This is a genomic window from Paenibacillus sp. sgz302164 (genome assembly GCF_056120505.1).
Window position 1 is genome coordinate 57,672 of the sequence record NZ_JBVYOL010000016.1, and the last position, 57,671, is coordinate 115,342.

The window sequence follows — 57,671 nt, forward strand, 5'->3', positions numbered from 1 at the left end:
TGTGAAAGCGAGATTGCGCACATACCGGCAGGTCGGCGTCGCGCTCAGCGGAGGACTGGACTCCGGAGCGGTGGCCAGCTTTGCCGCCAAAGCGCTGCTGCCGGAGGGGAAGCTCCTGCACGCTTACAGCTACGTGCCGGTGGCGGACTTCGTGGATTGGACGTCTTCGCGGCTCATGCCTGACGAACGGCCTTTTATCCGCTCGGTCGTTCAGCATGTCGGCAACGTGAAAGAAAATTATTTGGATTTCCCGGGCAAAAGCCCGCTGTCGGACATGGACGAATGGCTGCAGCTCTTGGAAATGCCTTTTAAATATTTTCACAATATTTTTTGGATCAAAGGGCTTTACGAACACGCGCGGGAAGATGGCGCCGGGGTGCTGCTTACAGGGGCAAAAGGCAACTTCACGATCTCATGGGGGCCTGCGCTCGAGTATTACACCCGGCTTCTGCGCAGGCTGAAGCTGCTGCAATTGTCCCGCGAGCTCTTGCAGTATTCCCGGCTGACGGGGCTGAGCAAGTCCCGCCTCATGCGGATCATCGGCAAGAGGGCGTTTCCCCTGCCGGGTTCCCGCAGCGCCGAAAGCTTGCAAGCTTACGCTTCCGATTTAATTAATCCGGACTTCGCCCTGAAGACCGGAGTGTTCGAACAAATCCCGGAGAGCGCGTTCGAATTGCACGGTTCCTCGGCTGACGCCCTGGAGGTCAGATTGGATAAGTTCAACAACTTAGCCATTGCCAACAAGAACGGCACCGTTTCGACGAAGCTGTCGATGCGTTTCGGTCTGATGGAACGGGATCCGACCAATGATCCGAGAGTCGCCCGTTTTTGCCTGTCGGTTCCATACGAACAGTACGTGCAAAACGGGCAGGACCGCTCGCTCGTCCGCCGGGCGACCCGCGGTTATTTGCCCGACAACGTCCGCTTGAATCAAAGAGTCCGCGGCGTTCAGCCGGCGGATTGGGTTCACCGGATGATGCCGTCCTGGCCGTCGTTCCTGAGTGAGGCGCACGACATGTGCAGCGACGGGATTGCCGCGGACTATTTGAACATCGACAGGATGAGAGCGGCCGCGTCCGAAGTGAAAGAACCTGTTCCCGCATACGCCAACAACGAAAATGTCAAAATTTTGATGCAGGGGCTGATCGTCTACCGTTTTCTTAAACATTTTCATAAACAGCCGGCGGCGGATCATTCGCCCGTTCGCTTGAAGGGAGGTGAATACGATGCAAAAGAAAGAGTGGAATCAACCGTCTTTGGAAGTTCTTGAAGTTGGCATGACAATGGGAGGCAAAGGATCTAAAGAGATCGACTGGGTAAGTGTGCACGATGCTGACCTTTACGACCCGAGCTAATGCTTTTCGTACTTATGCAATTGTTGTCTGATGCCGGTGTCCGGAGAGGATAAGCGCGGGCGTTATCCTCTCCGGAAACACGCAAGCAAAAGTTGGCGCTGTCCTGTCGAAAGACGGCGACGGCCATTTTGCTTTTGTTTCAAGACAGGGGGAATATTCCATTAAAGCATATAAACGGTCTGTCTATCAGGCGTTCGGGCTGCGCATCGCCAGCGATATCCCGCTTCCGGAGCTGACACTTGCGGAAGAGCAGGCCGAAACGGCGGACGTTGAGATCGAAACCGCCGATTTGACCTTGTTTTGGCAGGAGCGGGTGGCGGCATCCGAAAACTTTGTCGTCAAAGACGGCGGTTTTCTGTTTCAAATTCCGAACACGGCCATCTACAGGCTGCAGGAGGGCTCCAGAATTGCGGTTTCGCCGCTGCCGGGTTCCGATCCCGAAAAGGTTCGGGTGTATTTGCTCGGAACGTGTATTGGCGCCTTGCTGATGCAAAGGCGGATTCTCCCGCTGCACGGCAGCGCCGTCGTCGTAGACGGCAAAGCGTACGCTTTCGTCGGCGAGTCCGGCGCCGGCAAATCGACGCTTGCGGCCGCTTTTTTGAGCAGAGGCTGCCTGCTGCTGAGCGATGACGTCATCGCCGTCTCGCTCGCTGCGGATTCAGGCATGCCTATCGTTCAACCGGCATATCCTCAACAGAAGCTGTGGCAGGAAAGCATGGACCGGCTGGGATTCGCGGCCAATCAATACCGGCCGGTGTACCAGGAGGTCAACAAGTATGCGGTTCCCGTTCACAGCGGCTATCATCGCGATCCGGCTCCGCTTGCCGGCGTGTTCGAGCTTGTGCCGACGGACGGCAGGGAGATCGACATCCGCCCTTTCCGGAAGCTGGAGAAGCTGCACAAGCTGGTGCAGCACACTTACCGCAAGGCGCTCATCCGGCGGATGAATGCGGAGCAGTGGCACTTTGCGGTATCGGCGCAAGTAAGCGGACGCACGGAGATGTACCGGCTTCATCGGCCGCTGGCCGGATTCTCGGCGCATGAGCTGACCGAGCAAATTTTACATACAATCGGCAAAGGGGTGTATTTAACGCGATGATCAGCCAGCAGCTTACATTAAGCGACCGCGTTGTGCAAAAAGCGGGCAGCCTCGTCAGCGACATGGACGGAGACAAGGTCATGCTTTGCGTGGAAACCGGCAAATACTACAATCTTGGCGCCACCGGCGGCCGGATCTGGGAGCTGATCGCCGCCGAAACGTCTATCGGGGAAGTTGTCGGTTCGCTGGAAGCGGAATATGACATCGAGCCCTCCGCGTGCGAGGAGCAGGTAATCGCTTTTTTAAACCATTTGACCAGGGAAGGATTAATCCAAATCAGAAAGGGCTAATGGACCGTGTATAAAAAAGCAAAGGCGTTCCTTTCTTTACGTCCTTTCATGAAGCTGCTTCTGCTTGAAGCGCTTGTGTATTTGGCGTGGGCGCGCATGTTGAAAGCGGCTCCCTTCGCCAAAGTCGCCCCCACGCTCGGCAGCCGGAGCGAGGAGACGCCGCATGCGCATCTGGACCGGGATGAGGCTGTCATCCGCAATATTTCCCGCGCAATCCGCATGATGAGCCGCCATACGCTGTGGGAAAGCAAATGCCTGGTCATGGCCATAGCGGGGATGAAGATGCTGGAGCGGCGCAAAATCGAAAGCACGCTCTATTTGGGAACCGCCAAAGACAAGTCGGGTAAAATGATCGCCCACGCCTGGCTGCGCAGCGGTCCGTTCTATATTTCCGGAGCCGAGGGCATGGAATCATTCACGGTGGTCGAGAAATTCGGCAAAAGGTTTCAGTGATGAGAAAGTCGGGGGAGAACAAGGATGGGGAACGAATACGAGCTTGATCACCGTAATTGTCCAAAAGAGCTGGAACAAATTTTCACGATCCTGCGTTTGAGCGATGATGAGCTGTGGGAAGCCCCGGCGGAAGCTCCGGACATCGATTGGCGGTTGTTTCTGCAATATGCCAAGCATCACCGCATTTATCCGGCGCTATATGCGAAGCTGAAGTGCGTCGACCGGAACGGGCGGATTCCTGCCCAGGTCATGCAGGCCCTTCGCGTCGAATCCGGCCGCAATGCGCTAAAGATGCTTCATCTGGGCGCGGAGATGGAACGGGTTTGCGCCTGGCTGGAAACGCATCAGCTCCGCACGCTCACGTTGAAAGGCCCGGTGCTGGCCAGAGAGCTGTACGGCGACCTGTCGCTCAGAACTTCCAAAGATCTGGATATTCTCGTCCAGATTCAGGATGTGGAGCTGGCGGAGCAACTCTTGCAGCGGCTCGGCTACGTGATCCGCGACAATCCCGTCCGTGTGCTGGACTGGAAGTGGAAGCTCTATCACTGTTCTTATGTGCATCCGCAAAAAAAGGTGGAAATCGAGCTGCATTGGCGGCTTAATCCCGATATGGGCAAAGAAGAGCCGCAGTTCGGCGAGCTGTGGGAACGGAGAAGAACCTGTTCGATCGGCAGCAGCCCCGTCTATTATTTGGGCAGCGAAGATTTATTTTTGTACCTCGTCTCGCACGGCTCCCGCCACGGCTGGTTCCGCCTCCGCTGGCTTGCGGATATCGACAGACTCGTCAGACTCGGGGTGCGCCCGGGAGAACTGCATGCGCTGCTTCGAAAATACGGCTGCGTGCATATCGGAGGGCAGGCGCTGATGCTCGCTTCCGGGCTGCTGCATACGCCGGTCAGCGATGAGATGAAGAGCTTGTTTTACGGACGGCGGCAGCGCCAGCTTGCCCAGAGCGCGCTTGCGTTCATTCACGCCTTGGCGAACCTGTGTCCGGACCCGCCGCCTGAGCTGGCAAAGCCTTTTCGCACCTACCTGTTTTCTCTGAAGAGCGGCAGGCAAAAGTGGACGTACATCTTGAACCGGTTTTATCCGAGCGCAAAGGATGCCGTCGTGCTGCCGCTGCCGAAAGCGCTGCATTTTTTATACTTCCCCTTGCGCCCGTTCCTGTGGTGTTGGCGGCAAATCAAGCAGCAATCATCGTTATAGGAGGGAATGCCCATGGGGGATATGCTGTTTTTTCTGAAAAAAATGGTTGCCGTGACGGGGAAAAGAATATTTCTCAATATGGCCGGCATGGTTACGGTCAGCTTATTGGACGGGATCGGCATTTATTTGCTGCTGCCTATGCTCGGAATGATCGGATTTTTTCATATCGATGTGACCAGAAGCGTACCGCTGCCCTGGATGTCTACTGCGATAGAGCGCATGCAGAGCGTGCTTAATTTGCCCGTTATTCTTGCCGTGTACGTAGCGATTATCGCGTTCCAGGCGTTACTGCAGCGCAATCAGACGATCCGCAGTTCGAAAATTCAGCAGCATTTTATCAAGCATCTGCGCTTTGAAACTTACCGGGCCATTTTGCAGGCTAAATGGGATTTTTTTCTGGCCAGGCGCAGGTCTGATTTCAGCCACATTTTGTCGACGGAACTGGCAAGGGTCAGCCAAGGAGCTAACATGTTCATGCAGTTGATCGCTTCTGTCATTTTTACCGTTATCCAGGTTGCTCTGGCTTTCTGGTTGTCTCCTCTTCTGACTGTCGTCATTCTGGTGAGCGGCGCCGCGATTTTCATGCTGTTCCGCAAGTTTGTCAGAAAAGCCAAATCGCTCGGCGATCGCACCTCCGAGCTGTCGCAGAGCTATTACGCGGGCATTACCGAGCATTTTAACGGCATCAAAGATATTAAAAGCAACCGTCTCGAGCACATTCACTTAACGTGGTTCCTTTCGCTATGCCAGCGCATCGAACAAAATGTAACCCAATTCGTCAGCCTGAATGCGACGACGCAGTCTCTTCATAAAATTGCGGCTTCCGTACTTGTCGCGCTGTTTATTTATACTTCGTTCGAATGGCTTCATATACCGCCCGAGAAGCTGATGCTGATCGTGATCATTTTCGCCCGTTTGTGGCCGCGGTTTACGCTTATTCAATCGAATCTGGAAAATATGGTGTCCATGTTCCCTGCGTTCAAGGCAGTTTTGGAACTTCAGCGCGAATGCAAAGCGGCACAGGAATGGAAAGTTCAAAAGGACGGCGGCTTGTCGCCCGCTATCCCGATTGAGCGCGGAATCGAATGCCGCGGTATCCGGTTCCGGTATGAGCAGGATTCCAAGTCCTATGCGCTTCATCATATAAATTTGTACATACCGGCCAAGGGGCTCACCGCGATTGTCGGCAAATCCGGCGCAGGCAAAAGCACCCTGATCGATATTTTGATGGGACTGATACAGCCGTCAAGCGGACAAATCCTCATAGACGGCGTTCCGCTTGACGGCGATACGCTGCTGCCTTTGCGAAGCTCGATCAGCTACGTGTCGCAGGACCCGTTCTTGTTCCATATGAGCATCCGCGACAACCTTTTGCTCGTAAACCCTCATGCGAGCGAAGAGGAGCTGTGGGAAGCGCTCAATTTTTCCGCTTCGGCCGAGTTCGTCGGCAAGCTTCCGCAGGGCATCGATACGGTTATCGGTGACCGGGGAGTGAGGCTGTCGGGCGGAGAGCGGCAGCGCATCGTGCTGGCCAGAGCGATTCTCCGCAAGCCTTCGATTCTTATACTGGACGAAGCGACAAGCGCGCTGGACAGTGAAAACGAACTGAAAGTTCAGCAGGCGATCGAACGGTTAAAAGGGAACTTGACGATTATCGTCATCGCGCACCGGTTATCGACGATTCGCGGAGCCGATCAGGTCATCGTATTGGATCAGGGGAATTTGGTTCAGCAGGGGGGCTACCAACAGCTGTCACAGGAAACGAAGGGGATGTTCAGCAAACTGCTGGGCTATCAAACCGAGGCGCATGCTTGATTTACGATGCAATGCAATGCTATGCGCCTCGTTGCTAGGGAGAGAGAAGCTTCTCATCGACGGTGAGAAAGTTTCTCTTTTCCAATTGTTCGATAAGCAAACGAACCGATTGCTCGACAGTCAGATTTTCCGTATCAATCGTAATATCGGGGCTGCGGGGAACGTCGTATCCGGCTGAAACGCCCGTGAAATGGGGGATTTCGCCTCTCCGCGCTTTCCGGTACAGACCTTTGGGATCTCTCCGTTCGCATTCCTCCAGCGAGCATTTGACGTATACCTCCAAAAAATCCCCCTCATCGAACAAGCTTCGCACCATCGCCCGGTCGTTCTCATTCGGGGAAATAAACGCGGAAAGCACGATCAGTCCGGCATCCGCGAACAGTTTCGACACTTCGCCGATGCGGCGGACGTTCTCTTTCCGGTCTTGGCCCGTGAAGCCCAGGTCGGCGTTCAACCCGTGCCGGATGTTGTCCCCATCGAGCACATAAGAGCGAATGTCTCTGAGATAAAGCTCCTTCTCCAGCATGAACACCAGCGTCGACTTGCCTGCGCCGGACAAGCCTGTAAACCATAAGACGCAGCTTTTGTGCCCATTTTTCAAAAAGCGCTCTTGCCTGGTCACAACGGAGTGATGCCAGGTTACGGATGGAGATTGTTCCACGGCGCGTTCACCTCTGTATATACAAAATGTATCTTCTATGTATCATTATGTATCATAGTAACACAACTTTGCAGGAATGGACAGTCCTCCCGGGTATACGGGCTCTCGCTATTTTCGATTTGCAGCACTTCCTCGATGTCGCCGATGCGAATCCACATATGCAGCGCGTCATCGGTGTCGGCCAAGCCGTGACGCGCCTGTATCGATTGCAAATGAATGCCGACGCAATGCGGATAACGCTCATTCACCGTAAGATCCTCAAGCAGGACGGATACTCCCGGCTCCGTATCGGTTATGTCCTCGATATGAAGCTGCCGAAATGGCGCGGCGAGCGGCACATAGAACGTTTGTTTGCGAAAGTCCAGCTCCCCGGGCCTAAAGCGTATCGTCATCAGAAACGGTTTTAAATGCGTATCGTGGAATTCATACAAAACCGTCAGCTTCGCCATGCTTGTCCGCTCCTTTCCGCTTCAGCTGCTTCTCCAGCTTGTCCATGATTTGCATCGTCGCATCCGACCAGTTGGCCGGGTTGTATTTGCGGGCCAGGCTTCGCGTGTAAGCCAGGTACTCGCTGTCCCAGATACCCTGCAGGGTACGCCGCTGAATTTGCAGCAGTCTGGCTGCGGCCAGCTTGTAGGTCACGCCGAACTCGTCCGCGATCAGATCTATGCATTCGCTTTGGCGTTCCGGCAGAGCAAGCTTCGCCAGCATCGGAAAAGGAATGGCCGCGTACATTTGAAAATTCGCCGCATCATGCTCCTGCCAGTCGACGTAATCCATCGGCATCATCATCTGATTGCCCGAATGGCGCAGCACATGGCACAGCTCGTGCAGGAAATCCTCCCACTGCTCCTTCGCGCTCAGGCGGGAGTCGATATTCATGCTGAAAAGCCCGTTATTTTCCACAGCCATGCTGTTCATATCCATATAATACACCCAGATATCCAGCTTCGCCGCCAGATTGGCGATACGCAGCTGATCGGGCGCAGTGATCTCCAGCTTTTCGTACAAGGCTTCAATGGACTGTTCCAGAGGGGTTTTCTGATAATGGGAAAACATAAAAACACCTCTCCGATAAGAATATATGTTCGGTGAAAAGCGAGAAAGAATGGCCCCATTAGGGCCAGTCAGCTTTGTTCTGTATCCGGTCTGCGGTTCTGCTGCTGCTCTTTGATGAAGTTCCAGAAGCGCAGCATCTCATCGCGCCGTTCTTTGGGCGCGCTTTTGAAATCTTTGAAAAATAGGCTGACTTCAACATCGTCCGCATCCATCGGGTCCGCCGGGTGCGCGGATTCGAGCGCTTCTTCGTCCGTAGGCGCGAAGCCGGCCAGCAGGAGCAGTTCGTCCTTATCGCCGCCAAGCGCGTCCGCAAGCGCAATAACCGTCTCTCTCGACGGGTGGAAGCGGTTGTTCTCTATGGAGTTGATAAACGAGTAGCTGACTCCGGACCGTTCGCCAAGCTCGCGCAGCGTAAAGCCCCGCTGCTTTCTCAAGCGCTTGATCGTAACTCCGAATTGCACCATGTCTTTCATTGCTTCATCACCTGTTTCTATTGTAAATGTTTTGTCATACAAAACACAAGTAAAAAAACTTAACTTTTTCAAAAAGTTTGGAACGTTTCGCCGCTCGGTCAGGGCAACCGGAAGGGCCGGCGTGTGGACGACGGCGCAGCCGTTCATTAGACGCTGCCCGGCAGCCGGCCGGCAAAACCTGCGAAAGCCAGGCTGCTGCAAAACCCCCGCACTAGGAGTCTATCCGATGAACTCAGTAGAAGGTATGCATAGGTTCGGGCTCATTTTCATCGAAAATTGTTGCACAATCCAGATCGTTGAGGAAGTTACGGCATTTGTTAGAGTTAGGGGAACGAGAGGGGGCGGTAGCCGCTTTTTCCCAATGTGCTCCGGCGTAGGTTGCGGAACTGCACAACTTGGCAGGAGGCAGCTTGGCAGGGAGAAAGCCTGCGAAAGTGCAGTTTTTTTCTGTGAAATTGGTTTTTTTTGGCGGAAAACCTGCGAAAGTGCAGGAATTTTCGCCGAAAATGAATCTCTGTCCATGTGTTCGGTGAAAAGCCTGCACAATTGCAGGAATTCTTCGTGGACAGCGTACCTAGGGCACAAATTCATGTACTTTTGCAGGAATTTTTCGCGCAGCGAGGCAGATTTGGCTATCGCCTCTGGCATTGGGGGCAACGGCCTGACAGTCACAGGCCTTCCGCCTATGGCCGGCGATGCGCAGCTTTGGCGGGCGTGTTTAACGGTTTCGCCTGTTTTCTTCACATATATGTTGTTACCGTAAAGCGGTTGGCGCACGAATTGTCAAATCGTGTCTAACTAAGGTAGAATTAATGGATAGGAAGATTTGGAAGGAGTGGCAGGTCTAGAGAACAGCTGCGCTGCGCCAATCCCCATCCCTATATCATAATTTCATTGGCCAAGGAGAGAGATGAACATGCTGAATAATTTTAAATCATGGGTCAACAATGCGAAAAACGGTCTGACTGACCAAGTCAAAAAATACAAAAATAAGGATTTCCTGGAAGCGGTTGTCGCCGGCTGCGCGCTTGTCGCTGCTGCGGACGGTTCCATTAGCGCCGCCGAGAAGCAAAAAATGGCCGGTTACATCGGGCGCAGCGAAGAATTGAAGGTATTCGAGATGAGCCAAGTTATCGAGAGATTCAATCATTATGTGAGCAATTTCGAGTTCGACGCGATTATCGGCAAACAGGAAGCGCTGAAAGCAATCGGCAAGCTTAGAGACAAGCCCGAAGTTGCAAGGGTAGTCGTAAGCGTATGCTGCGCCGTAGGTTCGGCGGACGGCGATTTTGACGCGAAAGAGCAAGAGGTCGTCAAAGAAATTTGCAGCGCGCTCGCCATCAGCGCTTCCGAATTCGGTTTGTAAAAATTTGTTGAGTTCTGAAACCATTCGCCGGAAACTTCGTATTGCATGTTTGTGATTCAAAGGTTCCCGAACCGGCGTGCATGCAGCGGTGCAGGGAACGTGCGAAGGGAGGTGAACGAATTGTCTATCAGTCTGGTAAAAGGACAAAAGATTGATCTGACCAAAGGAAAAGCCGGGCTTTCGAAAATCACCGTCGGTCTGGGCTGGGATCCGGCCGTGCAAAAAGGGTTTTTCGGCATGAAAAAGACCGTCAACATCGATTGCGACGCCTCTGCGATTATGCTCGACGCGAACGGCAAGCTGACCAAGGAAGGAAATCTTGTATGTTTTTACAACAAGAACAGCGGATGCAATTCCGTCATTCATTCCGGAGACAACTTGACCGGCGATGGCGACGGCGACGATGAGCAAATTTTTGTCGATCTGCAAAAAGTGCCTTCCGATGTTCACAAGATTTTGATGGTCGTTAACATCTATGATTGCGAAAACCGGAAGCAGGACTTTGGCATGATACAATCAGCCTACATCCGCATCGTCGACAGCAGCAACGACCAGGAGTTGGTCAAGTTTAATCTTACGGATAACTACTCCGGCAAAACGGCGCTTATCGTCGGCGAATTGTACCGTCATCAGGAAGAATGGAAGTTTGCCGCTATCGGTGAAGCTACCCATGCTGCGCATATCGATTTGCTTGCAAGAAATTATGTTTAACATGCCAAATCTTAAATATAGAAAGAGGTCATAACAATGGCAATTAGTCTTTCCAAAGGGCAAAAAGTCGATCTTACCAAAACGAATCCGGGACTTGCAAAAGTAATTGTCGGTCTGGGCTGGGACACGAAAAAATATGACGGCGGTTCCGATTTTGACCTGGACGCGTCCGTATTTTTGGCTAACGGAAGCGGAAAAGTCAGCTCCGACAAAAATTTCGTTTTTTACGGCAACAAGCAGAACGAAAACGGTTCTGTCGTGCACGGCGGAGATAACCGGACCGGAGCGGGCGACGGCGACGACGAGACCATACATATCGATCTTGCCTCCATTCCTGCCGATGTAGAGAAAGTCGCTTTTTGCATTACGATCCACGAAGCGGACGTGCGCAGCCAAAATTTCGGACAAGTTTCCAATGCATACGCGCGCATCGTAAACGAAGCGAACGGCGAAGAGCTGATCCGCTACGATTTGGGCGAAGATTTCTCTATTGAAACGGCTGTCGTTGTCGGCGAGCTGTACCGTCACAGCGGCGAATGGAAATTCAATGCGATCGGCAGCGGGTACAAAAACGGGCTTGCAGGCTTGTGCGCCGATTACGGCCTTCAAGTTGGCTAAGCAGAAACAGGAGGTACCAAAACATGTCGATTAATTTATCAAAAGGCCAGCGTATCGATCTTACGAAAACAAACCCGGGTCTGACGAAAGTCATTATCGGATTGGGCTGGGATACGAACAAATATAACGGCGGACATGATTTTGACCTCGACGCCTCAGCATTTTTGATTCACCAGGACGGAAAAGCCAAAGGGGAAGACGATTTCGTGTTTTACAATCGTCTGATCGGCGGCAGCGGTTCCGTTCAGCATACCGGCGATAACCGTACCGGTGAAGGCGACGGCGACGACGAGCAGATCAAAATCGATTTCAGCAAAGTTCCTGCGCATATTTCCCGCATCGGCATCACCGTTACGATTCACGATGCGGAAAGCCGCAGCCAGAACTTCGGTCAAGTATCCAACGCTTTTGTTCGCGTAGTGGATGAAGTGTCCAATCGCGAAGTGCTCCGCTATGACTTGGGCGAAGATTTCTCGGTTGAAACTGCGGTCGTTATTTGCGAGTTATATCGCGATGCGTCCGGAACGGAATGGAAATTCCAGGCTGTGGGCAGCGGATTCTCAGGTGGATTGGCCGCTTTATGCCGCAATTACGGACTTCCTGTATAACGTAATACACAATTGCAAAGGGTGAGCGATACCTGAGTCTGTTCACCCTGTTTATTTATTCAGGGAAGGTGTATGCAAACGATGACGATACAGGTTATTAAAGGGCAAAAGGCCGATATCACCAAAAACAATCCAGGACTTTCGCGGATTGCGGTCAGTCTCGGCTGGAAGGCGCCGGCCCATATAGAACTGGATACATCCGCATTTTTGCTCGCCGCCGGCGGCAAGGTTCCAAGCGACGACCATCTGATCTTCTATAACAATCCTGAGGCAGGCCAATACATAAAGTATACCGAAGCGCCCGCTTCATCGCCGGCCAACAAATTGTTCCGCATCGACTTGAGCGCTGTTCCTGCGCACATAGAGAAAATGGCTGTATCGCTTACCATTCATGAAGGCGAGAAGCGCGGACAGCGTTTTAATGAAGTTAGCCAGTTGTATCTTAGCGTCGCAGACGAAAGCAGCGGTGCGGAGATATTGAAATATGACCTTGGCAATCAGTTTTCCGTAGAAACGGCAATCGTTGTCGGAGAGTTCTACAGGTACAACAGCGATTGGAAGTTTAATGCAATAGGAGCGGGCTTTTCGGGGGGGCTTCAGGCACTTTGCGCGAGTTTTGGCATTGAAGTGACGGAAGAGCAGAATTCCCCGTCGAGCAATCCGGTACCCCAGCCCGTTAATCGAGTTACGCAAGCGACACCGCCTCAACCGCCCCCAGCTCCGCCCAGTCCGAATCCGGTCAATCTTTCGAAAATTGAGCTCAAGAAAAAGGGAGACAAGATTAATCTTCAAAAGAAAGCTTCCGGTGCATTGGGAGAAATTCTTGTCAACCTGAACTGGAATCAAACGAAATCAGGCGGCTTTTTCAAACGAAAAACCGGGGTGGATCTTGATCTTGCTTGTTTGTATGAATTGAAATCGGGTGAAAAGGGCGTCATCCAAGCGCTCGGCGGATCGTTCGGCTCGTTAAACCGGGAGCCCTTCATATCGCTCGATGGCGATGATCGTACAGGGTCCGTGTCAACCGGCGAGAACATTCGGATTAACGGCAACAAGCTGTCCGAGATTAAGCGTATTTTGATTTTTGCTTTTATTTATGAAGGCGTTACGAACTGGGCTGAAGCCGACGGGGTCGTGACGATCAAGCAGCAGGATGGCCCGGATATCGTGGTTAAGATGGACGAGCACAACAACAGATTGCCGATGTGCGCCATCGCCATGATCCAAAACAGCGACAACGAAACGCTGAGCATCGAAAGGCTGGTACAGTATTATTCGGGGCATCGGGATTTGGATAACGCCTACAATTGGGGATTGCGCTGGGTAGCCGGAAGCAAATAGCATTTTTAAATGAGCCGGGAGGGTTCGACTTTGGCAGACTTTTTTACCAGTTTTATTAACAATTTTTCATCGTTTTTCAGCTGGGACGTCATTGTGGCGACAGTCAGCGATCCTGTAAACTGGGGGATCATCGGAACTTTGATTCTGCTTGAGGGACTGCTTTCCGCAGACAACGCTCTGGTTCTGGCCGTAATGGTCAGGCATCTCCCTAAAGAGCAGCAGAAGAAGGCGCTTTTTTACGGCCTCATCGGTGCTTATGTTTTTCGCTTCCTGGCCATTGGCGTCGGAACGTTTCTCGTGCAAATCACGTGGGTTAAAGTGGTCGGCGGCTTGTATTTGCTGTGGATTGCCATCAGCAACCTGTTTCTTAAAAAAGAGGAGCCGGAAGGCGAGGAAGTCGCAAATAAAGGCTATTCATTTTGGAGAACGGTGCTTGCCGTCGAATTGATGGATATTGCTTTTAGCGTGGATAGCGTTCTGGCCGCATTCGGAGTCAGCGAGAAGGTATGGGTACTGTTCCTTGGCGGTATTCTGGGCGTCCTTATGATGCGCGGAGTCGCTCAGGTTTTCCTGAGACTGATCGAAAAATTCCCCGAGTTGGAGAAAGCCGCTTTTATCCTGATCATTATTATCGGACTTAAGATGATCGCAGCCGCATTCGGTCTCCATGTCTCGCATGTTGTGTTCTTCTCTGTACTCATTGCCGTTTTCGTAGGGACGATCATCTTCAGCGCTATGCGGAAAAAGGGCGATTCGGCCAAAGCGTAGCCGATTGCTGCCCGAACATTTGTAAAAAGCATCGCTCAGAACATAGTCTCTCCAATATAAGGGGAGATTTTTTTACCCGAGTTCAGGAGGGTCGGCATGAAGTATTTCCAGTATTTAAGCTTGGAAGAGGAAAAAGATCTCTTCTTCTCGCCGCCGGAGCAATTCGACAACCGTTCGGATAAAGAATTGCTTGCGTATTCGGTTGGCGCTGCCTTGTATATGCCGGCAACTCGTCAAACGATTGCTGATGATATTGTGTTTGGAAAGCATGAAGGACTCGTATCGATGGTCATCGATCTTGAGGATGCGATCGGTGACCACGAGGTTCGGCAGGCGGAGGATTCTTTGCTCCAGCAGCTATTTCGGATATCTTCCTTTATTACGATCGGAACGCTATGCCGGGATAAACTGCCGCTTATTTTCATACGCGTACGTGATGAAGAGCAGCTTGAACGGATGATTGCCCGGCTTGAGCATCATATTGAACTCATTCTTGGTTTTGTTTTTCCGAAATTTTCGCCGGTCAACGGCGGGAGATTTTTCGAAATTTTGCAGCGGTACAATCGGGCAAGAGGAAGCGGCGTTCCCGTATTGTACGGCATGCCGATCCTGGAAATCGCGGGCATTCTGTATAAGGAAACCCGCATCGATACCCTTTTGGCGATTAAGACTATTTTGGACGGCAACAAAGAGTATGTGCTGAATGTCCGCATCGGCGCTACGGATTTTTCCAGTCTATTCGGTTTGCGCAGAAGTCCCGATATGACCATTTATGACATCGCTACGATTCGGGATTGCATAGCCGATATTATTAACATTTTCGGGCGATGGGACAGCCATTACGTCATTTCCGGTCCGGTATGGGAATATTTTTCGAGCCGGGAACGGGTCATCAAGCCTCAATTGAGACAAACTCCTTTTGAAGAAGTATTTGGCAGGCAAGGGCGCAAGCTTCGGCAGCAGTACATTTCCAAATATGTGGACGGCCTCATTCGGGAGGTTATATTGGATAAAGAAAACGGCATTATCGGAAAGACGATCATCCATCCGACACATATCAAGCCCGTACAGTGCCTGTATACCGTAAGTCATGAGGAATATTTGGACGCGGAGAGCATCATCGGCAATACGCATGGTTATCTGGGCGTTCTGAAGAGCGAATATTCGAATAAGATGAACGAAATCAAACCCCATCTGACATGGGCAAGAAGAATAATGGCACGATCAAAAATTTATGGGGTGCTACATGAAAAACAACATTTTATCTCACTCCTGCAACAATCCCATCAAGCTTACCTATGACGTATTGGGGGATTTGAAGGTTCAAGTGAACGTTACCCATAATCCCTATGATATTCCTCCGGATTGTCTGTTTTCCATGGCTGCGAGGGTCAATAAGAAGCGGTCGTTCCTGTTCGTAAGCAAAATTCTCGGCAAGCATATTCCGGTTCAACCGCATGTCTCCCTGTTAAGCGGAGCGTCGCTCTCTCTACTCATTTATGAGCGGGCAGGGGGACAGCGCAAGGAGTCCCTCATGCGGGATATCGTGCAAGCTTTTCAGCAGCCGGCCAAAGCCAGGGAAGCTTATGAAAAGCTTGGCAGGGAAAATCTTGAGCCGCCTATGGAGCTGAAAATGATAGGGTTCGCGGAAACCGCCACCGCCATCGGCCACAGCGCCTATGAGGCGTTCAGGGCGGGCGTCGGTTATTTCCACACGACTCGCGAACAGGTTTTCTTTAGCGGCAGCAGGATCGATTCTGCGATTCATTTTGAGGAAGAACATTCGCATGCGACCTCGCATTATTGTTATCCGCAGGCGGCGAATTTTTTGCAAGGGACTGATCCGGTCGTTTTAATTGACGACGAAATCACGACGGGCAGAACTTCCTTGAATATCATACGCGAAATTCAGCGGAAATACCCCCGCACTACATATATCGTAGCCGCCCTTTTGGATTGGAGGACGGCGGAAGACGAAGAGGCGTACGCCCGCTTGGAGAAGGAGACGGGGATTACGATTCAGGTCGTATCTCTGTTGAAAGGAACGATTCAAGTAACAGGCGGGCCGATCGAGCAAGCGAAGCCTTTGCAAATGAGCGACTCCGTAGTTCGGCCTCAATATGGCGTTGTCAACGTTGCGGAAGATTTTGCCCACATGCCGTTCTATTCTGCAGACTGCAAGGGGGACGTGAACGCAGCCGTTTATTTGCGGCATACGGGCCGGTTCGGCCTGGAACCGGAACATAACCGGGACTTGAATGACTCCATCGCCCGCACGGCGGAAAGGCTGAGAGCATTGAGGCTTGGAGGCAAGACGCTCTGCCTCGGCACCGGCGAGTTCATGTTCATTCCGATGCGGATTGCGGCGGAGATGGGAGATCAGGTCTACTATCAATCGACGACCAGAAGCCCTATACATCCTTCGCCCGAACAAGGCTATGCCATACGATCGGCATACGCGTATTCGTCCCCGGACGACGAGCAAATCATCAATTATTTGTACAATGTGAAGGGACACTCTTACACAGATCTGTTCGTTTTTTTGGAAAGAGAGACCGGGCCCGGGCAGCTGCTGCCGTTAAAAAGGGCATTGGATCAACTGGATATCCCGCAAATTACTTTTGTTTTTTTCTCGCCTCCTACTTACGACTTAAAGGAGCTTTTTCTATGACGAATCCTTTTTTGACCAAAATGGTCCATCCTCCTGTGCCTATGGGCAGTTATTCGCCTGATGACGTCACTTTTTTGTTGAAGGATATTAGCGATGCCAGTCTGGAAAAAGGTACGGAAGACCGGGAGGAAGCCATTCAATCCGGGGTTCATTATTCGGAAATGCTTCCTGTGGAGTATCAACCGTCCGAACCGTATGTTGCGTTATTTCACGAGACGCTGCAGCAGAGCGCGAAAAAAGTCGCGCTTGCCGCCGGCACTGTCGCTGAGCTCATCCTGCACAAAAAAGGAAAACAAGCCGTACTCGTCTCCCTGGCCCGGGCCGGGACACCGATCGGCATTTTAATAAAAAGATACGTCCTTATGAAGTATGGCATAAACTTGAAGCACTACAGCATTTCCATTATTCGTGGCAAGGGAATTGACGAGAATGCACTGATCTACATGCTGCAGGAGCACCAAAGCGAGCATATCCAGTTTGTAGACGGCTGGACCGGCAAAGGAGCCATTCGCCGGGTGCTCGTCGAGGCTTGCAGCCGGTTCGAGGCCGAATACGGCGTCAAGCTCGATGACGATCTTGCGGTCTTGGCGGACCCGGGACACTGTTCGGATACGTATGGGACGAGGGAAGATTTTTTAATTCCGAGCGCGTGTCTGAATTCAACCGTTTCCGGGCTGATGAGCCGGACGGTGCACAGGGAAGACCTCATCGGGCCGACCGATTTTCATGGGGCGAAGTATTACAAGGAATGGCTGGATAACGATGTCTCCGGGCTGTTCATCGACACAATTGCAGCTTATTTTGATGAGATTGGCGCACAGGCCATGGACGATGCACGGAACATACTGAATAGAGATGATGCGCCCACGTGGCAAGGGCTGCGGGACATTGAAGCGATTCAGCGGCATTTTGGCATTGCCGATGTGAATCTTGTAAAGCCGGGCGTCGGCGAAACGACGAGAGTGCTGCTTAGAAGAGTTCCTTGGAAAATTTTGGTCGACCGTTTGGGTAATCCCAATCTTCAGCACATCATGCTTCTGGCTGCCGAGCGCAGCGTGCCAGTAGAGGTTTTCCCAGGATTGACGTATTCCTGCTGCGGAATCATTAAGCCGCTTAAAGGAGAGCGAAACGAATGATCTTTGCCAGTGATTTGGACCAGACTTTGATCTATTCCGAACGGTCGCACGGATTGGAGCTTTCATCGGAGTATCCGATGTCTCCCGCCGAAATCGTTGAAGACCGAGTGCAGTCTTATGTCTCCGATTACGTGCGGCAGCAGCTAAGCACTTTGGACGCCAGGCTGCGGTTCATTCCCGTAACGACCAGAACGATGGCGCAGTACCGGCGGATTCATTTGTTTGCATTGAACATCAAGCCCCAATATGCGATTACAAGCAATGGCGGCAATATACTGGTGGACGGACAGCCGGATCAGGCATGGAACGGGCAGCTGCAGCGGAAAATGCTTCATTCCAGCACCAATTGGCAGGAAGTCCGGCACATTTTTCAAGAAATTGCGGCTCCTGAATGGGTGCTTGGCGAGCGCTTTTGCGACGAGTTGTTTTTTTCGTATGTCATTCAGAGGGAGAAAATGCCGCAGCCGGAAGTACAGCAAGTCTCGGAATTGCTGCAAAGCAAGGGCTGGAACGTCTCCGTCCAGGGCAGAAAAATATATGTGGTGCCCGGCGCAGTCAATAAACAGGACGCAGTCGCTCACCTCCGGGAGATCGTGCAGTCGGACACCGTCATTGCTTCCGGGGATTCTTTGTTGGATCAGGGCATGTTGAATGAAGCCGATTTCGCAGTAGTCCCCAAGCATGGCGAACTGTACAGGGAGCACTTGAAAAAGGGTTCCCCCGCCAACTACCATTTTACGGAAAGATCGGGAATTCGCGCCTCGGATGAAATTGTCGATTACGTCTCGCTGCGGCTATTGGAACATCAGGGCCAGCAACAATAAAAAGGGAGTGCAACTGAAGATGAAGGAACTCCGTGTATGGTTCAACCGCTGGTTTTCCGTAGCTTATCACTATATGACCATGATTCGCGATAACGAGGATGGCAACAAGTTCCGCCTTTACGGAACGCACCCGGACCGCAACCACATGTCCCTTCAGGCCTGCGATTACGCCGAAACCGAGCCTGCTCTCAAAGGAGACGAGTATGTGGAGTTTTGTCTGGAATTTTGCCGAGAGCACGAAATTGACGTGTTCATTCCGAGGCTGCATATGCTGGACATCGCGAAAAATATCGATCGTTTCGAAACGCAGGGCACGCAGGTGATGGTTTGCCGGGATACCGAATTGCTTGAGCGGATGATGGTGAAGCAGAAATTCTACGAATCGGTTGCCCTGACGCAGGTTATGGAAATACCGGAATATGAAGTTGTGGACAATGCGGAAGATTTCAGAAAAGCGTATGAAAAACTGGCGGCCAAAGGGCATAGAGTATGTTTCAAACCGACCAGCGCCGAAGGCGGAATGGGGTTCCGCATTATTGACAATGAACGGGACGAATTGAATGATCTTTTTGGAGCGGTTCACCGGTATATGTCGATCGATCAGGTCTGCGGCATACTTGCCAAAGCCGGCACATTTGACGAGCTTATGGTGATGGAGCACCTGGATGGCTATGAGTACAGCATCGATTGCCTTGCAACGAAGCATGGAGAGCTCGTTGCAGCAGTGCCGCGACGCAAAGCAGGGGGAAGACTTCGGCTGCTTGAGGAGAACGAGGAGCTGTTAGCCATAGCGAACCGGGTAGCCGCTGCATACAAAATTCCTTACAACTACAACATTCAAATGAAGTATAAGGATGGGGTTCCGAAATTGCTGGAAATTAATCCGCGGATGTCCGGCGGTCTTCACGTTTCCTGTTTATCCGGAATTAACTTCCCGTACCTTGCGGTGCAATTGCTGCTTGATGAAGCGATACCCGTTTTGAAGCCGAAGTATAATATTTTGGCCAGTCATGTCGAGAAACCGATGCTGATGCAAACCTTTTAACGTATAGAATGAAGCGCTCCGGCATATCCTCTTAAAAAGGCGATTTTTTAATAGAGGGTGTTGGAGTGATAAGCGGTATCGTTATCGGTTCGATCGTCGTTGTTCTCATTGTCGTTGCAAGCTCGGAAAAAGCGGAATCTATCATGAATGCGAAAAAGTAGGGGGAACAATCTCCCCGCTTTTACATGTGTTTGCTAAGGGGGAGCCATATGCTGGACTTCACATTTGAAATAATAGATAGCAATACGATAAATATCCGGACGCTCTACGGCACGGAATGGTTTACTTTTAATCTGTATTACAATAATGGGAATTGGACGCTTCACCCTTTCGAAGGCATACTGCTGCAAAACAAGGAGATGTGCCGGCTGGTCGTAGGAGAGCTTGTGAAAAATAAAAATTTTCACGTCTTGTGCGCAAAAGAGAACATTGTAATGTCTTCGATCAGGACGAGCATTAATCTCGATCCCCATACAGAAGAGCGGGAGTCGGTACAATCGGAGAGATTGTCCGATGCGCCGGATCATTTGGATGATTTTATCGCAAGCCATACCATGGAAGAAGTGCTGGAATTGGAAATGAATTTCGTTCAGGAGCGAATCCAGCTGTATTCGGGCATTTTGCAAAAAATGTTTCTGCAGCATTACGGCCCTGGAGACCCCGACTTTGACAAAGTTCAAATGCTGCAGCGTATTTACAAAGAAGCTCATGGCAAACTGACCGAGCTGTGCAATCCGGGAGACCCTCGGAAAAGATTTTAGCAGCAGAGAAGCCCTTCTTCCTTATTTGGAATGAAGGGCTATTTTCTTTAATCGCGCACCCGCATGTGCGGTGGTTTGAGAGATCAGGGACTAGCCCCTGTTTGTTCGATTGCGGGTGTAGATCTTGACAGAAAACTTTGTTTGTTTGAACTATAAAAGATTTGCATTTCTAAAATATTTTTCAGGTCATTCAAAAGAATGTAGGTTTTTCGATTTTGCGACTTAAGCGGCTTGGATAAGTTCAGGAATGGTTGATTATTTTTTAGCACGGTTAGTTGATCAGGGGTGAATATCCAGTGATTGTCTTTAAAATACACATTTATGTTTCCTTGATTATCCCGAATTACGATTCCGCCGATTTGATTGACGGTCTCTCTAAGCGGGACATAGTCGAATGTTTGATATAAATCGATGGACCGTTTAAGGATAGCATTGTGTAAGTTCCAAGGCGTTATCGCAGGGTTGCCGGCACTTATTCTAGGAATTTGCAGAGGATCATCGTTTCTGGTAGCTATTTCGCTGGCAGTAGTGAATGCGTATTTGATTCCGGCCTTCCGAATGAGATCGATTGAAGCCTTATTATAACTGCCAAAGGGGTAAGCGTAAGAATCAATGTTGGTCGATGTAATTCGATTCAACTTAGCGATGCATGCTTGGGTATCGTTGGTAATTCTGCTAGTGTAAGCTTCTTCGGTTTCTTGATTTCCGTTTTCGTCAATCCTTGCGGTCAACATGGGCTCGGTGTTATTGATTTTACGATGGAGCCGATCGGAATGGCATTGTATGTCCATTTGATTTTCTGACATTTCCTTTACGTCTTGTTCAGTAAGAGAGGGCAGTTTGCCGCTAAACGGCTGAGTCAAATCTTGAGTGATAACGAAATTAACCGCAGGAATGCCAAGTTCCTTCAATATAGGGTGCGCATATTCGTAAATGCTCTTGTAGCTGTCGTCGAAAGTCACTAACACCGCATTATCGGGCACGGGCTTGCCGGTCATGAAATTTTTGAAATCGTCCATGCTGATAAAGTTATAGCCTTTATTCTTAAGAAATTCCAATTGACTTCGAAACAGCGCAGGGGTAATCGTTACATTGCTTTGATCTGTTGGACTAAGATGATGGTATAATAGTATGGCGACCTGATCCCGATAAAAGTAGCTTGAACCTGATGTGGTGGGGGATAGCAATGTGACGCCAATTAAGAGCAATAAGAAGATTCTCTTTACAATAGTAACCACGATTACACCTCATGCATATGTGTTGGACTCGGAATATCCTGCGATATAAAGTCTGTTGAACTTTTTGTCGTATTTACTCGAAAATCTCATCTAACATAATAATATATGATAGAAAGAGGTTTGTGAATCGAAAGTATTTTCAAAAACGTTTATACTATATTTAACTCAAAAAAAGAGGTGACATCATGGCAACTATTTATGATTTTACAGTACGCAAGTCCAACGGCCAGCGAATTCCATTGTATGAATTTGAAGGAAAACCCGTCGTGATCATCAATACGGCCAGCAAATGTACGTATACTCCTCAATTTGCCGATCTGCAGCACCTTTACGATCAATACCGTGCATCCGGCGTGGAATTTCTAGGATTTCCATGCAATCAATTCGGCGAGCAGGAGCCTGGCAACAATCAGGAAGCGGAAGCATTTTGTCAGATCAATTACGGGGTCAAATTCCCAATCTTATCCAAGATTGAAGTCAACGGTCTGCACGCTCACCCTCTATTCAATTACTTAAAGAATACCGCCCCATTCAAAGGATTCGATGAAACGAATATTAACGTAAAGCTGCTAAAAATGATGATAACCGAGAAAAATCCGGAGTGGCTGCCAGGGGACTCCATCAAATGGAATTTCACCAAATTCCTTATTGATAAGCAAGGGCAAGTTGTCGCAAGGTTCGAACCTACCGACGAAATCGACATGCTCTCGCGAAGTATCGAAGCACAGCTGAACAGCTGATAATTATAAAGCTCTCCCGCCGATGAATTCGTGACAGGGAGAGCTTTTTTTCACTTTTGGTTGCCGCGGTAGCCGGGAGGAGGGAGCTGCATGCGGTGGGGATAATCGGGAGAGATTGTATAACGACCGGAGGGCTATTTTGTTTTGAGTGGATGAAAAATTTAACAATTTGTGTTGAAAAAATAAACAAAATCGCGTAAAATTTGTTTAGGATAACAAAACAGCAAAAGGAAAGCGTGGGATGAGCTTGAAAACAACTCAACTACTGGATCATATGGAAATAGACCGGAATGCGACAAGAAAGCGGGTGGAGGGGGTGCTGGAGACCGCGAGAATTTACCGGCACATCGGCTTCGTACGGCGGGAGACGAAAGTGATCTCCGGCTACGAACCGAGGTTCCACGGAAGCACGAATAAAATCGGCAAAGTGACCGAGCAGGCTGCGGTTTACAACGCGGATACCGAAGAAAAGCTCAGACAGCTGAGCGAGGAGCTGGAACAAGCCTTGCTGTGCCTGGAAAGCAAGGAGCAGGAAATTATTCGCAAACGCTATTTGCAGCGGGAATGCGAATACGATTTTCTGCTCTGCCACGAGGTTAATCTCAGCGAACGGACGTATCGCCGTGTAAAAGCGAGAGCTATCGAGAAGCTTGCTTATATGCTGCGGCTGGAAGTCAGACGGGCTTAACCGGCGCGGTGGCGTCAGGGGGATGACCGCAAGTTGGCCGCTTGTTGGCAGTCCGTTTGGGTTTTATCATGGTATGATCGTAATGTAGACAAATTAGGGAGGCGATCAAGTGGACAAGCAAAGAGAGGGAATAACTCCGGTTAGCAGACCTGAACTGTGCAAAGGCTGCGTCTGGGGGCGCTGGGAAGGAGTGAAGCAGTTTTGCAGCCGGCCTGAGTGCGCCAAGCGGTAAGGTTTGTTTTGAAAAAAAAGTTTTGAATTTCAAAACAAACAGAATGGCTGCCGAAAGGAGGTGATCGACAACATGATTACGGATATTGCAGGCCAAATGGCTCTTTATCTTCAATCTGCGGGACAAGGAACGATCGGCAGCGATCTGGTCATCGATACGGTGCCTGAGGCGCCAGGCGAGCTTATCGTACTCACCCACCATGGCGGCAGCGCGGAGTTCAAGCTTGATGCCCCCGATGTGTGGTGCAAGCTGGCCCTCGTGGCCAGAAGCGCAACTCCTTCCGGGGCGCAGGAGCGCATCTGGAATGTTTTGAGCAAGCTGATCGAGCCCTCCGGCGGTCTCATCGCAGTGAACGGCAGGACGTACACCGCGGAAGTTACGGCGCTGCCTGTAATCCAGGATCGCGACGGAGCCGGCAGATACTTGATGAAAAGCGTCATGATCGTGCGGCAGGTCACGGCGACGCAGGAAGCGTGGATCACGGCGCTGGCCGATTTTAGCGCGGCCGTTCTGGGCACGGGATGGCGGGTGTACCGCGGTTTCGCGGGCACCAGCCGGCCGAGCGTGTCCTGGCAGTGCACAAGCCTGCAGCTGGCCCCGTCCGCGGGGGTTGCGAACAGGCTGAGCAAGCGTTATGCCGGGCGGATTTCAGCCCGCACGACGCAGGAGTACGAGCAAGCCGCACAGGCTTTGCTGGATGCAATGGCCGTCCAAAACAGGCTGCGCCTCGGGCCGGAAAGTGGCAGATGGCTGACGATTTCCCCATCCGGAGCAGAGCTCCAGCCGGCCAATCTGGCAACCGGCATATGCACGGTCACGTTAACGGGTCCGCTTGAACGGCCCGGGGACAACACCCCGCCTATAGCCGGGATGCATGTCGAAACAACAATCCAACAATGAGGTGATGAATGTGGAAGAAACGGTCAATAAGACGGAAGAAAGCTTGTATTCCAAAGAAGAGCTGATGGCAAATTCGCTGGAGCTGTTCGCCTGTACGCCGGAGGTTTTGGCGGGGGCATGGCACGGCAGCGCGGAAAGCAGTTTTACCATTGAAGGCACGAAAGAACTCATTCAAAACTTTTTACAAAGGAAGGTGCAGGTATAAATGGCGGGTGGAACTTGGAATCAGACGGATCGTCCCGTATTGCCGGGATTTTATATGAACTTTGAGGCTGCGGCGTTAAGCGCGATCGAGCCTGGCAGTCAAGGCATTGCAGCTATGCCGGTGAAAGCGAACTGGGGACCGGTTCGTCAGTTTGTGGAAATTGTCAGCGAGCAGGGAATCAATGATACGTATGGCACGGATCTGAGCGGAGGCGCGACGGCTGCGGCTGTATTAAAGCTCTCTTTGCTCGGCGGGCCGAAAAAGGTGCTGGCTTACCGCCTTGCGGATGCGTCCGCGGCCAAAGCTGCCGCGACGCTGAAGGACTCGGCCGGGGCCGACGTGCTGAAGCTGGAAGCGAAGTACGAAGGTACGAGAGGCAACGGCTTCACGGTGATCGTGCAGACGAATCCGGTAGATTCGACGAAAAAAGATTTGAAGCTGCTGGAAGGAACCGCTGTGCTGAAAACTTTCACATTTGCCGGCAACTCCGTTCAGGCTGCGGCTGACAGCGTGAATCAGAATAGCGGCAATGTTTGGATCAACGCCACCGTGCTCGCTCCGGGCAACGGAACGCTGGCTGCAGCTGCCGGAACGGCGCTGACCGGGGGGAACTCCGGCACGAGCGGCATTGCGGCTGCGGATTATGTGAATGCGCTGAGCGTGTTGGAAACGCAAGATTTCCACGTTTTGTCGCTGGACGGCGTATCGGATTCGACCATCCAAACTTCCGTTGCAGCCTGGACTTCCCGTTTGCGCAGCGAAGGCAAAGGCATCATCACCGTGCTCGGCGGCTCCGCAGCGGACGATACGGCTGCCGATGCCGTTAGCAAAGCGGCGGCGCGAAGCGCGTCCTTCAATCACGAAGGCATCGTGAATGTCGGCGTAGGCGCCGTGCTTGACGGCACGAGCTACAGCTCGGCGCAGATCGCGGCTTACGTCGCGGGCCTGATCGCCGGCAAGCGGCTGAGCGAGTCGACGACGTATGCGGCGGCTCCGTTCAGCGACGTCAATCGCCGCTGGACGCGCAGCGAGCAGGAGACGGCCGTGCGCAGCGGGGTGTTCCTGCTGTACCACGACGGCCAAAAGGTAAAGGTGCTGCGCGGCATGAACTCACTGATCAGCCTGCGCCAAGGCCAGAGCACGGCCTGGAAAAAAATCCGCACGATCCGCGTCATGGACGCCATCAACGGCGATTTGCTGCGCACTGCGGAAGACAACTATATCGGCAAGGTGAACAACACCGAGGAAGGCCGCCTTGCGCTCGTTGAAGCGGGCAAGCAGTACATGCTTACATTGTCCCAGGCAGGCGTAATCGATTCAGGCAATTTCAGCGTGTATCTCGATCCGGCCTATTACGGTCAAGGCGCGACGCTTAAGCCGGAGGCGGACCAAGTGTACGTCAAGTGGGAAGCGCGCTTGAGCGATGTCATGGAACAAATTTTCGGAACGTTTATCGTAAATTAAGGAGGCAGAAGCGATGAGTTTAGATGCGAGCAGAGTAATTTTAGGAACGTATGGTCAAGTTTTCATTAATGGGGTCTGGCAAACCAACTTTAATCATATGGAAGCAAATGTGGAAATTCAGAAAAAAGAGCTGAACCTGGCCGGCGATCCGTGGGTGCGCCACAAGCGGGGCCCGCTCAAGGGAACCGGAACGATCAGCGGCTTCAAAGTGACCAGCGATATGATCAGCCGCGGTTTTGAGAAGTTTACGCTGATGTCCAAGCTGGACGATCCGGACGCATACGGCTTTGAGCGCATTACGATCAACAATGTGATGCTGGACAAGCTGCAGCTTGTGAACTGGACGGCCGGCGAAGAAGTCAAGGAAGAAATTTCCTTCACTTTTGAAGGCTACACGTTGAACGATCCCATTAAAGCGGTAAACTAGGAGGCTGACATTCGATGACTGATGAGCAAATTTTGCAAAAGCTGCTGGAAGCGGACCAATTGCCGGAAAAAACGCTGACCCTTCCGCGGATCGGCATTCCCGTAACGCTGCGGGGATTGACAGGCAAGCAGGTGTTCTCGTTAAGAGAACGCTGCACCGAGCGCTCGGACCGCCGAGGCGCCAAAGCGGACAGACTGGACGAAGAGCAATTCAACGTAGCGCTGATTTCGGCTGCAACGGTGTCCCCCAACTGGGGGGACTCCCGGCTGCTGACCAAATATCAGGCGAGCTCGGGCGAAGAGGTCATCAAGCGGATTTTGCTCGCCGGAGAGCTGTCCGCGTTGGGGGACGAGGTATTGGACCTGAGCGGGTTCAACACTTCGCTCGATGAGGTAAAAAACTAATTTCCTCCGGGGGGCTGCCTGCCATGCTTCATTCCATATGGACGCGGCATCATCTGCGCCCCGGAGTTTTCTGGACATTGCCCCGTGGAGAGCAGCTTTTCCTGCTTGCCAGCCTGGAGCTGGAGATCGAGCAGGAGGCCGCTCTCCGGCGGGAACGTGAACGCGCGAGGAGGTGAAAGCGGTGAGTGAAACAGCCGTTCAAGGCAATTTGGCGAGAGTGACCCAAATGCAGGAACGCCTGCGCAGCGCCGCAGACCGGACGAGCCAGTCGCTGCAGCGGATGGAGCAGTATTTTGGGCGTGCCGCATCGGCGGGTACCAAGCTGAGCCAAATTACGGCAAGACCGGCCATTGTGGTCCGGGATTATTTTTCTTTTGCCATCGATCGGCTGCTTCTGCAGCTTGCGAATCTCAGCCGGATGAAAGTGGAGCTGAAGCTGATCGTCAACAATCAGGTGATCGCCAGCGTCAAGCAGCTGAAGCAGCTGCTGCAAGGGCTGGGCGGCTCGATAAAAGTGACCGTGCAAGGCGCGGCCGGCGGTGCTGCCCGATCTGCCCAAGGCGGTGGGGGCGGTGCAGCCGGCGTTATAGGCGACGGCCTCAAGAGCATAGGCGCCGGAATCAAAAGCATAGGCGAAGGGATCGGCAGCATAGGCGACGGGTTTAAAAACATCGGAGCTGGAATCGGCAGCATCGGAGATGGCCTCAAGAACATCGGAGCTGGAATCGGCAGCATAGGCGACGGGTTCAAGAACATCGGTGCAGGAATCGGCAGCATCGGAGATGGTCTCAAAGGCGTCGGTGACGGAATCGGCGGCATTGGAGATGGCCTCAAGGGTGTCGGTGACGGAATTGGCGGCATCGGAGATGGCCTCAAGGGCGTCGGCGACGGAATCGGCAGCATAGGAACCGGGATCAAGGGCGTTGGTGACGGAATTGGCAGCATAGGAACCGGGATCAAGGGCGTTGGTGACGGAATTGGCAGCATAGGAACCGGGATCAAGGGCGTCGGCGACGGAATCGGCAGCATAGGAACCGGGATCAAGGGCGTCGGAGACGGAATCGGCAGCATTGGAACTGGCATCAAAGGCATCGGCGACGGAATTGGAAACATTGGAGCGGGAATCGGCAGCATCGGAGACGGCTTCAAAAGCATCGCCGATGGAATTAGCGCTGTAGGAGCGAGCATAGGCAGCATAGGCGACGGCATCAAGAGCATCGGCGACGGAATCGGAAATATTGGAGCCGGAATTGGCAGCATAGGAGACGGCTTCAAGAGTGTCGGAGACGGAATCGCAAATATTGGAGCCGGAATCGGCAGCATAGGCGATGGCTTCAAGAGTATTGGCGACGGAATCGGAAATATTGGAGCTGGAATCGGCAGCATAGGTGACGGTTTCAAGAGTGTCGGTGACGGTATCACAAATATTGGAGCCGGGATCGGCAGTATCGGTGATGGCTTCAAGAGTATCGGCGATGGAATCAAAAATATTGGGGCCGGAATCGGCAGTATCGGTGATGGCTTCAAAAACATTGGAGCCGGAATCGGTAGTATAGGGGACGGTTTCAAAGGTATTGGTACCGGAATTGGCAGTATCGGCGAAGGAATCGGCACCGTTGGCACAGGCTTTAAAACCTTAGGTGACGGAATCGGCAGCATCGGTACAGCGCTTAAAGGCTTCGGAGCCGCTTTGAAGGAAATTATACAAGCGTTGAGAGGCTTGAAAGACGTATTTAAGGGCTGCGGAAACATATGCGGCTCCGGGTCCAAGACAACCAAGCCTACTGCCGGCAGTAAGACAGCATGCAAATGCAACGATAAAACGGATCCCAAGACAACGGGAAAAACCGATTCTAAGGTTTCGCAAAAGACAGACCCCGCTACGAAAGGCAGAACGGACTCGAAACTTGGAGATTTAACAGACACCGTGACTGCAGAGAAAACGGATCCGAAGCTTAAAGAAAAAACGGAATCCGATGCAAAAGCTAAAACCGACTCTAAAGCAAAAGATGCTACAGCAACTAAGGCTGCGGAAACGACTGAGCCTAAATCTGTCGCTAATTCTTCTCCAAAAGTGGACGCGGCTTCGTCTTCGGCCCCTAGAACTTCGAAAGCAGGCGGTTTGAAAAGCTTGCTGAAGGGCGGAGGAAAAGCCGTCAAAATGCTCGGCAAGGCTGCATCGAAGATGGCTGCGCCCCTTGGAATCGCTATGTCCATAGCGGATATCGCTACTTCCGATAACAAACCGAAGGCGGCCGTTTCGGCTGTAGCGGGTACTGCCGGGGCTGCGCTTGGAGCAACAATCGGAACTTTTCTTCTCCCTGGAATCGGCACTGCTATCGGCGGTGCACTCGGCGGAATGGCGGGGGATGCTTTGGGCGAGTGGGTCGGAAATAAATTTTTCGGAGACAAAAAGCCGGCGGCCGATAAGGCGGACCAGATCGATTTGGTACCGCAAGATCGTCCGTCCGTCGCTGCGTCTGCCGTTAACGCAATCCCTCCGGCAAATCAGGTTTCAGACCAGCCGATAGATGCAAGCAGCAAGTATGACATTAAGGTGGATGGAGTCGCGGTTAATTTTCCGAAAGAAGAAGTGAACAAGGACGAATTAGCCCTAACGATTGGCCGGCAGATCGTGCAGCAAATGAACACGGTTATGCCCAATCTCGCATAAAGTCGTGGTGAACAAACAATGAATAAATATGAAAACATAGATATAACGCTGGAAGATCCGTCTGGAACGAAGCTTCATTTTCCCGTTAATCCGACGGAAATCAATATTCGCAGGGACAAAAGCTTTGAAACGCTCACAATTGTTCACGGCGGGGAGCTGGATGTGCCGCAGGGCGTGAAGGTGAAGGAAATCACCTTCTCTTCCTTTTTCCCCAACCCTGATCAATATGATTCCAGCTATTGCAGGTACAAGCCGCTGCCCGACCCGCAGATTACTATGAATCAATTGAATACATGGATGGAGAACAAGCAGCCGCTGCGGTTGATTATAACAGGCACGGCTGTGAATGTGCTCGTCATGCTATCCGCCCATAACAGCAGCTTCAAGGGCGGCGAGGTGGGCGATGTCTACTTCGATCTTACGTTCCGCACATGGCAGGACTATAAAATCCGCACGCTTGCCGAACGCGAGGGCGGCGATTCGTCCGGCGCACCCCGCGCCGACATCAAGCCCGTTCCTGTCCTGTATACCGTCAAGTCCGGGGACACGCTGTGGGGCATTGCCAAATTAATGCTCGGTTCCGGCGGCCGCTGGCGGGAAATTTACGATGCGAATCAGGAGACGATCGGGCCTAATCCTGATCTTATTTTTCCCGGGCAGGAGTTGGTCATGCCGTGAAATCGCCCGAAAACGGATACGCATACGATGTAATCCTGGACAACAAATATTCGCTGCATGACGTTATTCACGAGCTGACGCTTGAAGAGTCATTGGATGAGATTTCGTACAGAGCGCTTGCAACGGTTGCGGTTACCGACGATTTTCCAGGCGCATCTCCTGGACAGGACATTCGTGTGACAGGGATTCCTTTTGGCGGCAGCGTGGTGCAAAATCTTTTGTCCCCTGCGGTTATTTGGCAGTGCGAGAACAGCTACGGCCAAAGCGACCGCTTGGCCATTACGATATACGATCGAACGATTTATTTGGCCAAATCGGAGGATGAGTATTTGTTTCCGAACGGGACCACAGCGAGCGAACGGATTCGCAAGTATGCGGAGGATTGGAACATTAAGATCGCTTCGCTGCCGGATACGGGCGTTGCCCTCAGTAAAGCGCTGTACCGCACGGAGTCGATTTATTCCATGATGATGAAGGATTTGAAGGAGACGGCAAAAAAAGGCGGACCGATGTACAGGCCGAGGATGACGGCGAACGGGCTTGAACTGGTGCAAATCGGCGGAAACGAAACGGTGTGGTCGCTGGAGCCTTCCGTGAATGTACAGAGCATCACCCAGAATCGAACGCTGGAAGGGACGATTACCAAGGTGAAAGTGCTCGGCACCAAAAACGGCAGCGACGATTCCGCATCCCAGGTGCTGGCGGTCGAAACCGGGGATACGGAAGCTTTCGGCACTTTGCAAAAAATCGTGCAGGATAGCAGCTACCAATCGGTGGAAGAGGCGAAGGAGGCGGCGCACGCTCTTTTATCCGGCATTCAGGAGACGCTTAGCGTAACATCGATCGATGTCAATACGATTCGCGCCGGCGATAAAGTTGACCTGGCCGGAAGCGGGATGGAGCTTATCGCCATGTCGGTGCGCCACGAGTTGGGCGATCCCGGCAAAATGGTGCTCGAACTGGGCAGCCCCGCGCTGGTGAGAAGGAGGCATTACATTGAATAATCCGTATAAAAAACTGGCGTCCATATTGGACGCGCGCATGTCCGGCCACGCAGCCGCAGCGGTTACGGGCTTGCCCGCAGAGCTGGGTACGATCACGACGAACGGGCTCAAGCTGGACAGCTTGAAAACCGAGATCGCGGACTATTACGTCGCAGATTGGGTGGCAAAGCTTCATTTGCCCGCGTTCACGCTGACAGGCACTGTGACCGGCAGCATTTCGGGCCAGGGCACGTTTGCTTTTGATGCGGCGGAAGTGGAGGAGGTTCGGCTGGAGTTTCAGCAGGGCTTAAAGCCGGGCGACCGCGTGCTGGCTATTCCGGTGGAGAGCGGGAACGATGCGGTAATTATTTGCAAGGTGGTGAAATAATGTGCCGAACTTATTTCCTGCTTCATTAACCTGGGCCGCAAACGCCGGGAATTCAGGCTCGCAACTAGGGACGGTCAAATTCGGGCGCAGTCCCAAATTCGATCATGCCAAGGGCGATTTTGCAACGACCTCTACGGGTAAAATCGCGGAATGCACCGATTCGGAAGCATGGCTGGAATGGTGTCAAAAGGCGCTGCGCACCCAGCGGTATATGTTTTTGGTCTACTCCCGGAATTATGGTCAGGAGTATGAAGATTTGATCGCCCGCGGACTGACCCGCGAAGCCAATGAGCTGGAAATTGCGCGAATCACGACGGAGACGCTGAAAGTCGACCCCCGGACGGCTGACGTCCGCAATTTTTCTTTTCAATGGGCGGACGGGGCTTGTTATTTTCAATGTGAAATTACGAATGTGCGCGGGAAAAAAGCAACGATGACAGAAAGTGTGGTGACAAGTTAATATGGCAGTTTTGCCTGACTATTTAACCGAGCAAACCGAAGAGGCGATCCGGCGCCGCATGCTGGACAGCTTGCCTTCGGATTTGGATCAATCGGAAGGTTCGTTCATTTGGGATGCCGTTTCGCCCGCTGCGATTGAGCTGGCGCTTGCGGCGATCCAGGCGCAGGAGGTGCTGCGGCGCGGTTTTGCCGGGACTACCTTCGGCGCATACCTGGATTTGCGCTGCGCCGAGCACGGCGTGACGCGCAGGCCTGCGGTCAAAGCGGGCGGCAAAGTGAAATTTGCCGGAACCGCAGGAACGGTTGTCCCCGCCGGGACGCGCGTGGGAACGGCTGCGGATGCCGTGCATGGGACGGCTTCCGTTATTTTTGAGACGTTGGAGGCCGTCACTCTCGACGGTTCAGGAACGGGTGTCGCGCCGGTCGCAGCCGTCGAGGGGGGCGTTAAAGGCAACGTGCCGAGCGGAGGGATCAGTCTTTTGATCACCTATGTTGCGGGCGTAACCGGTGTAGTCAACACGGATGCGACAACCGGGGGGATGGATGTGGAGAGCGATGCGACGCTGCTCAATCGGTATTACGCCAAAGTCCGCTCCCCCGGCACTAGCGGTAACAAGGCGGATTATTTGAACTGGGCGCTGGAGGTGCCGGGAGTCGGGGGCGCGCAGGTGCTTCCTTTGTGGAACGGCCCGGGCACCGTCAAAGTGGTGGTCATCGGCACGGATAGCCGGACCGCTTCGCCTGAAATTGTTGCTGCCGTGCAGCAATACATTTATCCTAATCCTCCGCTGACAGGCAAAGCCCCGATCGGGGCGATTGTTTCGGTTGTGAAAGCTGTGGAAGTGAGCGCCAATATCAGCGCCCAGCTCACCTTGACGGGAACTCGCACGCTGGCGCAGGTGAAGAGCGATTTTACGGAGGCCGTTCGCAAATATTTGGCTGAGCTGGCTTTTGCCGCCGATCCGACGGTGCGCTATGTGCGCGTCGGCTCTCTGCTTTTGGACATCGACGGCGTGCAGGATTATGCCGGCTTGCAGATCAACGGCGGAACGTCGAACGTCGCAATCGGCGCGGAAAAAATCGCCGTCACAGGGACGGTGACGTTCACATGACAGCTTGGACATCGGCCGGCGGTCCGCGCATGTTGGGCTATCTCCCGGCTTATTATGAAACCTCCCGGGTGATGGGGGCTATTTTGGACGCTCACGGCGGGGAGCTGGACAAGCTTCAATCGGCGCTGCGGGAGACGCTCGATCAGTTTTTCGTCAGCTCGGCGACGTGGGGGCTCGACGCCTGGGAAGCGGAGCTGGGCATCAGCTCCGATCCGGGCAAACCCGATGACCAGCGGAGAGCGGTCATCAATTCGAAGCTGCGGGGCGTCGGCACCGTGACCGTCGACCTGATCCGGAACGTAGCGGAAGCCTACGACCGCGGGGAGGTAGACGTCACCCAGCAGGCGTCCGCTTACCAGTTCACGGTAAGATTCGTGGACACGCTGGGTGCGCCGCCGAATCTCGCCGACCTTAAGGCGGCGATTGAGGAGATCAAGCCTGCGCATTTGCAGGTGGTGTATCAGTACAAATATTTATTACTGAATCAAGTTCATCAAACGATGACGATCAACCAAATTCAAACGAGGAAATTGACGGATTTCGCTCCGTTCATTCCTCTCTAAGATGGAGGGAACAATAAATGCCAAGCACGACAACGAATTTGGGCCTCTACAAAAAAAATCCGGCATCGGACGGAAATGATACCTTCGACATCAATACGATGCTCAATGACAACTGGGACAAAATTGATGCGCAGCTAGGCGCTCAGGTCGCAGCAAATCCTGGGGCAACGTCAGTGAACTTGTCGAACGGGCTCCAGGTAGTGAACGCCGCGAAAACTTCGCCGTTTAATCTGACGAGCATCCAGGGCGGCACGTTGGTGAACCTGCTGGGGCGGGATGGGAATTGTACTAGTCTTACTCCGTTTGTGGTAAGTGGTTCAGGTACAGTTACAGTAGATTCAACTGTCTCAAAATATGGGACAACTTCGATTAAACTTGTTGAATCTAATACAACAGCATACATCTATAAAAACAATATCCCTGTTACTACAGGTAAATTTTATATGGTGGCGATGGATGCTTATCTTACTTCTACTTCTGGTGGTACTAATTTTGTTGTTAACGTACAGCAAAACAATATCGGGACAGTTATTGCATCATCTTCTATTTTTTCCTTTGATAATACGAAGCTTAACCAGTGGCAAACTGTGGTTACTGTATTCTCCGGCGCTTCTTTTACAGGCGGTTTATGTTCGTTAGTTTTTGGTCTTACGACTGGGACTGCAACGGGTTATATCGATGGTTTACGGCTATATGAAATAAGTTCAGCGGAGTATGTAAATTTTAACAATCAAACTATTTCACAAATCACCACCAAATACCCCTACGTAGACGATGTGAAGCACATTACAGCACCATATGTCTATAGGTATGGGGAAAACCTGTTGCCGCAATTTAATGAGTGGGTAGATTTCATCACTTCAGGTACAAAATATTTAGTCGAACCTTATACTTTAAATCTTGTGAAAACAGCAGGTAATTTTAGTGGTAATTACGTCGAAATATCTGTTATACCCAATCAATCGTACACATTTACCACTACTGTTAATGTCTCTGGTATTAATGGAACCACTATATATGGGGCGTATTACAATTTACAGCCAATTGATTCCTATGGTAACCTATTGACTGATTTGGGCTCATCCCCATACGTTACCACTAATGGAACTACAGTAATAAACAAAACGGTTACAATACCTTCTAATGCTGTGAAGTTGAGGATTTCCTTAGCCGTAGATTCAGCGGTAAGCGGAACGATTACGTTCTCAAGCCCTATGCTCAACCTTGGATCAATAGCCAAACCATTCAAACCGCGTAATGACGATTATCTATACATTCCGAACGTCCAGCTTGCCTCCAGTTTAGACGGAACTGTATATGACACGCTATTCAAGCGTGATGGCAAGTATTGGCGCGAGAATCGTTTTGCGAGAGATGTTGTGCTAGATGGCAGTTTATCGTGGTTGTTTGATCAAAGTAAAACTGGGTATAAAGCAGTGTTTTTTTCCGGGACAGGACTAGGAGGGTACAAACAATTTACTGAATCTGTTGTCAAATACGATGGGAAAATAGTGCGTTCAACTATGGATGCAGCGACTTATTTGTCAGCAGCCGATCAAAGCATTCTGAACGGTGCTGGTATAAATATTACTATTCCAAATACAGATTCAGGCTGGGGAGATAATTACACGCCTTCGACACCCGAGATACAGGCATATTTTTATGGTTGGAGAATGGGTGTATGGAATGGCACGAGTTTTACAGCAGGATACAACGGAAGCGGTACAAAGGCATGGGTTAAAATGGATGGAAACGCGCCTACAACGACACTACAGACCGTATCCTATGCAGGGTACACTCCTTACAAACTCACATACCAACTTGCTACTCCAACATTCGAAGAAATCGCTGTAGAAGGCAGCATTTCGCTTCACGAAGGAATGAATCAGATTGAAGTTGGAACGGGTATGATTGTGCGGGAGAAGGCGAATCCAGTTTATTACCCAACTAATAATGAGTACTTGATAAATAACACCGCATTTCCCATGTCACAGTTACGCTATAGGACATTAAAAATTATTAGTGTATTTAAAAATGGGCGAGTAGACCCGCAATGGTCATATCCTTCAGGAACGCCATATGGATATGCTCAAGCCCGTATCGCTACTGCTAATTACGATTCAACCGCCACTTACGAAGTGACTTATCTCACTATCGATCAGTACTTTATATCTGCTCCTTTGATACAAATCAACGGAGAGTACGTAGGCAACCTAAAAACTGTTGTCGATGCACTAGCTGCAAATCAAGCAGATGCAGAGGCGCGGATAAGTACTACAGAGAACTTGGCGAGACAGGTCTACCAAGTGCCCAGACAAACTAGGCAAGCCACTACGCTATACGTCGATGCGACAAACGGAGCAGATAACAATGACGGAAGCGCAGGAAAGCCTTTCAAAACGATCATGAAAGCAATAAATAGCGTTCCGCAAATTTTGAATCATGTTTACAATATCAATGTCGCTGCAGGTACTTACAATGAAAATGTCGTTATTCAAGGATATAGTGGTTCCGGTCAATTATCCTTGAATGGAGATACGGCTGTTTCCTCAAATTACTCTGTAAGTACTATAGGTGTTTATAATTGTGTTTGCCCTGTGAATGTAAGAGGTTTTAATGCAACATCAACATCGATCGACTCGTATGTTGTAGCTCGTTCTTCTTACGTATTTCTTAATTATTGCAATTCTACAGGTTCTTGGGCAGGAAATGGATTGTATGCTGTCAGTTGCAACGCAATCATTTCGAATAGTGTTATCTCAAATAAAGCACAAGCAATCCTATGTGATTATAATTCAAATATATATAGTGACACCAATTTAGGTGCAAACAATTCGGTCGGTCTATACGCATATCATGGCGGAAAAATAGCAAAAAGAGGTACGCAACCCAATGGCACCATTCCCGAATATGTTGATTTTGGTGGCATGATTAATCTTCAAGGCGTTAATAACCCTTGGGGAGATAACAACAGTGCTGTGAGTAAAACAACAAATGGCTATCAAAAGATTCCTAGCGGAATTATCATCGAATGGGGGATAGTTACAGTGACAGGTGGTTCGAGTGCGGCTGTTACGTTCCCTATTGCGTTTCCTAACTTCTGTATGAATGTGTATATAACAGTCGAAAGTGGGACACCAACTGATACAGCCTCTGCCGGAAGTTACACTAATTCTGGATGCACTGTCTGGGTTAGTGGAACAGGCACAAAAACTGTTCATTACTTCGCTATTGGATACTAATAAGAGGGGGGAACGCTATGACGCTGCATTATGCAGACTATGACATAACCGGAAATATCATTGCTTTTTATAACGAAGATATATGGGATGGTACTAAAATTCCGACGACTGCAATTCTGATCTCAGAGGAACAATGGCATGACGCAATTGCTAATCAAGATAAATACGTTATTCAAAGCGGAAAATTTATTCAACCAACCGAAGAACAAAAAAAAAAAATGGAATGCGATTGAACACCTTTACCCTACTGCTGTTCGTATGGTTGACTATATCGTCCAAGACGACAGCGACGGTAAAGGTCCATACATCGCGCAATGGAACCTGGACGCAGCGCAGCCGACGGAAGAAGAACTCCAGGCGGCATGGGAAGCGTATCAAGCAGCGGAAGCGTCCAAGCCGGCTGTGCTGACCGCAGAGCAGCAAATATCGACGCTGCAGGCTGAAAATGCCAAGCTGAAAAACGATAATGTCGCAACCATGGAAGCTGTGGCAGAAGTTTACGAGATGCTGCTTAAGCTGCAAGGAGGGAAATAGATTGGTTCAGGTATACTACATGCTCGTCAAAGAAGGCCGGCGCACGATGGATCAGGTGCCGGAACGGCACAGGGCGGATGTGCAGGCTCTGCTCGACGCAGACCAAGATCCGGCGACTGCGAAAAAGGGCGACTAGCCTTTGAGAATTCCCACCGCCCCACCAAAAAAACAGGCTCCCAATAACAGGAGCCTGTTTCCCATTCAAAGGCATGACAAACCATGCCGCAGCAGAAAGGAGAAAAAACGATGAACCAAGCCGTGTTTAACTTCGTCTCGGCGGTGGTCGGGACGCTCATTACGTATGCTTTTGGCGGTTGGAATGAGCTTCTCGGCTTGTTTGTTACCGCGATTGTGATCGATTATGCGACGGGGATTGTCGCGTCGATGAAAGAGCACAAGGGCCTCAACAGCCAGGTCGGCTTTTGGGGCCTTACCCGCAAAGGGCTGATGCTGCTTGTCATCATGCTGGCGCACCGTCTGGATTTGATCATTGGCGGCGATTTACTGATGACGGGGGCGATTTATTTTTATTTGGCCAATGAATTCATTTCGATTACTGAAAATTACGGAAGAATGGGGCTGCCGCTGCCTGATCAAGTGAAGCAAATTATTCAAGTGCTCAGAAATAAGGGGGAAGGTCGTGAATGAATAATAAGGAAGCGTTTATTTCGCAAATTGTCGGGGCGGCGCAGGCGGATATGCGGGAGTACGGCATTCTTGCCAGTGTGACGATTGCGCAGGCGATTTTGGAAAGCGGTTGGGGGCAGTCGGCCCCCGGCAACAATTTGTTCGGCATTAAGGGAAGCGGGCAGCAGCTGACGACCCAGGAATACATCAACGGCAAGTGGGTGCAGATCGTGGACGGGTTTCGCGTGTATGCGAGCTGGGCCGACAGCATTCGCGATCATTCTTTGCTTTTGGTCGGCAATGCCAGGTACCGCGCTGTTCTCCAAGAGCGGGATTATAAGGCGGCTTGTCAGGCGCTGCAGAGCGCGGGGTATGCGACGGACCCGCAATATGCCGCCAAGCTGATGGCGATTATCGACACGAACGGGCTTACCAGTTACGATATATGTCCGGAGGACGATACGAAGGGGGAAACTGAGATTATGATGAGCGTTGAGGACGCTAATAAAGTGATCGGCTTTTTATCCGCCGCGTGGCAGAGCACGGACAATCAGGAAGCCAAGGACGAGTTCCACCGGCTTGCCAATGAGCTGCGCAAGGTGTCCGGGCAAGCGGTGGAATAAGCTTTTGCTGTGTCCGATTGTACAACTCCAACATAAACTATCTTAAGAGAAAAAGTAGGAGAGGTCAGATAGGAGTCTGCCGCTGAATCTAGCGGGAGGCTGCTTATGCCAGGTGGACTCATACGTTTAACTCATCAGACTGAGAAAGGAGTTGGAGTTGTATGGCGGACAACAGTTCGAACAGTTCAGGCGGTTCAAGCAGTTCAGGCAATTCAAACAGTTCAAACAGTTCATCATTGGCGCAAACGGCGACAAATTATTTTGTGCAGGAAGGCATCGCGGACGGCAGCCGCCCTCAAGATTACGTCACACGGGAGGAAATGTGGACGCTGCTGTACAGTCAAATGCAAGCCGACATGGCAAAAGGCAAGGTAAGTCTGGCCAATTTCCCAAGGCTGGCCGGGGAGACGACGGATGACGCAAGATTCCAGAGGGCGTTCAATTTCCTCGGAACGGAAGGCACCCTCTATGTGCCGAGCGGCATTTATACGGTGCAGTCAACGATAGCGCCCAAGGTTCAAACGATTCCCAATGTCGCGCGCTTAGGCGGGTTCACCATTATGGGCGACAATATGTACACTTCGGTCATCAAATACACGGGTACAGGTTACTGTTTCGATTTTACGGTGAATCAAAATCTGGTAGACGCCTTGTCGGTCGTCAATATCCAGATCGATACGACTACGGGCGGGGGTATCCGGCTTCCGCAGGGGGGACAGCTTTATTTTGACGGATTTTTCCAAAATGGTTGCGCTTCCGGAAAATGGGGCATTTACATGGACGGACAGTTTCAATCCGGATACGGCGTGTATATGATTGAAATTTCACGTTCCCGATTTTGGCGGGATGCGTCGTTGGGCGGTTACCAGGGCCAAGCCATCTATGTGCTGGATTACCATACGCTGAACGTGAAGCAGACATTCATTTCCCAGATGCGATATGACGGGTCGGTCATTGTCATCAAAGACGGCAAGAACTGCTCGTTCCGCGATGTCGCCATCGAGGGCTCGAATACGACTTCCGTCAAGCAGATGATGCTTGAGTTCCAGGGCTTCAACTCCAATATAACGCTGGAAAATTTGTATCTGGAAGGAAACTGGAATACGGGTATTTATTTCGATCCGGCGGGGGCTGCCAAAAACGTCAATGTATACGGCCTGTATGCGTGGTGCTACAACCGCAAGGAGTCTGTCGCGATGGTGACCGGGCCGAACGACAACGTGAACATCGAAGGGCTCGTGTACAAGTGCGATTCGAGCGACGGCAGCGTGAATCCGATTATTAACGATGCGCAGAACCGTGTCCGCATTCTCGATTTTATGAACGATTCCCCGCAACCGAACCAGAAAAATCGCTCGATCAAGCAGAGAAGTTTTCAGATGATTACGGACAATTTCCTGGACAATATCATTACCAAAAGAGACAAGTTCGAGCTCCCGTTTTCGCAGACGATCAATACGTTCATCACCCTCCCGACGCCAGGCACGTATTTGCTGTCGGTCACGGTGATGAGAAATGATTTGAACCACGGCAGCACGGCTTACTATATCGTTAGCTATGACGATAAAACGTACGATTTTGCCGATGTGCAGAAGCTCGGAAACACGATCAAAAAAGGGGACGCCCCGTTCATCCCGAGCTTTACCGCTACGGTCAACAGCCAGGGACTGGTGTTCATCAACGGTTCGGGGCCTTCGGCGCAAATCTGGTACTTGTATTACGGATTTGTTTTAATCGCGCAAACGACCTATTAATGCTCATACCGAGATTCGCAGGACTGCCGCAGAGGGCAGTCTTTTGTTGTTAAACTAAGGCATTTAGTTAAAAATGTGAGTTTTCGCACAATTTAATAGCCCGGGAACTTGTAATTGCACAAATCAAATGATACAATTTGTATCAAAACCTAACAAGGATGTGCAGCATGTGAAACGCTGGAAGATTATCGCGTTAAGTTCTGCTATTGCCAGTACCTTGTTGTTGGGCAGCTGCGCATACTGGGAGCTTGAGCCCGGTCGCCATTTTCAGAAAAGTGAAGTGCCGGTTCTTTCGACACCCGTGGGAACAGCGGGAGACGCTGCGGAAGCGGTCCCTACGGATAATCGCCAGAACCCCGCATCCCCGCAAGCTTCGGCATTCAATGTCCTGCTGCTTGGCATCGATGCCAGGGGCAGCGAGATTTCGCGGACGGATGTCATTATGGTTATACATGTCGTGCCTTCCGAGAAGAAAGCGAACGTCCTGTCGCTTCCTAGAGACACGCGGATCTATTTGCGAGATGTGGGGTATACCAAAATCAATCATGCCCACGCTGTCGGCGAAGCGAAAGGGGGGAATCATCAAGGAACGGAAGAGGCGATGCAGGCCGTTAGCGATTTTTTGAAAATACCGATTAATTACTATGTGAAAACGAATTTTCAGGGATTCGAGCATTTTATCGATGCGGTCGGCGGCGTTGATGTGGATTTGCCAAAGCAGCTGCATTTGCGCAGTACCCAAAAGGATTTGCCGGCAGGCAAACAAAGATTGGACGGCGCTATGGCGCTCAGCCTGGTCAGAGAGCGTTGGGCTTTCCCCGACGGAGACTTCGGACGACAAAACGAACAGTATCAAGTGCTGCGCAATATCGCAGCCGAAGCGCTTGCCCCCCAAAATATGAAAAAGACAGTCGAACTTGTCACGTCCATGAAAAAAGATATCCTTGACACCAATTTTCATGACAGCGATATCATAAGCTTGGCATGGATGCTGGAAGGCATGAAAGAGTCCGACTTTCAATACGCGCAAATTCCCGGCCAAAGCGGATACAATGAAGACCCGTTGGTCCATGCCCAATTGTATTACTGGCTGCCCGACATGGCAAAGGTCAAGGAAATCGTTGAAAAGCTGTTTTCCTGAGACTGCGGTTAACTAAAGCAAAGGAGTGAAGCTGATATGCAAATCGTTCAACCTATACGAGATCACGAGAAGATTGAAGAGATTCAAGAAATTTTGAAAAGACAGTCGATGCGCGATTGGTTGTTGTTCACTATAGGCATTAATTCGGGCCTGCATCTGAACGACCTGCTGACTTTGAAGGTCAAGGACTTGAAGGGCAAGAGCAGAGTAACGATCCGGGAAGAGAAAACCCGCAAGGAAAAAACGTTCGTCATCCAGCAGCAGCTTTCCGAGAAGATCAACGAGTACATCGCTTATATGAGTGACGAGGATTTTCTCTTTCCGTCCCAGCGAACGGGAAGGCCGATTAAACGCATTCGCGTATACCGTATTTTGAACGAAGCGGCGAAGCAGGCGGGGCTGGACGATATCGGCACACACACTTTGCGCAAAACGTTCGGCTATCACTACTATCAAAAGACGAAGAACATATCCGTTCTCCGCGATCTGTTCAATCACTCTGCGCCTTCGGTCACGTTGAAATATATCGGAATCGGGAACGAGCAGCAAACGGCGAGAGGCTGATTAGCCAAATGATGCCGCTTACATTCGTGTGACTTCACACATCATGTATGATATGATACAAAATGTATCATATTCGATAGGCAGGTGTCCAACCGCTGATGAAAAAGCGAAGGATTACGGTACTATGGAGTTTGGCATGGCTGATGCTGTTTCCTTTAACCGCGTTCTCCGCGGACGTCCCCCGGACGGCCGTCTATTTGGAGCCTGCGGACCAATCGGTCATCACCGCCGATTTGCTGCATGCCGCTGCAGCGGCGCCTCCCGGCGAGGCCGGCGCACAAGTGAAGCTGATGCTGCTGGATGAGAACAATCATCTTTTTGCGGAAGCGGAGGGGCAGGGGCGTGTAGAACGCGATTTCGATATCTCCGCTTATCGGAACCGGATCGTTTATTTGCAAGCCGAGGTATCGGATGCGGCGGGCGGCGGAGTTAGAACCCTTTATCATACTTTGTATGCGGACAATGGCCTGCGGCTGGTCAAGCTGCGGCAAGTTCCGGGCGTCATCGACGATTTCGACGAAAACCGGATCCTGTATACAGCTTATGATAAAAGGCTCCATTTGCTGGATGGCGAGGGCGGTCCCGATACGGTTGTATACGCGAAGCCCGATAAAATAGGCGCAAAGCTTACTCCGTCAGGCGCCGTGTTCACCGCGGGACTGTACGGGGACGGCTACGCTCATACGCTGCTCTGGAAAGACGGCTCGGCGGCGGACACGGGGCTGAACTATTTTGAAACGTGCTGCGACGGCGGCGACAGGCTCCAGGTCGCGGGCAGCTATGTGCTGCGGCCGGGTACGCACCGGGTTGACTGGATCGATTCAGCGACCGGCGAAGCGCGGAAATATCCCCTTCAAGGCACGTCCGCCTACGGCGCCAGCTTGAACATAAACGGCGAGTTCGTTTACTCGGGGACGGCCCGGGGAGACAAACTGACGCAGATTTACCGCTATGCGCAAGGGCAAAGCAGCCTCATCATTCCGCACCGGGAGCGTGCCAGCTATAATCCGGTATGGGACGGGCGCACGATCGTCTTCATCGGGGAAGGCGGCAAGCTGCTGAAGAAGCGGGACGGCGTCATCACCGAGCTTGGGCCGGCTGCGCCGCAAGGCACGTACGTTTATCCCCACGCCGATTATGAAATCGCGCAGGGCTGGATCGCTTTTACGAAGCAGTCGGGGGACGGGACCCGGCAAATTTATGTGCAGTCGCCTTCAGGCTCAGTGACGCAGGCAACTTACCTGCCAGTGGACGTGGACCGACCGAAGATCGACAAGCTGGCTCCTGACGGCACGCTAACCTACACGTTCGACAAGCAATTGTTTCTGATTGCGCCAGGTCAAGCGGCATCGATCGATTTGGGCTACGGCGGCGGAATGACCAAATGGCTGCACGGCTCGTGGTACAAAGCAGTGGGCGGCACGCTGTTCAAAATGAATACGGACGCAGCAGAATGACTCCATGGATCTAGGTCCATGGGGTCTTTTTTGTTTTTGTGCTAGGGATGTGCCTTTTTTGCCATAAATCGGCTTTATATTGTGATTTTCGTCACATGAATGCGTCCGAATCCTCCCTATAATCATGATCATAAGAAAGGGGGGCGTTATTTTGGACGCTTTGGATTGGAGCAGATGGCAGTTTGCAATAACGACGGTTTATCACTTTTTTTTCGTCCCGCTATCGATCGGGCTCGCGTTTTTGATCGCTTTTATGCAGACGCTGTACGTAGTGAAACATGATGACAAATACAAAATGATGGCCAAATTTTGGGGCAAATTGTTTCTCCTCAATTTCGCGGTCGGCGTCGTAACGGGGATTATGCAGGAATTTCAGTTCGGCATGAACTGGGCGGATTATTCCCGGTTTGTCGGGGCCGTTTTTGGCGGGCCGCTCGCAGTGGAGGCTCTCGTATCGTTTTTCCTCGAATCGACATTTCTCGGCATCTGGATTTTCGGCTGGGACCGGCTGCCCAAAAAAGTGCACCTGGCTTCCATCTGGCTTGTCGCCTTCGGCACGACGCTGTCCGCGCTTTGGATTCTAAGCGCCAACTCGTTCATGCAGGAGCCGGTCGGCTATGCGATTCGGAACGGGCGCGCGGAGATGACGGATTTCTTTGCGCTGCTGGGCAATACGCAGTTGTGGGTCGAGTTCCCGCACGTTGTTTACGGGGCGCTTGCGACAGGGGCGTTGTTCGTGACCGGCATCAGCGCATACAAAATACTGCGCAAGCATCAGACGGAGCTGTTTCAATCTTCTTTTACGATCGGAATCGTGGTTGCGCTGATAGCCAGCTTTTTGACGGCTGTAGCGGGGCACGAGCAGGCGCAGCATCTGATGAAATCCCAGCCGATGAAGATGGCCGCTTCGGAAGCATTGTGGGAAACGACGGGAGACAGCGCTCCGTGGACGGTTTTTGCCTTCATCGACCCTGCCAAAAAGGAAAACAAGTATCAGCTTGAAATTCCTTATGCGCTGAGCATTCTTTCCTATAATAAACTGCACGGAAGCGTGCCCGGCATGAATGAGCTGCAAAAAAAATATGAAACCCAGTACGGCCCGGGCAACTACATCCCGCCGGTCAGAACGACCTTTTGGAGCTTCCGCATCATGGTTGCGGCCGGGGTGCTGATGATTTTGCTCAGCATGTTCGGCACTTATGCGGCGCTGCGCAATCGGCTGGCCGGAAGCGCCATCTACCTGAAATGGATGATACCCGCCATTTCGCTGCCCTATATCGCCAATTCGGCAGGCTGGATCATGACCGAGGTAGGGCGCCAGCCATGGCTCGTCTTCGGCTTGCAAAAAACGGAGGACGGCGTATCGCCGCTCGTTTCCACGGGCATGGTAGCGACCTCGCTGATCGGATTTACGCTCGTGTACGGACTTTTGGCTGCGGCGTTCGTGTATCTTGTCGTTCATTTCGTGCGCAAGGGCGCCGACGACGAGTCGCAGCTTAAGCATAAGCAGGTTAGCCCGAATAAGGGAGCCGTCTCTTATCTCTAGAATTGGCGGAGGCGCAGTGAAAAAAGGAAAGTGAGGCGAACGTCAACATATGCTGGAAATTTTATGGTTTGTTTTAATCGCCGTGCTGTTTGTCGGGTTTTTCTTCTTGGAAGGTTTTGATTTCGGCGTCGGCATGCTGACGCCTTTCCTCGGCAAGTCCGATGTGGAGCGGCGCGTGCTGATCAATACGATCGGCCCGGTCTGGGACGGCAACGAGGTGTGGCTGATCACGGCCGGCGGCGCGATGTTCGCGGCGTTTCCGGGCTGGTACGCGAGCTTGTTCAGCGGATTTTATATGGCTTTGTTTTTGATGCTGCTGGCGCTGATCGGAAGAGGAGTGGCGTTCGAGTTTCGCAGCAAACTGGAAAATCCGAAGTGGAGAACGATGTGGGACTGGATCCTTTTCGGCGGCAGTTTGCTGCCTCCGCTGCTGTGGGGCGTCGCGCTGGCCAATTTGATGAAAGGCGTGCCGATCGATGCCAATACGAATTTCGTAGGTTCGTTCTGGGATTTGATTTCGCTGTATTCGGTAATGGCCGGTGTCAGCATCGTGCTGTTGTTTTTGCTGCACGGAGCGCTGTTTCTGTCGCTCAAAACGGAAGGGGAGCTGCGCGATCGCGCCCGCCGTTTTGCGAACCGGGTCGGCGCCTGGACGAGTGCGGCGCTTCTGCTGTTCGTTGTGCTCAGCTACGTGGAGACGGATATGTTCACGCGCGACGGGATCATCCCGGGCATGGTGCCGCTGACCGCCGGCATGGCGCTGCTGTCCGTTCATTTCTTCCTGAAGGCGGGCCGCGACGGCTGGGCGTTCATTATGACCGGCCTCACGATCGCGCTGTCCACCGTGACGGTGTTCATGTCGCTGTTCCCAAGGGTGATGATTTCCTCGCTCAACCCGGAGTGGACGCTGACGATTTACAATACGGCTTCCAACGAGTACACGCTAAAAGTAATGACGATTATCGCGCTTACGACGGTTCCGATCGTCATCGCCTATCAGGCGTGGACGTACTGGGTATTCCGCAAGCGGGTCAGCGTCAAGGACCATTTGGAGTACTGACATGATGAGCCGGTTGTTTGCCAAAGTGCAGGGAACCCGCGCGCTGTTCGCGGTCTGTATCGCGCTCGGCGCGGCAGGCGGGATGCTCATTATTTTGGAGGCGGCGGGTATCGCCCGGATTGCGGACAGAGCTTTTCTCGGCGGGCTCGGCCTTCAGGGGCTGCTTCCCGCATTCGGCATTCTGCTCGGCCTGATCGCGCTCAGAGCGGTCGTCCAGGCGGCGGGCGAGCAAGTATCCGCCCGCATGGCGCTGCGGATCAAAAGCGACCTGCGCGGGCGGCTGCTGCGCAAGCTCTCGGAGCTGGGGCCGAACTACGCCAAAGGCGAGCGCAGCGGCGAGCTGATCGGGACGGCATATGAAGGCGTCGAGCAGCTTGAAGCGTATCTGGCCCGTTATTTGCCGCAGGTCGCCTTGTCCATGCTGATTCCGGTCGCAGTATTTTGCGTCGTGGCGGGGCTGGACTGGATCTCGGCCATCGTGCTGGCTGTTACGCTTCCGCTGCTCGTGCTGTTTATGATTTTGGTCGGCCTGACCGCCAAATCGAAGGCCCGCAAGCAGTTCAAGACGCTTGGCCTGCTCAGCGGGCATTTTCTGGATGTGCTGCGCGGCCTGCCTACGTTAAAAATGTTCAACCGCAGCCGGGCGCAAATCGAAATTATCGCCCGCATCAGCGAAGATTACCGCCAGACGACGATGGGCACGCTGCGGCTGGCCTTTTTGTCGGCATTCGTCATGGAGCTGTTCGCCACGCTCAGTACGGCTGTCGTTGCCGTTTTCCTGGGCTTGCGGCTTATTGCCGGGGAAATCGGCTTTGAGCATGCTTTTCTGGTGCTGCTGTTGACGCCGGAGTTTTATGCGCCGGTTCGGACGCTGGGAACCCAGTTCCATGCCAGCACGAACGGAATGTCCGCTGCGGCGCGCATCATGGACATTTTGGAGACGGAGCCGCCGGGTTTTGTCGAGCGTCCGGGGGCGAAGCGGGGCACCGAGAATCCGCGGGGGCACCGGATCGAGTTTCAAGCGGTCGGTGTGTCGTATCCGGATGCTGCGGGGCCGGCGCTTGCGGATATTACGTTCACGCTGGAGCCGGGTGAGCGGATAGCGGTTGTCGGGCCGACGGGAGCGGGCAAAAGCACCCTGCTCGATTTGCTGCAGGGCTTCGTCCGGCCGACGTCGGGGCGCATTTTGATCGACGGCATCGACATGGCGGAGCTGTCGATGGATTGGTGGCGCAGCCGGCTGTCCGGCGTCGCTCAGAACCCCCGGTTGTACCACGGCACACTCGGGGACAACGTGACTTTGGGCAGCCCCGGGGCTGGGGATGCCGAGATTGCCGCGGCGCTCCGCGCGGCAGGCGTTGATTTTATAGACCGCCTCCCGCAAGGGCTGGAGACGGCGGTCGGCGATTCCGTCCGCCTGTCCGGCGGACAGGTGCAGCGCCTTGCGATTGCCCGCGCGCTGCTGAAACGCGCGCCGCTGCTGCTTTTGGATGAGCCGACGTCGGGCGTCGGCCTTGTTCATGAAGCCGCCGTCAGGAAGGGGCTCGATGCATTGCTGCAGGGCCGCATGTCCGTTACGGTGGCGCACCGGCTGGATACGGTGCAGGGTGCGGACCGCATCATCGTGCTTGACGGCGGGCGCATCGCGGAGATGGGCCGGCCGACCGAGCTGCTGGCCGCCGGCGGGCTGTACGCCCGCATGATTCATGCGGGCGCGGGTGGCGGCAGCACTGGCGGCGCTGCCGATGGCGGGGACGCCGGGCCGGAGGCTGCGGCGCCTGGCGCGGCACCCGGTCGATGGGCCGGCGCCGCTGAGGCGGCAGCGCCGGACGGACAGGGCAGCGGCGCTGCCGGGGCCGGGGCCCGCAGGGGCACCTTCCGCCGCATGCTGGCGTTTGTCCGTCCGTATAAAGGACGGACGGCGCTGGCGGCGCTGCTCGGCTTTGCGACGGTGGCGGCTAACATCGGGCTGATGGGGACGTCCGGCTATTTGATCGCCCGGTCGGCGCTTCGCCCCGAATCGGTGCTGATGCTTTGGACGCTGATCGTAGGCGTCCGGTTTTTCGGCATCGCCAGGGGAGTGCTGCGGTATTTGGAGCGACTCGTTTCCCACGATCTCACTTTCAGGGTTTTGCACCGCGTCCGCGTCTGGCTGTATGAAAGCCTGGAGCCGCGGGGAGCGGCGCTGCTGGAAAGCCGGCGCAGCGGCGATGTCCTGAACGCGATTACCGGCGATGTGGAGCAGCTGCAAAATTTATATTTGCGCGTGCTCGCTCCGCCGCTTGTCGCTTCGCTGACAGGGCTGCTCGGCTTTGCGGTGATGGCCGCTCACGATCTGAGGCTGGCCTGCATCTTGGGCGGGATGATGGTTGCGGCCGGAATTGGCATCCCTTGGATTTGCGCCCGCCTCGGAAGGCGGCACGGGGAAGGCGTCGTGCAGGCGCGGGCCGGTATGAATGCGGAAATGGCGGATTTGATCGCCGGCATGAAGGAATTGACGTTGTTCGGCCGGATGAGCGACCGGCTGGCCCGGATCGGCGACATTCAGGAGCGGTCGAACGCCTTTCAGGCGGCCCAGAACAGGCTGGGCGCTTATGCCGCCGGAACCATGCTTGGGGCTGCGCATCTTGGGATGTGGCTGGTCCTGCTGGCCGCGGTTTATCTCGCCGGCGCGGGGCGGCTTGAAGGGCTCGCCATTCCGGCGCTCGCGATGATGGCGCTGGCCTGCTTCGAGCCGGTCATGGCGCTGCCTGCCGCGTTCCAGCACATCGGCCAGACGATGTCGTCGGCCGACAGGCTGTTCCGCCTGGCGGACGAGTGCCGCCAAGCCGAGCCTGCGGCCGCGCCCGCGGCTGCGGGGACCGGGCCGGAGCGGTCGGCCGGCGGCTGGGAGGCGCGCATCCGCGATCTCTCATTCCGCTACGGCCCGCGGGAGCCTTATGCGGTTCGCGGCTTGTCTTTGACGCTGCGGCAGGGCAAAAGCGTCGCAGTCGTCGGCGAGAGCGGAGCGGGCAAAAGCACGCTGCTGCAAGTGCTGCTGCGGATGCGTCCGTATACGGAAGGATCCGTAACGATCAACGGGCAAGAGCTGAGAGGCTTGCCGGAGGAGGCAGTCCGCTGCGAATTTGCGGTTGTTTCGCAAAAGGTGCAGCTGTTCAACGCGTCCGCCGCCGCGAATTTGAAGCTCGGCCGGCCGGAGGCGTCGGAGGAGGAAATGCGGGCCGCGGCGCGGCTTGCGTTAATCGACGAGACGCTTGCGGCGCTGCCGGACGGCTACGATACGGTCATCGGCGAGCTGGGAGACCGCTTGTCCGGCGGCGAGCGTCAGCGTCTCGCTCTCGCGCGGGCTTTGCTGCGGCAGGCTCCGGCCGTGCTGTTCGACGAACCGGCCGCAGGGCTGGACGCGCTGACCGAAAAAGCGTTCGTCGACAACATGGACGCTTTGCTGAAAGATAAAGCGGTTTTGTGGATCACGCACAAATTGTCCGGTCTGGTTGAACGCATGGATGAAATCATCGTGCTGCAGGACGGCTCGGTGTGCGAAAGAGGCACGCACCAGGAACTGCTGAAGCGCAAAGGCTATTATTGGCGGTTGTGGCAGCTGGAAAGGGAAAAAGACTGGGAGCACGCGCTATTTCAGCAGCGTACCGGGACTTGACACAATTTTGAGTGCTAAAAAACTTATGGGACAATTCCCCTTTAGAACGGCTGATAAAGCAGCCGTTCTTTTTGTTTTCATTTCGAGGCTTCAATAGCACGAGCAGGCCTAAATGATGGAGGAAGAGGGAAAGTTCTTGTCTAGTCATATGAACTGTTTTACAATGAAGTTATTAAGATCGGTGTTTCCGGAGCGTATTCTGTTTGGTTCTTATGAACATCATCAATTCAATTGAAAGAGGTACATATGCAGATTAATCATCAAGCCAGGAGACCTGACGGTTCCACTAAAACTGCTAATGCGAACTTGCCGGAAACGGTTGAGATGCAGTCGCGCGGTCTTCAATTATCTGCTGATGTAATGTTACAACGACCGATGAACGTGAATTCGATGAATTCACGTCAATTGTTACAGCTGCAGCGTACGATTGGCAATCGCGCTGTTGGTGAGCTTTTCAAGCAAAATGCCGGCAGGTCTGCTGAGAAATCGGAGACACCGATACAGCAACCAGTAAATCAATCAGCTTCAACTCCTTCTGTACAAAGAAAAGTGTACATCAAAAATAGAGTCTTCAGTGGTTTCAGACACAAAACGAAAACCAGTCACGGTCGTTTGGGTGAGGGTGAGCGAAATGTTAGTAACATGCTGAAAGATTTTCCATCCCGATATTTTAATAGTAAAGATGAGATGAAACAGTATGCGGGTAAATCAACTGATAAGATAGGTTATGTTAGTAAGAAAGGCACTTGGATTCGTCTCCCTAATAAGCTGCTTGTGCTTGGCGAAGAGCATGCGGCACTTAATCTTTCAGATATAACAGCAGCAGTAGGCACCGATAAATATATGCATGAAGGCTTCACCGAATATCCGGCCGAGGCTGGAAGCAACCCCGAATTAACGAATGATATGCGAGGACGGGACGAAGTAATCAATCAAAAGTTTAAAGGGGCTGAAGGAGAGAGAAGTCACAGGGCCGAAAGCTTTTATCCGAAAATATTAAGGGTAGTAAGTGGAGTTAGTGTGGATGAAAAAAACTATCAGCTTCAAGGAACGACTACGGAATTAACTTATTTGGTAATGGCTATTCATTTTGCTTCAAGGGCAGACGAAGAATCCGATCTCTTTCAAACTTATATGCTTCATAAAGAGATGTGGGATCAAACCGCTGCAGCTATTTCGTCGCAGGAAAGCTCGAATGCCGCAGTCACGGCAGAGATGAGGAAAGAAGGCAGCAGTGCTTTGTTCCAATCTTTTTATCGAGATCTGACAGCCTATGTTGAAGAGAAAATACGGCAAGAGCAGGAGTCTGCGCCTGAGAAAGACAAAGCTTCCTTCAAAGAAAAATGGCATCTTGCGAGTAAGGATTACAGTACGGACGGGGAATCACCGATGATGAAGGCTGAGAAGGCAAGAGATTTCTCGATGTTCCAGCATATTAAAAAGGCGAAAAATGAAGGGTACCTGTTATACGGTCTCGGCGAGCTTCATAGGCAGCGTTTAAAGGAATTGCTAGACCAGGAAGGCATCGCTAATGAAAATATGAATACGTTTATTAATGAGCAGAACACGAAGCATCCTCAAAGATAAAATAAAGCTCACAACACGGTAGTTATTACCTTGTTGTGAGCTTTATTTGTTACAAATTATGTTTAAATTTCCTCTATTCAGGAAGGATTTTCGCGAATGATATCGAAAAGGATGTAAGGTGAGAAGAATTGCGTCTAAAACGATACGAAATGTATCATTTTAGAACCACAAATCGCACCCCAAGAACGTTTCACTAAAGAAAAAGCCGTCGTACGAAGGGGAGAGAACTGCTGCGCACTTATGGAACCGCTCAAATTTTATCCGGGAAAGAGAGGGTGAAAGCAGGATGAAAAAGAGTTTGCTTGGTTTGTTGCTGATGTTGGCGGCGGTGGTCTGCTTAGCGGGATATGCCCATGCCGCAGGGGGAGTTAGCGTGTCGTTCGAATATCCGTCGGCAGCAGGGTATCCTTACGACAAATTTTTGGATGTTTCCGTAAGGGTGACGTCGGAATATGAAATGAAAACCGTCATTGCCAAAGTGAAGGACAGGGAGGCTGCTTTGCAAAAAGTGTGCCAGTACAGGGACTGCACCTGGAAAGGCGTTCTTTCCGTGGAAGGTCTTGAAAAAGGAAATCAAACTCTGACCGTCACGGCGACCGACCAAATGAATCAGACTGGACAGGCAAGCATCGAGTTCGTTTATGACTCTAAACCGGAGGTGTCCGTCAAACCTGCTGATCAGTTCGTCATTACAGCCAATTCTGCCCGCATTTTGGTGACAACGGTCGATGATCGTTCGATTCCTGATATCAAGGCGAGTCTGGTCAGCGAAGGGGATTTCAAAACGATTTGGACAGGTACGGGAGCGGGAGTTCTCGATCAGACGGTCGATGTTTCTAGCTATGCGGGCAAGTCTCTTCGGCTGATGGTCGACGTCTCCGATGGATTTTACTCCGAGGGACGCCCGGTTGTCAGAGTCAGCTCAACGAGCATGTTGTATGTGGAGTCGAGCGACAGGCTGGCCGTAGCCGATGAGGCGGAGGGCCGGGTTATCGATTTTGACGAAAGCCGGCTGCTGTACACAGGTTCCGATATGGGCCTGTATGTCAAAAATCGCTCAACCGGCGGAATTACGCTAGTTCGGGCATATCAGAGCCTCGTATCTTTGCAGGAAGCAAAGCTTATTCCCGGCGGTGCTATTTTGTGGCTGAACGATTCTTCCGTTCCGGAGGCGCGTATTTACATGTGGACGAACAACGTGCTGAAGGATACGGGCATTAAATTCCGCAATTACTGCTGTGAGAGTTACACCAATTATATACAAATATCCGGCAATTACGCCCTCGTGCCTACGGGCCGGATCAATTTGGCTACCGGCGAGGTCCTGCAAAATGCGCTCATAGACCGCAATTCCGTGCTGGCGCCAAACGGCGAATTCGTTTTTACCGGCACGCTGAACGGCTCCAGCCGGACCAACATATACCGCTACTATGCGGACGGTTTAATCGAAACGGTTGTGCAGGAGCCGAACTACGACAGCCGCACCCCAAAATGGGACGGCAATACGGTCGTATACACCCGGGGAAGCACCAACGGCATTTTTAAAAAAGACCGCGGCGGCGCTTCCCAGGAGCTCAGCAGCTATTCGTCGCCTGTCAGCTACGAGGTCAATCAGGGCTGGATCGCTTTCACGAAGCAGCCGGCCGGGGGAGCGCAGCAAATTTATTTGCAGTCTCCGGACGGTTCGGTGACGCAGGCGACTTATTATTTTTCCAGCAACCCGCTGGTTGACAAGTTGGGTTCGGACGGCACCTTTACATTTACGCATGCCGACAAACTGTATATCAAGCCTGCAGGCGACACCGCATCTTATTTCGCGGGCTCGTCCAAAGGAAATACGAAAATTGTAAACGGCAAATGGTACAAAACAATGGGCAATTCTGTGCTGCAAATCAAGCTTGCCGGCAGCGATGCCGTGCCTCCGGTATGGCCGGCAGGGGCGCAGCTCACAGTCACTGACGTGACTTACAACAGCGCCCGGCTGCAATGGCCGCAAGCGCAGGATAACGTCGGCGTGAGCCGGTACGACATTTACCGCGACGGCCAAATGATTGACTCGGTGTCAGGTTCCGTCTACAGCTATACGGCGGCAGGTTTGGCTCCGCAAACAACGTATACGTTCTCGGTGACTGCAAGGGATGCGGCAGGCAACGCCAGCGTCGGCAATCCGGGCAAAAGCGTGACGACTTCCGCCAATGTACCGCCTTCCTCGGCTGCGGTCGCTTTTGCTTCGGCTTCGGATATCGCCGAGGTCGGTTCGACGTTCAGCGTCCAGCTGCGTGCGAGCGAGGCCAAAGATTTGTACGCGTTCCTGCTGAAACTGCAGTACGATACGGCTCAGCTGAAGCTGACGAAGATCGAATACAGCGGCGAATTCGGCAGTGAGAACGTCAGCGCGGTGTTCGGCAAAGACACTTCGACCGCAGGCCTGGTGAAGCTGACGGGTGTGCAGCTCGGCGCAGTGCCGGGCAAGAACGGCAATGTCGGCTTGATTACACTGAGCTTCACAGCGCTCAATAACGGTCAAACGCCGATCGTCCTGCTGCCTGACTCCGAGTTCGCGGACAGCCGGGGCCGCCGGCAAAACGTCGCCGCCGCCTCTTTCCTTTTGACGGTTGGCGGAGGGGATTTCGATCATGACGGAAAGGTGACGCTGAACGATTTGTTCCTGATTTCGCAAAAGAACGGTTTGAAGAGAGGCCAGCCCGGATTTGACGAGCAGTTCGATTTGAAGCCGGACGGCGTGATCGACAGCAAAGATATTCAATATGTGGCCATGAAGGCGGCAAAAGGGTAAGCGTTCCAACAAGCGAAAGGAATAGGGCTTTTCACTTTATAAGGAAAAGTCCTATTTAATGTAAAAAATATCCAACCATGTACCTATATAGTTTCGAGACGATTTGTATCGGATTTTCCTATTTTCACAAACTAAAACCTTGACAAGATCCATTTTGTATCATAAATTAGACCTATGGAACGAAGATACAAATCGTATCTAAACTGTTGAGAGGTGTTTGCATGGCGCAAAAAACAAATAAGCAGCCTATCATGATCGATGTGAGTCCAAGGTCACGAATTTCAGAAGCTTACCGCACGCTCCGCACGAACATCGATTTGTATGATGAACCGGAAAAGCTTAAGGTGATCTCAGTCACCTCTTCGTATCCTGGGGAAGGGAAGACGACGACGGCTGTCAATCTTGCAGTTGCCTTTGCGCAGGCGGAACAGAGGGTGCTGCTTATCGATGCGGCATTTCGCAACCCTTCGCTGCAGGACATTTTTCTGGCGCAAAATCACACGGGCCTGAGCGGACTTTTATCCGCGAAGGACGACGTCCAGGATCCGGCGCAAAGCACTCATATTCCGAATCTGTTCGTACTTACCGCAGGGCTTGCTCAGAACAATCCCTCCGATTTACTCTCCAGCAACTCCTACACCTCAATCATCCACAGCTACAGAGAACTGTACGACAAAATTATAATCGACACATCGTCAGCTTATGTTATGCCCGAAACTATGATGATCGCCGCCAAAAGCGACGGAGTCCTGCTTGTCATCGAGCATGGAAAAGTGAAAGCCGAAGTTATGGAACAATTGAAAGAGACGTTCGACCGGTTAAACATACAAATCGTCGGAGTAGCCATCAATAAAATCAATAAAAAATAGTTCAGTTAGACAGCGCAGCGGAATTGCGGAGGGATTTGTATGGAATTAAAGGATTTTTTTCGGGTCATCAAAAAGAGGCTATGGATCATCATCGCCTTCAATCTTTTAATTACGGGAGCAGCCGCCTTTTATTCCTTTAACTACATGCCGCCCAAGTACGAAGCCAAGAGCGATCTGGTCGTGAATAAAACGAACGAAGCGGCGGGCGGATTGGTTTCATACGATTTGATTATGGCAAACAAGGGGCTTATTGCAACGTACAAAAGAATTATTTTGAACCCTGCGATTTTGGGCAAAGTTCTTGAGCAGTATCCCGATATCGGAATGTCGCAGACCGAATTAGGCAAGCGTCTTTCGGTGACATCGGAGGATAACACGCAGATCATTACCGTCGCCTACCGGGACACCTCTTATGAAAAAGCGGCCCACATCGTCAATGCCGTATCGAAAGTGTTTGTAGCGGAAGTGCCGTCGATCATGAAGGTGGATAATGTCGTCATTCTGAATACCGCCGCTGATTCGGACAATGCGGGTCCAGTCAGCCTGAATCCTCTGGCGGCTGCGCTTGTGGCCTGGTTTGCCTCCCTCGTCTTGCTGATCGGCGCGGTGAATGCGGTCGAATACTTCGATACGACGATCAAATCGGAAGAAGACGTGCTCAAGGTGTTCGGGGTCTCGGGCGCCGTACTGATTCCAAAATTCAGCAGGAAAGACCGGAACCGGGATTCGTTCAAACCGGGACAAAGCAAGCCCAATAAGCCGACTGTGGCGGCAGGTTCCTGATATGGACAAGAAGACGCTGGTGAATAAAGTACTGTCGGGCGGAGGTTGGGCGCTGGCGGGCAAGCTGGTGTTCGCTGCGGCGAGCCTGCTGATCAATGCGATGCTGTCCAGGCTGCTCGGGCCGCAAGAGCTGGGAACGTATTTTATTGCTTTCAATATCGCTTTTTTCGGAAGCATCGTCGGGATGCTCGGCCTGAACCAGAGCATTGTCAGGTTTTTGGCCGAAAATAACCGGCTCGCGCGGTACCGGGACATGCGGCGGGCGGTTCAACTGGCGATCGGCATCGCGCTGCTGAGCGGTGCGGCCGTATTCGTCCTGTACATAAGCTTTCAGCACTTCTTTAATCTCAATTTGTTCCATTCTCCGCTTTTGGAACAGATGAATGTCCTCGTTGCATTGTGGATTTTGTGCAACATGTTCCAGCAGCTGCTGGCAGAAAGCTTCCGGGGGCTGGACGACATCCGGCTCGCCACGGTTTTCGGCGGCCTGCTGTCCAATCTGCTGCTGGTTGCCGCTTTATCCGTATTTTTTGTTACCGGACGGCCGAATCTCTCGGATGTTCTCCTGCTGGTCAACCTCTCGATTGCGCTGAGCATCGCCGTGTCTGCGGCGGCTTTATTCAAGAAGCTCCGCCGCCTGCGGGCGGATCAGGGGCAGCGTTCGTCCGCCCCGCTTGCCGCGGAAGCGCGCCGGATGTTTGCGATTTCGCTTCCCATCATGGTATCGGCGGTCACCCTGTTTTTTCTCACTTCGTCGGATATTTGGATTTTGGGCGTTTTTCGGGGTGCCGACGAAGTTGCGGTGTATGGCGCCGCCACCCGGCTGATTGCGCTGGTCGCGCTCTGTGAAATCGTAAGCAATTCGGTTTTGCCCTCGCTCATCGTCACCATGAATACGAAGGAAACGCTTCCACAATTGCAGAAGCTCGGCCGGATCGTTACCGCCATCTCGCTGCTGCCGGCCGCTGCGATCATGATCCTGTTTTTGCTGCTAGGGTCGTGGATTCTGGGCGTCATTTTCGGTTCCTTCTATGAGAAGGGATACTGGATTCTGATTCTGCTCAGCCTCGGCCGAGTCGCGAATGTATGCGGCGGAGCGAACGGGCTGCTGCTGACTCTGGCCGGCTATCAGAAGACGCTGATGAACATTACGCTGATAACGAGCATCGCGACTGTTATCGCCAGCGTCGCCGCCGCCGCATATTCGGGTGCGGTCGGTTTGGCGGCGGTCATGTTTGCCGGGCTCGGCGTGCAAAACGTATTGATGTGGGTTTGGACGAGAAAGAAGCTGGGAATCGTGATTCATCCGGATTTTCCGCTGCTGCTTAGCGAAGCGAGGTCTTATTGGGACCAAAGAAGAACGCGCAGCGCGACAAACGCGAACTGAAACATAAAATTGTGTTTAGAGGAGCAGCAGTATATGAAGAGAGAAGCCATACCGGTCTCCGTCATCATTATGACCAAGAACGAGGAAAAACGAATCCGCCGATGTTTGGAAGGTGTCAAAGCGTTTGAAGAAGTATTTGTTGTGGATTCCAACAGTACGGACCGAACGGCGGAGATCGTAAACGAAATGGGGGCCATCCTCGTCAACTTCACTTGGGACGGCAAATATCCGAAGAAAAAACAGTGGTGCCTGGAGAACCTGCCCTTCAAGCACGATTGGGTCATCTATGTGGACGCGGATGAAATCGTCACTCCCGAAGCCGAGGAGGAAATTCGCAGGTTGTTCCTCAACCAGCCGCAGAGCGACGGCTATTTTGCCGGCTACGACTATATTTTTATGGATAAAGTGCTGAAGTTCGGACATCGCATGTACAAATTGATTCTTTTCAACCGCAACAAGGGCAGATTTCTGGATTACGACGATTTGGACGCATCGAATATGTGGGAGGTGGAAGGGCACTATCAGCCGCAGATCAACGGCAGGACGGAAGTGCTGAGCAAGCATCTGATCCACTTTGACCATGATTCTTTGTTCGATTACTTTGCCAAGCACAACCGGTATTCCGAT

Annotated in this window: 59 protein-coding genes (2 of these 59 cut by a window edge); 54 read left to right on the plus strand and 5 right to left on the minus strand. The window is 52.3% G+C overall.

What is annotated here, in order from left to right; translation table 11 throughout:
• The 7 genes from AC0LWT_RS24840 to AC0LWT_RS24870 all read left to right on the plus strand — a co-directional run.
• Window positions 1–1,270, plus strand: partial view of an asparagine synthase-related protein gene (locus AC0LWT_RS24840; RefSeq protein ID WP_474683961.1) — the 3' portion only. It extends 755 nt beyond the left edge of the window; only the last 1,270 of its 2,025 coding nucleotides appear in the window; the start codon falls outside the window, past its left edge; it ends in the stop codon at window positions 1,268–1,270.
• Entirely contained in the window at window positions 1,227–1,355 is a 129-nt protein-coding gene (locus AC0LWT_RS24845; protein WP_474683962.1) for a paeninodin family lasso peptide, read from the plus strand. Before AC0LWT_RS24840 ends, AC0LWT_RS24845 begins: the two co-directional genes overlap by 44 nt.
• A 160-nt stretch (window positions 1,356–1,515) precedes the next feature.
• A complete protein-coding gene (locus tag AC0LWT_RS24850; protein WP_474684111.1) occupies window positions 1,516–2,454 on the plus strand; it encodes an HPr kinase/phosphorylase in 939 nt (312 codons plus the stop codon).
• Window positions 2,451–2,744 (plus strand): lasso peptide biosynthesis PqqD family chaperone, encoded by a 294-nt coding sequence (locus AC0LWT_RS24855; protein WP_474683963.1) that lies wholly within the window; start codon window positions 2,451–2,453, stop codon window positions 2,742–2,744. Before AC0LWT_RS24850 ends, AC0LWT_RS24855 begins: the two co-directional genes overlap by 4 nt.
• Before the next feature lie 48 nt (window positions 2,745–2,792).
• A complete protein-coding gene (locus AC0LWT_RS24860) occupies window positions 2,793–3,197 on the plus strand; it encodes a lasso peptide biosynthesis B2 protein (protein WP_474684112.1) in 405 nt (134 codons plus the stop codon).
• 24 nt (window positions 3,198–3,221) lie between these two features.
• Complete coding sequence (locus AC0LWT_RS24865; RefSeq protein ID WP_474683964.1) at window positions 3,222–4,403, plus strand: nucleotidyltransferase domain-containing protein; 1,182 nt, start codon at window positions 3,222–3,224, stop codon at window positions 4,401–4,403.
• Between the two features lie 12 nt (window positions 4,404–4,415).
• Window positions 4,416–6,218 (plus strand): ABC transporter ATP-binding protein, encoded by a 1,803-nt coding sequence (locus AC0LWT_RS24870; RefSeq protein ID WP_474683965.1) that lies wholly within the window; start codon window positions 4,416–4,418, stop codon window positions 6,216–6,218.
• Window positions 6,219–6,252: 34 nt separating this feature from the next.
• Here AC0LWT_RS24870 and cysC read toward each other — a convergent pair whose 3' ends face one another.
• The 4 genes from cysC to AC0LWT_RS24890 all read right to left on the minus strand — a co-directional run bounded on the left by cysC (window position 6,253) and on the right by AC0LWT_RS24890 (window position 8,411).
• The gene (gene cysC, locus AC0LWT_RS24875; RefSeq protein ID WP_474683966.1) at window positions 6,253–6,879 is read right to left on the minus strand and encodes an adenylyl-sulfate kinase; all 627 of its coding nucleotides are present in this window, start codon (window positions 6,877–6,879) and stop codon (window positions 6,253–6,255) included.
• Between the two features lie 35 nt (window positions 6,880–6,914).
• Complete coding sequence (locus tag AC0LWT_RS24880; RefSeq protein WP_474683967.1) at window positions 6,915–7,328, minus strand: hypothetical protein; 414 nt, start codon at window positions 7,326–7,328, stop codon at window positions 6,915–6,917.
• Window positions 7,303–7,938 carry an ImmA/IrrE family metallo-endopeptidase gene (locus AC0LWT_RS24885; RefSeq protein WP_474683968.1) on the minus strand — a complete coding sequence of 212 codons (636 nt, stop codon included), beginning with the start codon at window positions 7,936–7,938 and terminating at the stop codon, window positions 7,303–7,305. The genes AC0LWT_RS24880 and AC0LWT_RS24885 overlap by 26 nt, the downstream gene beginning before the upstream one ends.
• A 68-nt stretch (window positions 7,939–8,006) precedes the next feature.
• Window positions 8,007–8,411, minus strand: a complete 405-nt coding sequence (locus AC0LWT_RS24890) for a helix-turn-helix domain-containing protein (protein ID WP_474683969.1) — start codon at window positions 8,409–8,411, stop codon at window positions 8,007–8,009.
• A 919-nt stretch (window positions 8,412–9,330) separates the two neighbouring features.
• Between AC0LWT_RS24890 and AC0LWT_RS24895 the strand changes: the two genes are divergently transcribed.
• From AC0LWT_RS24895 to AC0LWT_RS24950, 12 genes are all read left to right on the plus strand, one after another.
• On the plus strand, window positions 9,331–9,777 hold the full coding sequence (locus AC0LWT_RS24895; protein ID WP_474684113.1) for a tellurite resistance TerB family protein: 447 nt from the start codon (window positions 9,331–9,333) through the stop codon (window positions 9,775–9,777).
• 120 nt (window positions 9,778–9,897) lie between these two features.
• Window positions 9,898–10,488: a TerD family protein gene (locus tag AC0LWT_RS24900; protein ID WP_474683970.1), complete on the plus strand. Its 591-nt coding sequence runs from the start codon at window positions 9,898–9,900 to the stop codon at window positions 10,486–10,488.
• Window positions 10,489–10,524: 36 nt separating this feature from the next.
• A complete protein-coding gene (locus AC0LWT_RS24905) occupies window positions 10,525–11,106 on the plus strand; it encodes a TerD family protein (RefSeq protein ID WP_474683971.1) in 582 nt (193 codons plus the stop codon).
• Window positions 11,107–11,129: 23 nt separating this feature from the next.
• The gene (locus AC0LWT_RS24910; RefSeq protein WP_474683972.1) at window positions 11,130–11,714 is read left to right on the plus strand and encodes a TerD family protein; all 585 of its coding nucleotides are present in this window, start codon (window positions 11,130–11,132) and stop codon (window positions 11,712–11,714) included.
• Window positions 11,715–11,795: 81 nt separating this feature from the next.
• Entirely contained in the window at window positions 11,796–13,055 is a 1,260-nt protein-coding gene (locus AC0LWT_RS24915) for a TerD family protein (protein ID WP_474683973.1), read from the plus strand.
• Between the two features lie 30 nt (window positions 13,056–13,085).
• The gene (locus tag AC0LWT_RS24920) at window positions 13,086–13,823 is read left to right on the plus strand and encodes a TerC family protein (RefSeq protein WP_474683974.1); all 738 of its coding nucleotides are present in this window, start codon (window positions 13,086–13,088) and stop codon (window positions 13,821–13,823) included.
• 96 nt (window positions 13,824–13,919) lie between these two features.
• Complete coding sequence (locus tag AC0LWT_RS24925) at window positions 13,920–15,125, plus strand: HpcH/HpaI aldolase/citrate lyase family protein (RefSeq protein WP_474683975.1); 1,206 nt, start codon at window positions 13,920–13,922, stop codon at window positions 15,123–15,125.
• Window positions 15,070–16,494 carry a phosphoribosyltransferase family protein gene (locus tag AC0LWT_RS24930; protein WP_474683976.1) on the plus strand — a complete coding sequence of 475 codons (1,425 nt, stop codon included), beginning with the start codon at window positions 15,070–15,072 and terminating at the stop codon, window positions 16,492–16,494. The genes AC0LWT_RS24925 and AC0LWT_RS24930 overlap by 56 nt, the downstream gene beginning before the upstream one ends.
• Window positions 16,491–17,630: a cysteine protease StiP family protein gene (locus AC0LWT_RS24935; protein WP_474683977.1), complete on the plus strand. Its 1,140-nt coding sequence runs from the start codon at window positions 16,491–16,493 to the stop codon at window positions 17,628–17,630. Before AC0LWT_RS24930 ends, AC0LWT_RS24935 begins: the two co-directional genes overlap by 4 nt.
• Window positions 17,627–18,454 carry an HAD family hydrolase gene (locus AC0LWT_RS24940; RefSeq protein ID WP_474683978.1) on the plus strand — a complete coding sequence of 276 codons (828 nt, stop codon included), beginning with the start codon at window positions 17,627–17,629 and terminating at the stop codon, window positions 18,452–18,454. The genes AC0LWT_RS24935 and AC0LWT_RS24940 overlap by 4 nt, the downstream gene beginning before the upstream one ends.
• 19 nt (window positions 18,455–18,473) lie before the next feature.
• The gene (locus AC0LWT_RS24945) at window positions 18,474–19,499 is read left to right on the plus strand and encodes an ATP-grasp domain-containing protein (protein ID WP_474683979.1); all 1,026 of its coding nucleotides are present in this window, start codon (window positions 18,474–18,476) and stop codon (window positions 19,497–19,499) included.
• 209 nt (window positions 19,500–19,708) lie between these two features.
• On the plus strand, window positions 19,709–20,260 hold the full coding sequence (locus AC0LWT_RS24950; protein ID WP_474683980.1) for a hypothetical protein: 552 nt from the start codon (window positions 19,709–19,711) through the stop codon (window positions 20,258–20,260).
• An 83-nt stretch (window positions 20,261–20,343) separates the two neighbouring features.
• On the opposite strand, the gene AC0LWT_RS24955 is transcribed toward AC0LWT_RS24950, so the two are convergent.
• On the minus strand, window positions 20,344–21,498 hold the full coding sequence (locus AC0LWT_RS24955) for a polysaccharide deacetylase family protein (RefSeq protein WP_474683981.1): 1,155 nt from the start codon (window positions 21,496–21,498) through the stop codon (window positions 20,344–20,346).
• A gap of 185 nt (window positions 21,499–21,683) precedes the next feature.
• Between AC0LWT_RS24955 and AC0LWT_RS24960 the strand changes: the two genes are divergently transcribed.
• From AC0LWT_RS24960 to AC0LWT_RS25130, 35 genes are all read left to right on the plus strand, one after another.
• Window positions 21,684–22,238: a glutathione peroxidase gene (locus tag AC0LWT_RS24960; protein ID WP_474683982.1), complete on the plus strand. Its 555-nt coding sequence runs from the start codon at window positions 21,684–21,686 to the stop codon at window positions 22,236–22,238.
• A 241-nt stretch (window positions 22,239–22,479) separates the two neighbouring features.
• Window positions 22,480–22,926 (plus strand): ArpU family phage packaging/lysis transcriptional regulator, encoded by a 447-nt coding sequence (locus AC0LWT_RS24965; RefSeq protein WP_474683983.1) that lies wholly within the window; start codon window positions 22,480–22,482, stop codon window positions 22,924–22,926.
• Between the two features lie 109 nt (window positions 22,927–23,035).
• The gene (locus tag AC0LWT_RS24970; RefSeq protein WP_474683984.1) at window positions 23,036–23,158 is read left to right on the plus strand and encodes a hypothetical protein; all 123 of its coding nucleotides are present in this window, start codon (window positions 23,036–23,038) and stop codon (window positions 23,156–23,158) included.
• A 72-nt stretch (window positions 23,159–23,230) separates the two neighbouring features.
• Window positions 23,231–24,058, plus strand: coding sequence for a minor capsid protein (locus tag AC0LWT_RS24975; RefSeq protein WP_474683985.1), 828 nt, complete (start codon window positions 23,231–23,233; stop codon window positions 24,056–24,058).
• Entirely contained in the window at window positions 24,033–24,263 is a 231-nt protein-coding gene (locus tag AC0LWT_RS24980; RefSeq protein ID WP_474683986.1) for a YqzN/YkzM domain-containing protein, read from the plus strand. Before AC0LWT_RS24975 ends, AC0LWT_RS24980 begins: the two co-directional genes overlap by 26 nt.
• Window positions 24,264–25,727 (plus strand): phage tail sheath family protein, encoded by a 1,464-nt coding sequence (locus AC0LWT_RS24985; RefSeq protein ID WP_474683987.1) that lies wholly within the window; start codon window positions 24,264–24,266, stop codon window positions 25,725–25,727. It abuts the gene before it with no gap.
• 13 nt (window positions 25,728–25,740) lie between these two features.
• A complete protein-coding gene (locus AC0LWT_RS24990) occupies window positions 25,741–26,154 on the plus strand; it encodes a phage tail tube protein (RefSeq protein WP_474683988.1) in 414 nt (137 codons plus the stop codon).
• A 14-nt stretch (window positions 26,155–26,168) separates the two neighbouring features.
• Window positions 26,169–26,558 carry a phage tail assembly chaperone gene (locus tag AC0LWT_RS24995; protein ID WP_474683989.1) on the plus strand — a complete coding sequence of 130 codons (390 nt, stop codon included), beginning with the start codon at window positions 26,169–26,171 and terminating at the stop codon, window positions 26,556–26,558.
• 23 nt (window positions 26,559–26,581) lie between these two features.
• The gene (locus tag AC0LWT_RS25000) at window positions 26,582–26,734 is read left to right on the plus strand and encodes a hypothetical protein (protein ID WP_474683990.1); all 153 of its coding nucleotides are present in this window, start codon (window positions 26,582–26,584) and stop codon (window positions 26,732–26,734) included.
• A gap of 5 nt (window positions 26,735–26,739) precedes the next feature.
• Entirely contained in the window at window positions 26,740–29,232 is a 2,493-nt protein-coding gene (locus AC0LWT_RS25005) for a hypothetical protein (protein ID WP_474683991.1), read from the plus strand.
• Window positions 29,233–29,268: 36 nt separating this feature from the next.
• Window positions 29,269–29,910, plus strand: a complete 642-nt coding sequence (locus AC0LWT_RS25010) for a LysM peptidoglycan-binding domain-containing protein (protein ID WP_474684114.1) — start codon at window positions 29,269–29,271, stop codon at window positions 29,908–29,910.
• Window positions 29,907–30,914: an XkdQ/YqbQ family protein gene (locus AC0LWT_RS25015; RefSeq protein ID WP_474683992.1), complete on the plus strand. Its 1,008-nt coding sequence runs from the start codon at window positions 29,907–29,909 to the stop codon at window positions 30,912–30,914. The genes AC0LWT_RS25010 and AC0LWT_RS25015 overlap by 4 nt, the downstream gene beginning before the upstream one ends.
• The gene (locus tag AC0LWT_RS25020; RefSeq protein WP_474683993.1) at window positions 30,907–31,281 is read left to right on the plus strand and encodes a hypothetical protein; all 375 of its coding nucleotides are present in this window, start codon (window positions 30,907–30,909) and stop codon (window positions 31,279–31,281) included. Before AC0LWT_RS25015 ends, AC0LWT_RS25020 begins: the two co-directional genes overlap by 8 nt.
• 1 nt (window position 31,282) lies before the next feature.
• Window positions 31,283–31,741: a DUF2634 domain-containing protein gene (locus tag AC0LWT_RS25025; RefSeq protein WP_474683994.1), complete on the plus strand. Its 459-nt coding sequence runs from the start codon at window positions 31,283–31,285 to the stop codon at window positions 31,739–31,741.
• Window position 31,742: 1 nt separating this feature from the next.
• Window positions 31,743–32,852: a baseplate J/gp47 family protein gene (locus AC0LWT_RS25030; RefSeq protein ID WP_474683995.1), complete on the plus strand. Its 1,110-nt coding sequence runs from the start codon at window positions 31,743–31,745 to the stop codon at window positions 32,850–32,852.
• Complete coding sequence (locus AC0LWT_RS25035) at window positions 32,849–33,415, plus strand: YmfQ family protein (protein WP_474683996.1); 567 nt, start codon at window positions 32,849–32,851, stop codon at window positions 33,413–33,415. Before AC0LWT_RS25030 ends, AC0LWT_RS25035 begins: the two co-directional genes overlap by 4 nt.
• A 17-nt stretch (window positions 33,416–33,432) precedes the next feature.
• On the plus strand, window positions 33,433–36,657 hold the full coding sequence (locus tag AC0LWT_RS25040; RefSeq protein WP_474683997.1) for a gp53-like domain-containing protein: 3,225 nt from the start codon (window positions 33,433–33,435) through the stop codon (window positions 36,655–36,657).
• A 17-nt stretch (window positions 36,658–36,674) separates the two neighbouring features.
• Complete coding sequence (locus AC0LWT_RS25045) at window positions 36,675–36,890, plus strand: hypothetical protein (RefSeq protein ID WP_474683998.1); 216 nt, start codon at window positions 36,675–36,677, stop codon at window positions 36,888–36,890.
• Window positions 36,891–36,915: 25 nt separating this feature from the next.
• Window positions 36,916–37,191, plus strand: coding sequence for an XkdW family protein (locus AC0LWT_RS25050; RefSeq protein ID WP_474683999.1), 276 nt, complete (start codon window positions 36,916–36,918; stop codon window positions 37,189–37,191).
• A gap of 1 nt (window position 37,192) precedes the next feature.
• A complete protein-coding gene (locus AC0LWT_RS25055) occupies window positions 37,193–37,327 on the plus strand; it encodes a CD1375 family protein (protein ID WP_474684000.1) in 135 nt (44 codons plus the stop codon).
• A 110-nt stretch (window positions 37,328–37,437) separates the two neighbouring features.
• On the plus strand, window positions 37,438–37,839 hold the full coding sequence (locus AC0LWT_RS25060; protein ID WP_474684001.1) for a phage holin family protein: 402 nt from the start codon (window positions 37,438–37,440) through the stop codon (window positions 37,837–37,839).
• Window positions 37,836–38,441 (plus strand): glycoside hydrolase family 73 protein, encoded by a 606-nt coding sequence (locus AC0LWT_RS25065; RefSeq protein WP_474684002.1) that lies wholly within the window; start codon window positions 37,836–37,838, stop codon window positions 38,439–38,441. The genes AC0LWT_RS25060 and AC0LWT_RS25065 overlap by 4 nt, the downstream gene beginning before the upstream one ends.
• A 161-nt stretch (window positions 38,442–38,602) precedes the next feature.
• Window positions 38,603–40,195: a hypothetical protein gene (locus tag AC0LWT_RS25070; protein WP_474684003.1), complete on the plus strand. Its 1,593-nt coding sequence runs from the start codon at window positions 38,603–38,605 to the stop codon at window positions 40,193–40,195.
• Between the two features lie 169 nt (window positions 40,196–40,364).
• Entirely contained in the window at window positions 40,365–41,336 is a 972-nt protein-coding gene (locus tag AC0LWT_RS25075) for an LCP family protein (protein WP_474684004.1), read from the plus strand.
• 36 nt (window positions 41,337–41,372) lie between these two features.
• Window positions 41,373–41,900 carry a tyrosine-type recombinase/integrase gene (locus AC0LWT_RS25080; RefSeq protein WP_474684005.1) on the plus strand — a complete coding sequence of 176 codons (528 nt, stop codon included), beginning with the start codon at window positions 41,373–41,375 and terminating at the stop codon, window positions 41,898–41,900.
• Between the two features lie 98 nt (window positions 41,901–41,998).
• Window positions 41,999–43,357 (plus strand): hypothetical protein, encoded by a 1,359-nt coding sequence (locus AC0LWT_RS25085; protein WP_474684006.1) that lies wholly within the window; start codon window positions 41,999–42,001, stop codon window positions 43,355–43,357.
• Between the two features lie 151 nt (window positions 43,358–43,508).
• Window positions 43,509–44,903 carry a cytochrome ubiquinol oxidase subunit I gene (locus tag AC0LWT_RS25090; protein ID WP_474684007.1) on the plus strand — a complete coding sequence of 465 codons (1,395 nt, stop codon included), beginning with the start codon at window positions 43,509–43,511 and terminating at the stop codon, window positions 44,901–44,903.
• Window positions 44,904–44,952: 49 nt separating this feature from the next.
• On the plus strand, window positions 44,953–45,963 hold the full coding sequence (cydB, locus tag AC0LWT_RS25095; protein WP_474684008.1) for a cytochrome d ubiquinol oxidase subunit II: 1,011 nt from the start codon (window positions 44,953–44,955) through the stop codon (window positions 45,961–45,963).
• Window position 45,964: 1 nt separating this feature from the next.
• A complete protein-coding gene (gene cydD, locus AC0LWT_RS25100; protein ID WP_474684009.1) occupies window positions 45,965–49,621 on the plus strand; it encodes a thiol reductant ABC exporter subunit CydD in 3,657 nt (1,218 codons plus the stop codon).
• 246 nt (window positions 49,622–49,867) lie between these two features.
• A complete protein-coding gene (locus tag AC0LWT_RS25105) occupies window positions 49,868–51,208 on the plus strand; it encodes a hypothetical protein (protein WP_474684010.1) in 1,341 nt (446 codons plus the stop codon).
• A 286-nt stretch (window positions 51,209–51,494) separates the two neighbouring features.
• Entirely contained in the window at window positions 51,495–54,005 is a 2,511-nt protein-coding gene (locus AC0LWT_RS25110) for a fibronectin type III domain-containing protein (protein WP_474684011.1), read from the plus strand.
• Between the two features lie 221 nt (window positions 54,006–54,226).
• Window positions 54,227–54,874 carry a CpsD/CapB family tyrosine-protein kinase gene (locus AC0LWT_RS25115; protein WP_474684012.1) on the plus strand — a complete coding sequence of 216 codons (648 nt, stop codon included), beginning with the start codon at window positions 54,227–54,229 and terminating at the stop codon, window positions 54,872–54,874.
• 39 nt (window positions 54,875–54,913) lie between these two features.
• Window positions 54,914–55,657, plus strand: a complete 744-nt coding sequence (locus AC0LWT_RS25120; RefSeq protein ID WP_474684013.1) for a YveK family protein — start codon at window positions 54,914–54,916, stop codon at window positions 55,655–55,657.
• A gap of 1 nt (window position 55,658) precedes the next feature.
• Window positions 55,659–57,044, plus strand: a complete 1,386-nt coding sequence (locus AC0LWT_RS25125; RefSeq protein ID WP_474684014.1) for an oligosaccharide flippase family protein — start codon at window positions 55,659–55,661, stop codon at window positions 57,042–57,044.
• 33 nt (window positions 57,045–57,077) lie between these two features.
• Window positions 57,078–57,671, plus strand: partial view of a glycosyltransferase family 2 protein gene (locus tag AC0LWT_RS25130; protein ID WP_474684015.1) — the 5' portion only. The gene runs 261 nt beyond the window's last position; the window shows 594 of its 855 coding nt (coding positions 1–594); it begins with the start codon at window positions 57,078–57,080; its stop codon lies off the right edge, out of view.

Coding starts and splice junctions, on each gene's coding strand:
- AC0LWT_RS24845 (WP_474683962.1), top strand. CDS start 1,227: ATGCAAAAGAAAGAGTGGAATCAACCGTCTTTGGAAGTTCTTGAAGTT.
- AC0LWT_RS24855 (WP_474683963.1), top strand. CDS start 2,451: ATGATCAGCCAGCAGCTTACATTAAGCGACCGCGTTGTGCAAAAAGCG.
- AC0LWT_RS24860 (WP_474684112.1), top strand. CDS start 2,793: ATGAAGCTGCTTCTGCTTGAAGCGCTTGTGTATTTGGCGTGGGCGCGC.
- AC0LWT_RS24865 (WP_474683964.1), top strand. CDS start 3,222: ATGGGGAACGAATACGAGCTTGATCACCGTAATTGTCCAAAAGAGCTG.
- AC0LWT_RS24870 (WP_474683965.1), top strand. CDS start 4,416: ATGGGGGATATGCTGTTTTTTCTGAAAAAAATGGTTGCCGTGACGGGG.
- AC0LWT_RS24880 (WP_474683967.1), bottom strand. CDS start 7,328: ATGGCGAAGCTGACGGTTTTGTATGAATTCCACGATACGCATTTAAAA.
- AC0LWT_RS24885 (WP_474683968.1), bottom strand. CDS start 7,938: ATGTTTTCCCATTATCAGAAAACCCCTCTGGAACAGTCCATTGAAGCC.
- AC0LWT_RS24890 (WP_474683969.1), bottom strand. CDS start 8,411: ATGAAAGACATGGTGCAATTCGGAGTTACGATCAAGCGCTTGAGAAAG.
- AC0LWT_RS24905 (WP_474683971.1), top strand. CDS start 10,525: ATGGCAATTAGTCTTTCCAAAGGGCAAAAAGTCGATCTTACCAAAACG.
- AC0LWT_RS24910 (WP_474683972.1), top strand. CDS start 11,130: ATGTCGATTAATTTATCAAAAGGCCAGCGTATCGATCTTACGAAAACA.
- AC0LWT_RS24915 (WP_474683973.1), top strand. CDS start 11,796: ATGACGATACAGGTTATTAAAGGGCAAAAGGCCGATATCACCAAAAAC.
- AC0LWT_RS24925 (WP_474683975.1), top strand. CDS start 13,920: ATGAAGTATTTCCAGTATTTAAGCTTGGAAGAGGAAAAAGATCTCTTC.
- AC0LWT_RS24930 (WP_474683976.1), top strand. CDS start 15,070: ATGAAAAACAACATTTTATCTCACTCCTGCAACAATCCCATCAAGCTT.
- AC0LWT_RS24935 (WP_474683977.1), top strand. CDS start 16,491: ATGACGAATCCTTTTTTGACCAAAATGGTCCATCCTCCTGTGCCTATG.
- AC0LWT_RS24940 (WP_474683978.1), top strand. CDS start 17,627: ATGATCTTTGCCAGTGATTTGGACCAGACTTTGATCTATTCCGAACGG.
- AC0LWT_RS24945 (WP_474683979.1), top strand. CDS start 18,474: ATGAAGGAACTCCGTGTATGGTTCAACCGCTGGTTTTCCGTAGCTTAT.
- AC0LWT_RS24950 (WP_474683980.1), top strand. CDS start 19,709: ATGCTGGACTTCACATTTGAAATAATAGATAGCAATACGATAAATATC.
- AC0LWT_RS24960 (WP_474683982.1), top strand. CDS start 21,684: ATGGCAACTATTTATGATTTTACAGTACGCAAGTCCAACGGCCAGCGA.
- AC0LWT_RS24965 (WP_474683983.1), top strand. CDS start 22,480: ATGAGCTTGAAAACAACTCAACTACTGGATCATATGGAAATAGACCGG.
- AC0LWT_RS24975 (WP_474683985.1), top strand. CDS start 23,231: ATGATTACGGATATTGCAGGCCAAATGGCTCTTTATCTTCAATCTGCG.
- AC0LWT_RS24980 (WP_474683986.1), top strand. CDS start 24,033: ATGTCGAAACAACAATCCAACAATGAGGTGATGAATGTGGAAGAAACG.
- AC0LWT_RS24985 (WP_474683987.1), top strand. CDS start 24,264: ATGGCGGGTGGAACTTGGAATCAGACGGATCGTCCCGTATTGCCGGGA.
- AC0LWT_RS24990 (WP_474683988.1), top strand. CDS start 25,741: ATGAGTTTAGATGCGAGCAGAGTAATTTTAGGAACGTATGGTCAAGTT.
- AC0LWT_RS24995 (WP_474683989.1), top strand. CDS start 26,169: ATGACTGATGAGCAAATTTTGCAAAAGCTGCTGGAAGCGGACCAATTG.
- AC0LWT_RS25000 (WP_474683990.1), top strand. CDS start 26,582: ATGCTTCATTCCATATGGACGCGGCATCATCTGCGCCCCGGAGTTTTC.
- AC0LWT_RS25030 (WP_474683995.1), top strand. CDS start 31,743: ATGGCAGTTTTGCCTGACTATTTAACCGAGCAAACCGAAGAGGCGATC.
- AC0LWT_RS25035 (WP_474683996.1), top strand. CDS start 32,849: ATGACAGCTTGGACATCGGCCGGCGGTCCGCGCATGTTGGGCTATCTC.
- AC0LWT_RS25040 (WP_474683997.1), top strand. CDS start 33,433: ATGCCAAGCACGACAACGAATTTGGGCCTCTACAAAAAAAATCCGGCA.
- AC0LWT_RS25045 (WP_474683998.1), top strand. CDS start 36,675: ATGACGCTGCATTATGCAGACTATGACATAACCGGAAATATCATTGCT.
- AC0LWT_RS25050 (WP_474683999.1), top strand. CDS start 36,916: ATGGTTGACTATATCGTCCAAGACGACAGCGACGGTAAAGGTCCATAC.
- AC0LWT_RS25060 (WP_474684001.1), top strand. CDS start 37,438: ATGAACCAAGCCGTGTTTAACTTCGTCTCGGCGGTGGTCGGGACGCTC.
- AC0LWT_RS25065 (WP_474684002.1), top strand. CDS start 37,836: ATGAATAATAAGGAAGCGTTTATTTCGCAAATTGTCGGGGCGGCGCAG.
- AC0LWT_RS25070 (WP_474684003.1), top strand. CDS start 38,603: ATGGCGGACAACAGTTCGAACAGTTCAGGCGGTTCAAGCAGTTCAGGC.
- AC0LWT_RS25080 (WP_474684005.1), top strand. CDS start 41,373: ATGCAAATCGTTCAACCTATACGAGATCACGAGAAGATTGAAGAGATT.
- AC0LWT_RS25085 (WP_474684006.1), top strand. CDS start 41,999: ATGAAAAAGCGAAGGATTACGGTACTATGGAGTTTGGCATGGCTGATG.
- cydB (WP_474684008.1), top strand. CDS start 44,953: ATGCTGGAAATTTTATGGTTTGTTTTAATCGCCGTGCTGTTTGTCGGG.
- cydD (WP_474684009.1), top strand. CDS start 45,965: ATGATGAGCCGGTTGTTTGCCAAAGTGCAGGGAACCCGCGCGCTGTTC.
- AC0LWT_RS25105 (WP_474684010.1), top strand. CDS start 49,868: ATGCAGATTAATCATCAAGCCAGGAGACCTGACGGTTCCACTAAAACT.
- AC0LWT_RS25110 (WP_474684011.1), top strand. CDS start 51,495: ATGAAAAAGAGTTTGCTTGGTTTGTTGCTGATGTTGGCGGCGGTGGTC.
- AC0LWT_RS25115 (WP_474684012.1), top strand. CDS start 54,227: ATGGCGCAAAAAACAAATAAGCAGCCTATCATGATCGATGTGAGTCCA.
- AC0LWT_RS25120 (WP_474684013.1), top strand. CDS start 54,914: ATGGAATTAAAGGATTTTTTTCGGGTCATCAAAAAGAGGCTATGGATC.
- AC0LWT_RS25125 (WP_474684014.1), top strand. CDS start 55,659: ATGGACAAGAAGACGCTGGTGAATAAAGTACTGTCGGGCGGAGGTTGG.